We start from the raw sequence: 56,929 nt of genomic DNA, 5'->3' as shown, positions 1-56,929 counted from the left end.
ATGATCTGCTCGACGAAGCCGTCGGAGCGGGAGAGCTCGTAGGTGCCGGGCGTGGCGGACAGATAGACGGTCTGGCCGATCCGCTCCTGGAACTCCTCCCACTTCAGCGGGCGGTTGTCGAGCGCCGAGGGCAGCCGGAAGCCGTGGTCGACGAGCGTGCGCTTGCGGGAGGCGTCGCCCTCGTACATGGCACCGATCTGCGGGACGGTGACGTGCGACTCGTCGATGACGAGCAGGAAGTCCTCGGGGAAGTAGTCGAGGAGGGTGTTGGGCGGGGAGCCGGGCTGACGGCCGTCGAAGTGCATCGAGTAGTTCTCGATGCCGGAGCAGGAGCCGATCTGGCGCATCATCTCGATGTCGTAGGTGGTGCGCATGCGCAGCCGCTGGGCCTCCAGGAGCTTGCCCTGCTTCTCCAGCTCCTTCAGCCGCTGCTCCAGCTCGCGCTCGATGTCGTTGACCGCACGCTCCATGCGCTCGGGGCCCGCGACGTAGTGGCTGGCGGGGAACACGTACAGCTGCTGGTCGTCGCTGATGACCTCGCCGGTGAGCGGGTGGAGCGTGGACAGCGCCTCGATCTCGTCGCCGAACATCTCGATGCGGACGGCGAGCTCCTCGTAGACCGGGAAGATCTCGATGGTGTCGCCGCGGACCCGGAAGGTGCCGCGGGTGAACGCCAGGTCGTTGCGGGTGTACTGGATGTCGACGAAGCGGCGCAGCAGCTGGTCGCGGTCGATCTCGTCGCCGACCTTGAGGGAGACCATGCGGTCCACGTACTCCTGCGGGGTGCCGAGACCGTAGATGCAGGAGACGGAGGCGACCACGACGACGTCGCGGCGGGTCAGCAGCGAGTTGGTCGCGGAGTGGCGCAGCCGCTCGACCTCCTCGTTGATGGAGGAGTCCTTCTCGATGTAGGTGTCGGACTGCGGGACGTACGCCTCGGGCTGGTAGTAGTCGTAGTACGAGACGAAGTACTCGACCGCGTTGTTCGGCAGGAGCTCGCGGAACTCGTTCGCCAGCTGGGCGGCCAGCGTCTTGTTCGGCGCCATCACCAGCGTGGGGCGCTGGAGCTTCTCGATCATCCAGGCGGTGGTCGCCGACTTGCCGGTGCCGGTGGCGCCGAGCAGCACGACGTCCTTCTCGCCCGCGCCGATGCGCCGCTCGAGCTCGGCGATGGCCGCGGGCTGGTCGCCGCTGGGCTGGTAGGGGCTGACGACCTCGAAGGGCGCCACCGTACGTTCGATCTTGGAAACGGGCCGCATGCAACCACCGTACGACCCGGCACTGACAGCCGGGGTGCGATCGGCCCGGCGGCGGGCCGATCGGGGCCGCCGCCGGTCCGCCGCTACCAGTCCTGGGAGCGGTACGTGCCGCGCTGCACGCCCCGGCGGCCGGAGCGTTCGGCGGGGCGCGCGGAGGACCAGTTCGCGGGCTCCCCGTAGGCGGGGGCGCGGCGCGGCGCGGGCACGCCGGGCGCGCCGTGGCGGTAGCCGCCGCGGGCGGTGGGCCGCTGCCAGTCCGGCTCGCCCATGACGAGCAGCGGGTCGAACATGACCACGACGGCGGCGAGCAGCAGGAAGACGGCGGGGCCGATCAGCATCGGCAGCAGCAGCGAGGTGGCGGTGTCCCCGGTGCCGGGCGCCGGGGTCCCGTGCAGGTTGACGTCGACGGCCGCCATGGCGGTGTAGTGCATGCCGCTGACGGCGAGCCCCATGACGAGGCTCGCGCCGAGGCTGGCCAGGAAGCCGTGGACGGAGACGGCGGCCCACAGGGAGGCTGTGGCGGCCACGACGGCGATGACCACGGACAGGGCGACGGTCAGGGTGTCGTAGGTGATCTGCCCGTGCAGCCGCATGCCGGCCATGCCCAGGTAGTGCATGGTGGCGACGCCGAGCCCGGTGATGGTGCCGCCGGTGACCAGGGTGAGGGTGGTCGCGCCGCGGTAGCCGACGATGAAGATGCCGATCCCCACCATGAGGATGGCGACGCCGAGGCTGGCGAAGGTGATGGGCCGGTCGTAGCTGATCGGGGCCTGCCGGACCGAGAAGCCCATCATGGCGATGAAGTGCATCGTCCAGATGCCGGTGCCTATTGAGGTGGCTCCCAGCGCGAGCCAGCCGGCCTTGAAGGTGTCGCGGTGCCGCAGCGATCTGGTGGTGCAGCGCAGACCCAGGGCGCCGCCGAGGCAGGCCATGAGGAAGGCCGCCACCGGCGTGACAAGTCCGTAGCTGAATCCGTCGACCGTGCCCTGCATGAGCGTCCGTCCTCCACCCGTGGTGCAACGTCGTCCGAAAACAGTCGGTACCGCTGAGTAGTGCTACCGGATTATGGCGTCCACCACGGCCCTCCGGCCACGGGGTCCGCGAATTGGGCGGACCGCTGTCGGTGCCGGGTCGTACGGTGGGCCGCATGGAACACGAGAAGGCGCGGACGGACCGCGTCACCGGGCGGGTGGAATGGGCCGTGCTGCCCAGTGCCATCGGTCCCCTGCTGCTCGCCGCGACCGACCGCGGGTTGGTGAACGTGACGTTCCACGCCGACGGGCGGGTCCGCGAGCGGGCCCTGGAGCGGCTGGCCGGAGTGCTCCGCGCGGAGCTCGTGGCGGACGGATCCGGTCGGCTCGCCGAGCCGATACGGCAGCTCGCGGCCTACTTCGACGGGGAGCTGCGGAGCTTCGACGTCAAGCTGGACTGGTCGCTGGTGACCGGATTCAACCGTCAGGTGCTGCGGGAGCTCGCGGACTCCGTCCCGTACGGGACGGTGGTGGGGTACGGCGAGCTGGCCCGCCGGGTGGGCCAGCCGACGGCCGCGCAGGCCGTCGGGTCGGCGATGGGCGCCAATCCGCTGCCGCTGGTGGTGCCGTGCCACCGGGTGGTGGAGAGCGACGGCGGGATCGGCGGCTTCGGCGGCAGCGTGGAGACCAAGCGCCGGCTGCTGGCCCTGGAGGGCGTGCTGCCGGAGCCGCTGTTCTGAGCGACGGCTGTGCACGGGGGGCGGGCTCGTGGCCGGTGACGCCCGGCTGTCGGCCGTCGGCTGAGCTGGTGGCGGCGCGCGGTGGCCGGCCGAGCCGGTTGCGGCGGCCGGTCCCGGTGGCCGGCCCGGTGGCGGGCGGGGGGCGGTCGCGCTGGTTGCGGTGGTCGGGGAGGGCTGCGGTGGTCTGGGCGTTCCCCCTGCGTGGGACGGCTGGCACTATGCGTAAGTGACCAACAGCCCGGACGCTCCTGACGCAGTGCGCTCACCCGCCCCAACGGCCACCTCTGCGGCCTCCCCCGCGATATCCGCAGTCTCCGTGACCTCCGGGACCTCCGCGACCCCCGCCCCGATATCCCCTGCCCGGCTCCCCGCCGTCCGGCGCCGGATACGGGCGGTGCTGATCGCCACCCAGATCCTCGGCGGGCTCGGCATCGCCATCGGCGTCGCGCTCGCCGCCGTGCTCGCCAAGGACGTCAGCGGTACGGAGGCACTGTCGGGCCTCGCGTCGACCGCCACGGTCTCGGGGCCCGCGCTGCTCGCGATGCCGCTCGCCTCACTGATGGCCCGCCGCGGGCGGCGCGCCGGGCTGGTCCTGGCGTACCTGGTGGGGGCGCTCGGCGCGGGAGTCGTGGTGCTCGGCGCCGTCGTCGGCAGCTTCCCGCTGCTCCTGGCGGGGCTCGTGGGCTTCGGGGCGGGCTCCTCGGCCAACCTGGCCGCACGGTTCGCCGCGGCGGACCTCGCCGAGCCCGACCGGAGGGCCCGGGCCATCTCGACCGTGGTGTGGGCCACCACCATCGGCGCCGTCCTCGGTCCCAACGTCGCCGCTCCGGCCGGCCGGAGCGTGTCCGGCCTCGGCATCCCCGCCGCGGCCGGGCCCTTCGTGTGGGCGGCCGGCGTCTTCGTCGTCGCCGCCGTCATGGTGGCGCTGCTGCTGCGCCCCGACCCGCTGCTGACCGCACGGGCGCTCGCGGGCCCCGAGGAGGCCGAGGGCGCCGACGGCCGCTCCCTGAAGGCCGGGCTGCGCGCCGTACGGGCGTCCTCACGGGCCCGGCTCGCCCTGGTCACCGTGGCCGGCTCGCACACCGCGATGGTGTCGATCATGTCGATGACGCCGGTCGCGCTCAGCCATCACGGCGCCGACATCCGGCTGATCGGCCTGGTGATCAGTGGTCACATCGCCGGCATGTACGCCTTCTCGCCCGCGATGGGCTGGCTGTCCGACCGGATCGGGCGGCTCTCCGTGATCGGCCTGGCGGTCGCGCTGATCACCACGGCGGCGCTGCTCGCGGGCACGGCCGGGGCCGGTCACGGACAGGTGGCGCTCGGACTGTTCGTGCTCGGGCTCGGCTGGTCGGCCGGCCTGGTCTCGGGCTCGGCGCTGCTGACCGACTCCGTCCCGCAGGCGGCCAGGGCCGCCGTCCAGGGGCTCTCCGACTTCATCATGAACACCTCGGCCGGTCTCGGCGGTCTCGCCGCCGGTCTGATCGTCTCCCAGGCGGGATACGGCTGGCTGAACGCGGTCGGCGCCTGCCTGCTGCTGCCGATGACGCTGCTGGTGCTGCGCAGCGCGTTCCGGCGCGCCTGAGCCGTCGGACCGGCCTGACGGGCCTGACGGGCTCGACCGGCACCCGACCGGTCTTACGGGTCCGAGCCGTCCGGCCGGCCTTCATCGCGGCACGACCGGGGACGTCGCCCCTGCCGCCACCCGGCGTGGCGAGCCCGTGCCGTCGGCGGGCACGCTCCACACCGCGCCCTCGTGGGCGTACGCGATGGTGCCCGGGCCGGTCCAGGACGCCTGGTCGTCGACGGAGCGCCGCTCAGCCGACGGGTGCTCGCGGAGCGTGGCCAGATCGAGGACGAACAGCCGCCATGGTGCGCGCGGATCGCCGGAGACCTTCTTCTTGTAGGCGATGCGGGTGCCGTCCGGGGACAGTGAGGGGCACTCGACGTTCTCCTTCAGCGCCCGCGCCGACCAGTTGCCCAGGTCGCCCTCGACGAGGTACGTGCGTCCGCCGGTGGCGACGGTGGCGTAGAAGCGGTTGTCGTCTCGGGCGAAGGTGACGCCCCAGTAGTTGACGTCGGGCGCGTGGTGGCGGCGCCCGTCGAGGGTGAGCGGGATCTGCTCGATGTTCTTGATCAGGTAGCCGGTGCGCAGGTCGAGGATCGAGGTGCGGGTAGAGAAGGCGGAGGTGGCGTAGGAGTCGCCGGTCGCGAAGGTGGTCCAGGCGAGCACCCGGCCGGAGGCGGACACCCGGGCACGGTTGGGGATGCCGGGGAGGCTGATGCGCCGCTGCTCGCGCAGCCGCCGGTCGAGCACGAGGACGTACGAGCGGGCCGGCACCCCGGGGCGCAGCTGGAGGCAGAGCGCGGTGTCCCCGGCGGCGTGGAAGCGGTCGCAGCGTGGCCCGAGCGCCACCCGGCCCCCGGGCGCGGTGGCGTCCAGGCGGGCGACGCGCCCGCTCGCGGTGTCGCGGAACCAGAGCGCGCCCGGGGAGCCGTCGTCGAGGGTGAACCCCGCGTCGGCCCCCGCCTCGGCGGCACTCGCGTGACGGCCGGCGGCGGCGTGCCAGGTGTACGCGCCGGCCGCGCCGGCGAGGAGCAGGAAGCCGAGAACGAGCGTCCACAGACGGCGGTGCCGGGTCATGACGTCTCCTTCCGATCGGGCGGGCGGGACGGCGACGGCTGGTGGCGCGCCTGCGGCTCATGGCGCGCTTGCGGCTCATGGCGCTCAAGCGACTCGTGGCACGCTTGCGGCTCCGGCCGGCGGTCCGGCTCCGGCCGGCGGTCCGACTGCGACCTGCGGTCCGGTCCCTCCAGCCGCTCGGGCGGCAGCAGCCGCGCCGCGCAGCACAGGGCGAGCGCGAGGCCGCCGAGTGCCAGGACGAGGGCGGTGCGCGGCCCCCACAGCGTCCAGGCGGCCCCGAAGCCCGCCGCCGCGGCCACCTTGGCGAGGGCCTGGGCGGTCTGGACGAGGGCCAGTCCGCTCGCCCGGCGCGCGGCCGGCAGCAGCGGTCCGGTGAGCGCCATCAGAACGCCGTCGGTGGCGGCGTAGAACACGCCGAGCAGCAGCGGGACACCCACCAGCAGCAGCGGGCCGGGCAGCGGGGCCAGGAGCAGGCCGAGGGCGAGGAGCAGGGCCCCGTGCCCGTACAGGAAGGGGCGTCGGCGGCCGCCCCGGTCGGCGAGCCGCCCGGCCGGTACCGCGAGCAGCAGATAGGCGGCCGAGGCGCCGAGCGGCAGCAACGGGAACCAGGTGGCCCCGAGTTCGGTCCGCCGCTGGAGCAGCAGGTAGAGGAACCCGTCGCCGACGGTGGCCGCGCCGAGCAGCGCGGCGGCGAGCACGACCCGGCGCACCGCGGGCAGCCGGAGCGGGGCGCGGGCCGCGAGGTCGCGGACGCCGTGGGACGCGCCCACGGCGGTCCGACGCGGTCCGCCGGGGACGAGCACGACGAGCAGCAGCACGCCGAGCAGCCCGGTGCAGAAGCTGACGACGAACACGGCGTCGTACGCGTCGGCGGTGGCCCACAGGATCGCGAAGGCGGCGAGCGGGCCGAGCAGGGCGCCGGTGGTGTCCATGGCGCGGTGCACGCCGAAGGCGCGGCCGAGGCCGTCGGGCGGGCTGTCGAGCGTGATGAGGGCGTCGCGCGGCGCGGTGCGGATGCCCTTGCCCAGCCGGTCGGCGGCGAGCGCGGCGGCGATCGGGCCGGTCGCGCCGCCCGCGAGCAGCAGGCCGAGCCGGGAGCAGGCGGAGAGGGCGTAGCCGACGCCGGCGACGCGCTTGTGCCGGCCGCTCCGGTCGGCGGCGTGCCCGCCGACGAGCCGTACGAGGGCGGTGGCGCCGGTGAAGAGCCCGTCGAGGAAGCCGAACTGGAGCGGGGTGAGGCCGAGGCCGAGGACCAGGTAGAGCGGCAGGACGGCGGTCACCATCTCGGAGGAGACGTCGGTGACGAGGCTGACCGTGCCGAGGGCGAGGACGGTGGCGGAGACGCGCCGCCGCGCCCCGGTGGGGGCGGGCGGCACGTCCCGGCGACCGGTGGTCGCGAGGTACATCAGTGGCAGCTGTAGGTCGGGCCGGTGTCCTTGACCTGGCCGTCGGTGCCGACGTACTGCCAGGTGTAGGTGGTGTCGGTGAAGTCCAGCTTCAGCACGCCGTACGGACCGCTGATCCGCTTCTGGCTGTTGGGCTGGACCGTCTCGATCGGGTACGGCTCGGCGCCTCCCATGCCTCCGACGATCTCGACGATGCCGTCGGGGGTGGCCCGGCCGTCGGGGTCCTGGGGGGCGAAGCGCTCGTAGTGGTGGTCGTGTCCGTTGAGGACGAGGTCGGCCTTGGCGGCGTAGAGGATCCGCCAGACGGGCTCGGAGACGGGGTCGTTGCCGTGGCCGCCGGAGGAGTACAGCGGGTGGTGGAAGTAGGCGGCGACGCAGCCCTTGGTGGTGCGGGCGAGGTCGTCCTTGAGCCACTGGATCTGGGCGGGGTCGTCGAAGGAGTTGGAGTCGAGGGCGACGAAGTGCCAGTTGCCGTGGTCGTAGCTGTAGTAGGGCTTGCCCTGGGGGTAGGCGATCGCGCCGAAGTACGACTTGTATCCGGCGAGCGGGCCCGCCGGGTCGTAGGTCTCGTGGTTGCCGGGCACGGGGCGCGTCTTCGCCTTGAAGGCGCCCCAGGTCTTGTCGTAGTAGTTGCGGTAGTCGGACAGCCGGGCGTCGTCGTACTGGTTGTCACCCATCGTCAGGTAGAACGCCGGGTTGATCCGCTGGGCCTGGGCGGCGGTCCTGGGGTGGGCGCAGGAGCTGCTGGAGGCGGTGCACTGCGCGGCGATGTCGCCCGCCGCGACCACCGTGAAGGCGCCGGTGGTGGGCGGGGTCGTGGGCGGCGGGGTGGTGCCGTCGGGCGTTCCGTAGACCTCCACTTCGTAGAGGGAGTAGCCGTACGGGGTGCCGCGGGCGGTGCCGTAGACGCGGACGTGGCGTCCCTTGCCGCTGAGTCCGGTCCAGTCGTCGGTGCCGCCGTTGCCCGCCGTCTCGGTGGCGAGAATGGTCCAGTTGGTGCCGTCGGCGGAGATCTCGACGCGGTAGGCCTTGGCGTAGGCCACCTCCCAGTTGAGGCGGACGCGTGAGACGGAGGCCGTGGTGCCGAGGTCGACGCGGAGCCACTGGGGATCGGAGCCCTCGGCGCTGGCCCAGCGGGTGGCCGGGTCGCCGTCGAAGGCCCTGGCGGGCTCGAAGCCGGTGTCCTCGACGGAGGACGAGGTGGCGGGCCTGCCACGGGAGAGCAGCGGGTCGGCGGCGGCCGCCCGGTCGGGCGCGAGGACCAGCAGGCCGCCGACGAGGAGCAGTACGGCGGCGAGCGTGGCGACGAGGAGGGACGGGGTGGTGCGGCGAGGTGGGGCGGAGGCGTTCAGGCGCATACCTGGGACTCCCTGGCCTGGGGACGGCGAGAGCTGGACACCGGTGCGGACATCGCGGCCCGGCCCGCGTGGCGGGGGGCGCCACGGGGCGTGCGGCGGTGCACGGCGGCCGGGTCAGAGCTCTCGCTGAGCGCGTCACGCCCGCACCCGGGACAACCGGGCGGTCGCCGCGCCAAGCCGCCGCGGCGAGAGTATCGGATAGGAAGGTTTCCTACCAGACCTGGGAACGGGGCGGGAACGGGGAGGGAACAGGGAGGGATGGGGGCGGAGTTGGGGCGCGGCTGGGGGCGCATGGCGTAGGCGGCGGGGCCCACGCGCGTGGGCGTCAGAGGCTGATGTGGTACGCCTTGCGCAGGGTCTCGTGCACGGTCCAGACGGTGCGGTCGCCCTCGCGGAGCACACACGCGTCCCCCGGGCCGATCTCCAGGGTCTCGCCGCCCTCGACCTGCACCGTGGCGCGGCCGCTCACGACGACGAACAGCTCGTTCGCCTCGGTGTCGGTGACCACGCCCGGCGTGATCTGCCAGATGCCGCGGATCTGCTTGCCGTCGGCCGACTCCCACAGGACCTTGCCGGTCACCTCTGGCGTGCCGGAGAGGATCTGGCCCGGGTCGAGCGGCTCGGGCTCGAGCTCCGCGTCGGGAATGTGAACGGCGAAGGAAGGCTGCGCGTGAGTCGTCATGGGCGGTGACTGTAGCGGGGCCCGAGGACCCCCTCTGGAACCGGTACCCGCTGGAGGATTCTCCTCCGTTGACCGCTCCGACCAGCAACTTCACCGCCACGGAATCCGCAGGCGCGGTGTCACGGAATCCGCAGGAGGCGCATCCGGCCGGAGCACGGCGCCATCGGCGCGCCGCCGGCGCGGGCACGTCCGCCGGAGCACCGATTCCGTAGCGCCCGGACCGTGAAAACCGCCCCTCGAACGACTGCCGGCCACCACCGTCACCGCTGGTCGGAGCAAGCGTCTTTGGTGGGCCCAATGTTGGTCCCGGAGATTGCGCCGCGCCCCCTGACAGCCGGGCCACGACGGCGCCACACTCCCCCCGGGCCCGTGCACCGGGCCCGCCCCCGAACCCGTCTCTCCCCCTCCCCGAACAGGAGAGTGCGATGCCCCCCACCCACGTTCGCGCCGCCGTCCTCGGCGCCGCGGCCCTGCTGACCGCCGCCATGACCGCCCCGACCGCCTCCGCGACCTCCGCCGCCTCCGCCACCCCCGGATACCTCGGGGCCTCCGCCGCGCCGACCGCGGAGCCCGCGCCCGGCGCCTCGTACAAGGCCGCGCACGACACCCTCGGCCCGCAGCGCCTGACGCCCGCGCAGCGGGCGCTCGCCGCCGCCAAGCAGGCCGAGGCGGAGAGATCGTACGAGCGGGCCCGTACCGTCGGCACGACGGGCGTCCTCGCCGGATACAAGCTCTCCGGCGGCATCCACCAGTCCCAGCAGACGTCCTACTGGTGCGGCCCCGCCACCCTGGTGATCACCCAGTCCGCCCACGACGAGGTCGGCGGGCGCTCGCAGCAGGACGCGGCGACCCTTCTCAAGACCAATACGAGCGGCACCGCCTGGTACGGCGTCAACATCAACGTGTCGAACCCCACCGGCTATCCGATGGCGGACGCCCTCAACTACCGCCTTCCCGGCGCCGGTTACGTCCCGAAGGCACTGCCCTACACCCCGACCGCCACCGACAAGGCGAACTTCAGGCAGCACATCACCCACAACACCGACAACGACTACGCCATCGCAGGCAACGCCTGGGAGGTGCCCGGCGGTCCGCACCTCGTGGGTCACCCCAACATCGAGATCTTCCACTGGGTCTCGATCGACGGCTACAACACGGACACGGCCGCCGGCCAGGTCAACTACCTCGACCCGGTAGGCGGCGTGAGCACCAGCGTCATCTCCTGGGCCGGTCCCGTACCCAAGTCCGCGCACATCTCGTCCGACACCATCACCACCATCATGGGCGGCCGTGGCTACGTCTGGTAAGCAGCCGCTTCCGGTGTCCGTCCAGGCGGACGCACCGGCACGTGACGTGACGGGCGCCTTGGTGCGCATCTCGGCGCGCGGCCTGACAGGTGCCTTGGCGCGCGTCTCGGCCGGTGCCTTGGCGCGCGGCCTGGTCGGCGTCGCCCTGACGGTGGCCCTGCTCCCGGGGTGCTCTTCAGGAGGGACCGGGTCCGGGTACGACCGGTCGGCCGCGCGGCCCACCACCCCACCGCCGACTGCGCCCGCCCCCCGCGCGCCCGCCTGCGAGGTGCCGCTGCCGGCGGCCTGGGGCACGGCGTTCGCCGCGGGCGAGTACAGGCCGCCGGGCGGGGAGCGCGCGGCCCTCGCGGACACCGGTCCCGGCTGGACCGCGCTCCAGCTCACCGGCGGCGACGGGCGGCGAGCCGTCCTCGTACGCGCGGGGGAACCGTCTCCTCGGACGCTGCTGCGGTTCGCCGACCCGGTCGGACACCAGTTGCTCGCGGCCGACTTCGACGGGCGCCGGTGGGCCGCGTTCGCCGTTCTCGAAGGCCGGACCCTGGACAGCCCGTGGAGCCTGTACGTGTGGGACGCGGCCACCGGTACGACCCGGCGCCTCGCCCGTGCCGACCGACCGGGCCCGCTCCCCCGCCCGGTCGTCCACGACGGCACCGTGGTGTGGACCCAGGGCACCGGCGCCGGGAAGGCCACGGTCTTCGCCGCCCCGGCGGGCGGTGGGCACGCGCGCGCGTGGCACACGGGAGTCCTGGACACCCCGTTCACCGCGGGCGGGCTGCTGGTGTGGCGGCAGGCCGAGGGCGGCCACACCCGGCCGGCGGCCCTCTCTCTGCGCGACGGGCGCCCGGCCGCGCTGCCCGCGCCGGTGGCCGCGCTGCGCGACATCCGCTCGCTCGTCTCCGACGGCCGCACCTGGGCATGGGTCGAGGGCGAGACCGAGCCACGGCTGATGGTGTGGCGCACGGGCGAGGCCCGGCCGCCCTGGCCGGCCGTGACCACCTCGCCCGCGGCGGACGGCATGGACCAGCTGCGGATCGCCGGCCGGCTCGTCACCTGGCGCACGCCGGAGACCTCGTACGCCCTGGACCCCGTCCCCGGCGCGTACACGCGGATCACGCCCCCGTACGGTTACGCGGCGGCCGACGGGAACGCCCTGGTCCTCGCGTACAGCGTCGGCAACGCCAAGACCGCGGGCGCGCGAGCGGTGATCCAGCTCGTGGACCCGACCCGGCTGCCCGCGCTGCCGCGCTGCGGCTGACGACCGCGGACGCGACGGCGGGCGCGGGTGCGACTGCGGGCGCGGGTGCGGGCGCGGCTGATGTACGCCGCCGAGGTTTGCGAGACCTGCGGGTGCGCCAGAGATCCAGCATGTCCACACAGGTGTCCGAAGAGGTACGGGAGGCGCTCCACGAGGGGCGCCCCGTCGTCGCGCTGGAGTCGACGATCATCGCCCACGGCCTGCCGCGCCCGCGCAACCTGGCCGTGGCGAGAGAGCTGGAGGCCCTGGTCCGGGACGGCGGGGCGGTGCCCGCGACGATCGCGGTGCTCGACGGCGTCGCCCGGATCGGCCTGGACGAGGCCGCTCTCACCCGAATCGCCGAGGACCCCTCGGTCCGCAAGCTCGGCCACCGCGACCTGGCCCCGGCGCTCGCCGTCGGGGCGTCGGGCGCGACGACCGTCTCGGCGACGGCCTGGCTCGCCGACTCCGCCGGCATACGGGTCTTCGCGACCGGCGGTCTCGGCGGGGTCCACCGGGAGTGGGCCGAGACCCAGGACGAGTCGGCGGACCTGCGACTGCTCGCGGAGGTCGGCATCACCGTCGTCTGCGCGGGAGTGAAGTCGATCCTCGACGTGCCGGCGACCCTCCAGCGCCTCGAGACCCTCGGGGTGACCGTCGTCGGCTACGGCACGGAGACCTTCCCCGGCTTCTACCTCTCGTCCTCCGGCGAACGCGTCGACTGGACCGTGCGGACACCGCAGGGCGTGGCGCGGGTGATGCGGGCCAGGGACGAGCTGGGCGGGCCGTGTTCGGCGCTGGTCGTCGGCAATCCCGTACCGCCCGAGCAGCAGCTCGATCCGGCCCTGCACGACCGGGTCCTCGCGGCCGGCCTCGCGGCGGTGCGGGAGAAGGGGATCACGGGGCAGGCGGTGACGCCGTTCCTGCTGGAGTACCTGACGGTGCACACGGAAGGAGCCTCCCTGGAGGCCAACCTGGCGGCGGTACGGGGCAATGTGTGGCTCGCGGCCCGGATCGCCGCCGCCTATGACAGACAGCGGGAGGAACTCCGCGACGAGCGCGGAACCAGGCAGCCGTGACCGGTCCTCGGCAAGGGCCCGGCCCCGGCCCCGGTGCGCTGCTGGTCGTCGGTGACGTCGTCACCGACGTGGTCGCCCGGCACCGTACGCCGCTCGCGCCCGCGACCGACACGGCGGCCGAGATCCGCACCCTGCCCGGCGGCGCCGGGGCGAACGTGGCCTGCTGGGCGGTCCGTTCGGGCTGCCCGGAGGCACGGCTCCTCGCCCGGGTCGGCACCGACTCCGCCGTCTGGCACGACCTCGAGCTGCGCCGCGCGGGCGTACGGCCGCTGCTCGTCCCGGACCAGGAGGCGCCGACCGCGACCGTGATCGCCCTGGTCGGCGCGGACGCGGAGCGTACGTTCCTGACGGACAGCGGCGCTGCGCTGCGGCTCTCGCCCGGCGACTGGTCGCCGTCCCTGCTCGACGGGGTCGCTCGGGTCCATCTCTCCGGCTACCTCTTCTTCGCCGAACGGAGCCGCGAGACGGCCCGACGGGTGCTGCGGGACGCGGGCGCGGCGGGTGTGCCGGTGAGCGTCGACCCGGCCTCTGCGGGCTTCCTCGCCGAGCTCGGCGCCGAGGCGTTCCTCACCGCGGCGGCCGGTGCCGAGTGCCTGCTGCCCAACGCGGACGAGGCCCGTCTCCTGACCGGTGACCGGGACCCGGCCGCGGCCGCGGCGGCGCTGAGCCGGCGCTTCCCGCTGGTCGCGGTGACCCTGGGCGCCGGAGGCGCCGTACTCGCCGCCGACGGCACGGTGACCGCGCGGGTCCCCGCCCCGGCCGCCGACCCGGTCGACACCACCGGCGCGGGCGACGCCTTCACCGGCGCCTTCCTGGCGGCCCGGCTCACCGGCGCGGCCCCCGACCACGCGGCGGAGGCGGGCTGCAGCGCGGGGGCGCTGGCGGTGACGTCGGTGGGCGGACGGCCCTGACTCCGCCCGCCGTTCCCTGTCGCTCCGCCAGTCGCTGCCAGTCGCTGCCAGTCGACGATCGCCGTCCGCCGGAACCCCCGTGCGTCAGTCCGCGAAACCGGTCCAGGCCGGGCGCCGCGGGTCGTCGACGCGGACGACGGCGTCGGCGGCACCGACGGGCCCGACCTCCTCCTCGTACCGGGCGAACGCGGGCAGCGTCCACGACTCCTCGGTGCGGCGGGCCAGCGCACCCGGCGAGAGCCGCAGGTGCAGCTTGACGTCGAAGGGGAACCAGTGACCGAGCAGGAACGGGCCGTGAACCACGAGGACTCCGCCCGGCGGTAGCGGTACGGCGGGGCTGCGGGTGGCCCGGTCGGTCACGGGGTTCCACAGGTCGGGCAGCACCCGCCCGCTGCCGCCCGGCTCCAGCGGGCCGAACACCTCCCGCCACAGCGCGCCGGTGTCGTACCAGTCGCTGTAGTACGCGTCGGGGTCCTGCCTGCCGTGCTCGAAGCGCAGTGACGCGGGGCGCAGAAAGCCGCCGGTCGCGACGACGAGCACGGACCTGCCGCGCAGCCGCAGCACCTCGGCGACGCGCTCGGCGAACTCTCCGCCAGGCGCGGCAGGGGCGCCGTCGACACCCACTTTGAGCCAGTCGCTGCCGTCACCGGGTTCGGTCCGGTCGACGCGGTCGGCCACGGTGTCGGCCAGCCGCTCCCAGCTGATCGCTTCGAATCGCATCCGCCCCATCCTGCCGTACGGGCCCGATCCCACGCTTGGTGGCGGGACCGGCTTGACCTTGCCGCTGGCGGCAGGGTTCGACGATCACCTCATGAACGTCGAGACACAGATACAGGCACAGGTACAGGCACAGACGCAGACCGAGGCGCAGGAGGAGCAGGCACAGACGCACCGCACCTCCCGAGTCGTCGTCGTCACCGGCGCGGGCACCGGGATCGGCCGGGCCACGGCCCGGGCCTTCGCCCGGCAGGGCGCGACGGTCGTGGCGGTGGGTCGCAGGCCGGGGCCGCTCGACGAGACGGCGGAGGGCTTCCCGGGGATCCGGCCGCTGGTCGCCGACATCACGGCGCAGGGCGCGCCGGAGGACGTCGTCCGCGCCGCCGTCGATACGTACGGTCGGCTCGACGTCCTCGTGAACAACGCCGGGGTCGCCGGCGGCGGTCCGCTCGGGACCCTGGACCGTGGGGTGATCGGCCCGCTCGTGGAGACCAACCTCGTCGCGCCGGTGCTGCTCACGCAGGCCGCCGTGCCGGCGCTCGAGGCGTCCCGTGGCGTCGTGGTCAACGTGACCACGACGGTCGGACAGCGGGGCTGGCCCGACAACTCCGTCTATCCGGCGACGAAGAGCGCCCTGGAGACGCTGACCCGCTGCTGGGCAGTGGAGCTCGCGCCGCGCGGGATCCGGGTCGTGGCGGTCGCGCCCGGTGCGATCGAGACGCCGATCGCCGACCACATGGGACTCTCCGAAGAGCAGCGCGCGGCGGTCCGGAAGTGGCAGCTGGCGCACGTCCCGCTGGGCCGGATCGGCCGGCCCGAGGAGGTGGCCTGGGCGATCACCGCGCTGGCGGCGCGGGACGCCGCGTATCTGACGGGCACGGTGCTGCCCGTGGACGGCGGGGCGCTGGTGTCGTGATACGACTGCGCGGGGAGGTGGGGTCCTTGCGCATCGGTGAACTGGCCCGGAGGACGGGGACGACGGCACGCGCGCTGCGCCACTACGAGCAGGCGGGACTGATCTCCTCGGTACGCGCGGCCAACGGGTACCGCGTGTACGAGGCGGACGCCGTCGTCCGCGTGGTCAACATCCGGTACCTGCTGGGAGCGGGCCTCACGCTGGACGACGTGTCCGCGTTCGCGAGCTGTCTCGACGGGGACATGCCCGCGACGCGGCCCTCCGCCGGCGGAGTGCGGATCGCCCGCGAGCGCCTCGCGGTGCTGGACGCGCGGATCGCCGCGCAGACGGAGGCCAGGGACCGGCTGGCGGCGGCCCTGGCCCGCTACCCGGAGCCCTCCACGCCGGACGCCCCGGGCCCTCGGCATCCGGCCACACGCCGCTGACGCACCACCGGAGGCGGAGCGGCCAGGAGACGTGCGCCTCGCGCCGACGGAGCTGAGACCGTCAGGAAGCATGCACTTCGCGCCGATGGAGGGGCGGGCCCTTCAGGAGGCATGCACTTCGCGCCGATGGAGGGGCGGGCCCTTCAGGAAGCATGCGCCTCGCACCGATGGAGGGGCGGGCCCGTCAGGAAGCATGCACCTCGCACCGATGGAGGGGGCCCCTCAGGAGGCGGCCTGCGCCTCGTCCCTGAGTTCGGCGCGCCCCGCCTCGACCGCCTCGGCGAGGGTCAGTTCGCCGTCCGCGAGGGCCCGGCAGGTGGCCGCGTCCGTGCGCAGCCGCACCTCGGCGTCGGGCGCCGGCCCTTCCCCGTACGAGAGCTGCCCGCCGGCCTCGGCGCGTACGTGGAACTCGCCCTCGTCCAGCGTCACCTGGACGACCTTCGCGCCGAGCCCGGTTAGGGCGTCGAGGAGCGGGATCGCGAACCAGTGGGCGCGGACGGCGTCGGTCGGCCGGGGTTCGCCGAGGGCGGGCGCGCCCCACGCGGCGAGGGCGCGCAGGACCGGCAGCAGCTCGCGGCCGCGTTCGGTGAGCTCGTACACGTACGCGGAGACGGGCGGCGGCAGCCTGCGCCGGGTGACGACTTCCGCGCCCTCCATGTCCTTGAGCCGGCCCGCGAGCATGTCGGTGCTGACGCCCGGGAGATCGGCGTGCAGATCTGTGTAGCGCCGTGGCCCCGCGAGGAGTTCACGGACGATCAGCAGGGTCCACCGGTCGCCTACGGCGTCGAGGGCGCGGGCTGCGGCGCAGTACTGGTCGTAGCTCCGGCGGCGTGGCTGGCGCGACGGTCGCGACTGAGGTGACTGAGGTGGCATGCGACGCAGTCTAGACAGGTTGTTGGACTTTCCAAGCTCGAACTTGGTAAAACCAAGCATCAACACTTCTGGGGAGGTCGGCGCATGGAGTTCCGGCAGTCGAGCAAGCTGAGCGAGGTCTGCTACGAGATCCGCGGCCCGGTCATCGAGCAGGCCAACGCCCTGGAGGAGGCGGGCCACAGCGTCCTGCGCCTCAACACCGGAAACCCGGCGCTCTTCGGCTTCGAGGCGCCCGAGGAGATCGTCCAGGACATGATCCGGATGCTCCCCAAGGCGCACGGCTACACCGACTCGCGCGGCATCCTCTCCGCCCGCCGCGCCGTCGCCCAGCGCTACCAGTCGATGGGCCTGACGGACGTGGACGTCGACGACGTCTACCTCGGCAACGGCGTCTCCGAGCTCATCTCCATGGCCACGCAGGCCCTCCTGGAGGACGGCGACGAGGTCCTCATCCCGGCGCCCGACTACCCGCTGTGGACGGCGGTCACGACCCTCGCGGGCGGCAGGCCCGTGCACTACCTGTGCGACGAGTCCGCCGACTGGTACCCGGACCTCGACGACATGGCCTCGAAGATCACCGACCGGACCCGGGCCGTCGTCATCATCAACCCGAACAACCCGACCGGCGCGGTGTACCCGAAGGAGATCCTGGAGGGCATCCTCGACCTCGCCCGCCGCCACGGCCTGATGGTCCTCGCCGACGAGATCTACGACCAGATCGTCTACGACGAGGCCGTCCACCACCCCGTCGCCACCCTCGCCCCCGACCTGGTCGTCCTCACCTTCGGCGGCCTGTCCAAGACCTACCGGGTGGCCGGCTTCCGCTCCGGCTGGCTGGTCGTCAGCGGTCCCAAGGAGCACGCCAGGAGCTATCTGGAGGGCCTGACCATGCTGGCCTCCATGCGGCTCTGCCCCAACGCGCCCGCCCAGTACGCCATCCAGGCCGCTCTCGGCGGCCGGCAGTCCATCCACGAGCTCACCGCCCCCGGCGGCCGGCTGCGCGAGCAGCGCGACCGGGCCTGGGAGAAGCTCAACGAGATCCCCGGCGTCACCTGCGTCAAGCCGAAGGGCGCGCTCTACGCCTTCCCGCGCCTCGACCCGGCCGTGCACCGGATCCACGACGACGAGAAGTTCGTGCTCGACCTGCTGCTGCGGGAGAAGATCCAGGTGGTGCAGGGCACCGGCTTCAACTGGCCGCGTCCCGACCACTTCCGCATCCTCACGCTGCCGTACGCCGACGACCTGGACGCCGCGATCAGCCGCATCGGGCGCTTCCTCGGCGGCTACCGGCAGTAGCGTTCCGCGTCGCCGCAATTCCGTCTCTCCTGCGATGATCTGACGGACCATCGCAGGAGAGACAGGAGAAAGGGGCCGATCCGCCATGGACTCCGCGCTGATAGCCGTCGCCGGAACCCTGCTGGGCGTGGTGGCCACCCACTGGTTCCAGGGCCGCGCCGCGCAACGCACGGCCTCGCTCGCCAGGACCGAACAGCTGCGGCAGGAACGGATCGCGACCTACAGCGCGTTCGCGGGAGCGGTCGTCGACTACCGGCAGAGCCAGAACGACCGCTGGTTCCGGGCCCATCTCGAACCCGGCACGGAGGAGGCCGAGCAGTCCCGCTACGCCTCGTACCGGCAACGCAGCGCCGCCCGGCAGGCCCTCTTCCGGGTCCAGCTGATCTGCGACGACGCGGAGACCCGGCGGCTCGCCCAGGACGCCTTCGAGAAGACCCACTGCATGCACGAGGCGACGGACGACGAGGACCGCGTGCGGCGTTCGTACGAGGCGAGGGACGCCCTCGCGCTCTTCATCGAGGCGGCCGCGCCGAGCCTGCGCTGAGCGGGTGCGGGCGCGCGAGGAGAGCGCTGCGGGTGCGTGACGGGCGCACTGCGAGTGCGCGACAGGCGCACTGCGAGTGCGCGACAGGCGCACTGCGAGTGCGCGACGGGTCGCGAGGTGCGCGCGGGAAGTCTGCGGGTACGGACCCGCGGGTAGGACACCCGTGTGGATCTCGTCGCTCCCGTCGTGGTCGAACCGCTCAGGCGACGCCGCTGCTCGGAATGCCACCAGGGCCCGCTGGAGCGGATGATCGTCGAGTTCAACGCGCCCGTCTGCCTGGACTGCGCCGATCTCGGACACCTCGTCTTCCTGCGGCGCGGGGACACCGCCCTCACCCGCCGGGCCCGTGAGGGCAGTTCGCTGTGGGCGGTGGTGGTACGGCACAACCGGCGCCGTACCCGCTACGAGCGCCAGGGCCTGCTGGTCGAGGAGGCGGCGCTCGCCCGGGCGGAGGCCGCCTGCCTCGCGGACGCCGAGGCCCGGGCGCGCCGCCGGGCCAGGGACGCGGTGCGCCGCGCCGGGCGGGACGCGGAGATCACGGCCGCCCTGGAGGCGGAGATCCTGCGGCTGTTCCCGGGCTGCCCGGCCGAGCGGGCGGAGCGGATCGCCGCGCACGCCTCGGCCAAGGGCAGCGGACGGGTGGGGCGTACGGCGGCCGGCCGGGCCCTCGACCCGGGCGCGGTCACGGCCGCGGTTCGGGCCGCCGTACGCCACGTCGACACCGACTACGACGCGCTGCTGATGGCCGGGGTGCCCCGGCACCAGGCCCGGGCCCGGATCGCGCCCACCGTCGAGACGGTGCTCCGGTCCTGGCGGCTGGACGAGGGACGGGCGGGGCGGGCGGGCTGAGGGGCGCGGCGACGCGGCGCCCTGAACTCGGCCCCGGCCCGCCCTCGGCGGGCGGCGGTCCGGTTGCGCACGGCCCGGTGCGAGCACCGGCGCGTATCGGTACGGGGGGCGCCGGTGCGGGTGCTGGGCGGGTGTCGGTGCGGGCCCGGCGCGGGCCGGTGCGTCAGGCCTGGTCGGCCGTCAGGCCTGGTCGGCCGCCGCGCGGCGGGCGCGGCGGTACAGGAGCGCTCCGCCGAGGAGCAGGGCGGCGCTCGCCGGGGCCGCGTAGCCCAGGGAGTCGGCGCCGGTGCTGGCGAGCTGGACGGAGTGGGACTGCGGCGCGGGGCCGGGGAGCTGCTCGGTGCTCGGGGCGGGCGGCAGGTTGCGCACCGGGGTCTGCGGGCGCGGGGTCGGGGTCTCGGGGTGCTCGCACTCCTCCTCGGGTCCCGACTCGTTCACCGAGGTGTTGCCGAAGGCGGGGTTGCCGATGCCGACCACGTTGACCGAGTTGCCGCTGACGTTGACCGGGAGGTCGACGGGCAGCTGGATGCCGTTGCCGGAGAGGACGCCCGGGGAGCCCTCGGCGTGGCTCCCGGCGCTCGCGCCGCCGCCGCTGTGGGCGCCGCCGTTGTGGGCGCCGCCGTGCCCGGAACCGCCGCCCCCGCGGCTGCCGCTGTCGGACGAGCCGGCTCGCGGGGTGCCGGGCAGGTCCTTGTGGGCCCGGCCGCCGGCGCGGTCCTCGGAGCCGTGATCCGAGGATCCGGAGCGGTTGGCACAGCTGTTGCCCGCCGCGGGGTTGAGCAGACCGACGACGTTGACGGTGTTCCCGCAGACGTTCACGGGCACGTGCACCGGCAGCTGAACCGCGTTGCCGGAGCCGACCCCCGGCGAACCGGCGGCGGCGCCCTGCGCCGCGGAGTCCGCGTGGGCGGCGCCCGCCGACAGCGCGAGCGCGCCGCCGGTGACCAACAGTGTGGCCAGACCACTTCGGCCAATCTGCCTCATGGTTTCCTGCCTTCCGGATGTCTTCACGGGCCCTCGCCCGTACCCGAAATAACGCCGTCCGCGAGGTGGCCGGATCCGACCGTCCGCGTGTTTCACTCCTTCGAGGGAGCGTGCGGCGGCCGATCATGGCCCGACGTCGGGCGTTCTCGGTGCGTTACGGTGACGCGGAAGGGGAGCGAGGTGACCGTGAGGCAGGAGCGACTGCGGGTGCCGGTGGGGCAGGACGCGCCGCGCTGGCGGACGCTCGGGGCCACGCGCACGGTGCTGTTCGTCGTCCACAACGTCACCTCGGCGACCCGGCTGCTCGACGTGCAACCCCTCTTCGACGACGCCCTGAACGTGCAGACTCTCGCCACCTGCACCGGCTCGTCCCCCTTCCTGGCGGGCGTCGACGAACTGCTCCGCGCGGCCGGGCTGCCGGTGGTTCCCTGGGAGCAGGCGAAGGAACTGGCCGCGGACGGCGGCGTGGACCTCGCGATCAGCGCGAGCTACGGAGGCGAACTCCATGCCTTCCAGGGGAAGTTGACCATCCTCTCACACGGTGCCGGATACAATAAGAGGCTGGCGACACCGGACACCGGACACCGGACACCGGACACCGGACACCGGACTCGGGGCGCGGGAGCCGGGCGCCCGGAACGCCGGGCACACCGCCGCTCCCGCCGCGGGATCCGGGCAGGCACCCGTGTTCGGCATCGATCCGGAGTGGCTGCTGCACCAGGGCAAGCCGCTCGCGACCGCGACCGTACTCTCCCATCCCGAGCAGCTCGACCGGCTGCGCCGCGCCTGCCCCGAGGCCGCCGCGACCGCCGTCCTCGCCGGTGATCCCTGCTTCGACCGGATGCTCGCCGCGCGCCGCCGGCGGCCGGCGCTGCGGCGCGCGCTCGGGGCGGGCGACGGCCGCCGGCTCGTCGTCCTGAACTCCACCTGGGGCCGCTCCTCCCTCCTCGGCTCGGACGAATTCCCTGCTCTTCTGCGCGAGTTGACCGAGACGCTGCCGGTCGACGAGTACCGGCTGTGCGCGGTGCTCCACCCCAACATCTGGTACGGCCACGGCCCCGGCCAGGTCCGCGCGTGGCTGCGCCGGGCCGCCGAGTCCGGCCTCACCCTGATCGACCCGCTCGGGCCCTGGCGGCAGACCGTCGCGGCGGCCGACTGCGTCATCGGCGACCACGGCTCGGTCACCTACTACGCCGCCGCACTCGGCCTGCCCGTCCTGCTCGGCGCGTTCGCCCAGCAGGACCTCGACCCCGCCTCGCCCGTCGCCGCACTCGGCCGGAGCGCGCCCCGGCTGCGGCCGGGAACCCCGCTGCGGACACAGCTCGACGCGGTGATCGACGGCCATGTGCCGGGGCGGTACGACGGGTTCGCGGCGCTCGCCAGCTCGGACCCCGGCGCGTCGGCGGGACTGCTGCGGACGCTGTTCCACGGCATGCTCGGGCTCCCCGAACCCGTCCGCCCGGCCCGGCTGCGGCCCCTGCACCCGGAGGAGACCGGGCCGCCCGACCTCACCGTGCCCGTCCGGGTGCTCACCTCGATCGCGTACGACGGCCCCGGCGGCCCGCCCGAGGTCACCGTCACCCGGTACGCCGACCCGGCCGCCGAGCCGGACGGCCCCGAGGCGGAGGACGCGCACACGGCGGTGGACGTGCGGACCGCCGACGAGGGCCGGCTCTCCCTCGCGGATCTCGTCGTGGACACGAACGGCGGCGGCACCCCGGCGGGCCCGCGCGCGGCGGAGCTGCTCGCCGAGCACCCGTACGCCGCCCTCGCCGCCGTGCGCACGGGCCCCGGACGCTGTCTGGTGCTCGACCGGGAGGGCACGGCCCTCGAACTGGCCGCCCTCCCCCGCCCCGACGGATTCGCCGACCCCTGCGACCCCTGCGCCCACGCCTCGGCCGCCTACGCCTGGCGGGCGAGCGGCCGACCGCTCGGCGCGCTCGCCACCGCGGGCGCCCTCGTCGTGACGACGGGCCCGATACGCCACCGCGTGACGGTCCACGAGGTGCCGTACGGGCTCTAGGAGCCCACGTACCTAGGAGCCGAGCGCGTCCCGTTCGGCGCGCAGGGCCGCCGCGCGGGGCGCGCCGAGGCGTTCGTAACGCTCGATCGCCTCGGTCAGGAAGCGCCGGCGTTCCTCCGGCGCGGCCGCGGCGCGGGCGCGCAGCTCCGCGATGTCCGCGTCCTGGACCGGGGCCTGTTCCCGGGCCATCCGCTCGGCGGCCTCCGCGAGGATCGCGGCGGCACGCCCGCGGTTCCCCGCGGCGAGCGCCGCCTGACCGAGGCTGGTCAGGACCCTGGCCTGGTTGTACGTGTCGGGGACGGGCAGCTCGGCGAGGAGCCGTGCGGCCCGCTCCAGGGTGGCGGCGGCCTCCTCGTGGCGGCCCTGGCCGGAGAGGGCACGGCCCAGGTGGTGTTCCAGGAGGGCGCGGGCGCGCGGGTCCTCGGTGAGTTCACGGGCGGCGCGGAAGCACTCGGCCGCCTCCTCGGGGCGGCCCTGGGCGAGCCGTACCAGACCCAGGGACTCGACCGCCGTGGCCTCGCCCCGGCGGTGTCCGCAGCGCCGGTCGGCCTCGGCCGCGGAGACGAAGGCCTCCTCGGCCTCGCCGTGGCGACCGAGGCCGAGCAGCGCGAAGCCCAGCTGGGCGTGCATCCGGCCCTCGGCCTCGGGGACGTCGGGGCAGCGGGCGGCGGCGCGGACGCCGAGCCGGTGGGTGGTGAGCCAGTCCTGGTGGAAGCCCTGCCGCAGGAAGAGGCTCCACAGCGCCTCGCACAACTGCCAGGTGAGGTCGTCGAGTCCGTACTCGTCGGCGGTCCGCACCGCCTCGACGAGGTTCTCGCGCTCGGCGAGCTGCCACGCCGCCGCGGCACGCCGCCGGTCCTCGTCGGAGCCGGTGGCGGTGTCGAATCCGGTGGCCTCGGCGGATCCTGTGGACTCGGCGGATCCGGTGGCGGGGGCGGGATCGGTGGCCCGGTCGCGGGCCGGCCGGACGTAGGCGGGGCCGAGGTGCCAGCGGCCCGGCATGACGGTCGCGTCCGCGGCGACCGCGGCGGCCAGGTGGTGGCGCAGCAGCCGTCCCACGGCGGCGGCCGAGCGGGCGTGGCCGTCGACGCGGAGGGCGCGGCGCTCGGCGTGGGCGCGCAGCAGGTCGTGCTGGCGATAGCGGCCGGGAGCGTACTCCTCGACGAGATGGATGGCGGCGAGTTCGTCGAGCAGGGCGGCGGCCTCCGGCTCGGACACCTGGACGAGCGCGGCGGCCGCCGGGGCGGTGAGACCGGGCCAGGGGCGCAGTCCGGCAAGCCGGTAGAGGCGGGCGGCGTCGGGGCCGAGGTCGTCGTAGGAGGTGTCGGCGGCCGCGGTGACGGGATCGTGCCCCGGGTCGCCGGACTCGCCCGGTCCGCCGAGGTCGTCAGGGCCGGGTGCCGCAGCCGATGCCATGTCGCGCTCCAACTGACGCCAGGTGAGATGGGTCCGGACGGCGAGGCGTTCGCCTGCCATGCAGAGGGCGAGCGGGAGGCCGCCGCAACGGCGGGCGACGGCCTCCGCGCCGTCGGCGGACCGCGGGTCGTCGCGGCCGGAGAGGCGGGTGAGGAGGAGGGCCGCGTCGGCGGGTCCGAGCGGCGGGAGCGCGATGCGGTGGGCGCCGACCTCGCGCGTCAGACCGTCGAGCCTGCGGCGGCTCGTGACCAGCGTGAGCGAGCCGGGCCCGGTCGGGAGCAGCGGGAGCACCTGGGCGGCGGAGTGGGCGTTGTCGAGGACGGTGAGCAGGCGGCGGTCGGCGGTGAGGGTGCGGAACCAGTCGGTCTGCTCCTGCTCGTCCGCCGGCAGGTACGGGGGCGCGACGCCGAGGGCCCGCAGGAAGCGGACGAGGACGGTGGAGGGGGTGACCGCCGTGGCGGTGGCGTCGCCGCGGAGGTCCGCGTGGAGCTGGCCGCCGTCGTAGCGGTCGCGGAGGCGGGCGGCGAAGTGCAGGGCGGTCGCGGACTTGCCGATGCCACCGGTTCCGGTGAGGACGACCACGCGGGGCGCCGGGTCGTCGTCGAGCAGGGCCAGCAGACGCTCGAGTTCGTCGTGCCGGTCGGTGAAGTGGCGGGCCGGGGCCGGGAGTAACCGGGGCGGCGGGCTGCCGGGGAGGATCGCCGGGACGACGGCCTGCTCGACGGTCAGGGCGCCGATGTGCTGGGCCTGGACGACGGTGCCGTGGACGGCGCCGGTGACCTCGTTGCGGACCGAGGGGTTCACGGGCGCGGTCCGCCGGGGCCGCCCTGGCCGTAGACGTCGCCGACGGTGCCGGCCTGCACGGAGATGCTGTTGAAGACCCCGCCGTTGATGGTGTTGTTGATCACCGTGGCGGGCTGTGTCACCGGGCCCAGCTCGTCGAGAACGGACCGGAGTTCGGCGGCCGACTCGGGGTCGGCGAGCAGGCTCCTGCGCATCCGGGCGCGCCACTCGGTGCGTGCCTCGGACCGGGCCTCCGCCGCCGTCTGCTCGTCACCGCTGCCCGTGGCGCGGAGCAGGTCTTCGCGGGCGGACTCCAGCTCGGCGGCGACCGCCTCCTCGTCGCCGCCCGAACGCGCGGCGAAGAACGCGGCGATCCTGGTGCGGGCTCGCTCCCAGCCGTCACCGACCATCTGCTGGACGAGGGCGGTCGCCCCCGCCGTCGCCAGTGCCACCAACTCGGCTTCCACGAGGCCCCCTTCGAAGCGTGTGCGTCGTCACCAGCCTATCGGTCACCTCCCGAGCAGGTCGGTGATCACGCCGACCGGGTCGGCGTCGGGGGTGCCGCGGGGCCACCAGTCCTCACGGTCGGCGTCCGACTCGTACCCGTACCAGAGTCCGTCGCGGCCGAAGCGGAGCTGCAGGGAGCGGGTGGACAGCCGGTTGCGCCAGGGGCGGAAGGCCGGCAGGTCGGCGGCGAGCAGGGCGGGTCTCGCCCGGTCGAAGGGCCCGGCGGGCGGGTCCCAGGCCTCCTCCAGGACGGCGAGTCCGGCGGGGCCGCCCTGCCGCCAGGCGGCGACGGCGCGGGACAGGTCCGTGGGCGTGCGGTCGAGGGCGTAGGCGAGGTCGCGGTAGAGGGCGCGGGTCGAGGCGGTGAGGCCGGAACCGGGGTGCGCGGCGGCCAGCCGTACCGCGTCCTGCCAGGGGGTGAGGGCGGCGACGGGGTCGTGTCCGGTGGTGAGGAAGGTGTGGGCGCGCGCGGCGGCCTCTCCGGCGAGCAGGTCGAGCGCGAGCGGGTCGGGGGCGTCGGGGTCGGCGGGGAACACGGCGGGCCGGCCGGGCCGGGCGGGCGCGGGCAGCGGCGGGGGCAGCGACGGCAGGGTGTGGCCGGTGGTGGGGGCGAGCACGGTGCGCGCCGGGACGGTGGGGAGGGCCGGGGCGGCCGCCGCGGCGAGGGCGCTCTCGGCGGCGGAGCGCGCCGCGTTGCGCCGGGTGAGCTCGGCGAGCAGCTCCTGCTCGCCCCGGCCGCGCATGAGGAAGAGGACGAAGGGATCCTCGTCGAGGAGGCGGGCGGACTGGTAGCAGAGGGCGGCGGCGTGCTTGCAGGGATAGCCGTCGTCGGGGCAGGTGCAGTCGGGGACGAGGTCTCCCGGGGCGGGCAGGAGTCCGGTGACGGCCTCCAGGGCGTGCGGGACGTCCTTGTCCAGGAGCGCGGCGATGTGCTCGGGGCGTGCGGTGGCCTCGTCGAGGAAGCGCTCCCAGTCCTCGTCGGCGAGCGTCCGCAGCCGGATCTCCGCGCGGTACGGCCTCGGCCGGCTGCCGTGCACGTAGGCGACGACGCGGCCGGGGGTGACGGTGATGGCGTCCACGTGGCCGCGCTGGGCGTAGGCCCTGCCCCGGGCGAGCCGGGCCGGGTCGAGAGCGGTGTCCTCCAGGGCGTCCACCCACGCGTTGCCCCACCAGCTGGCGGCGAACCGTCCGTCGGGGGCCTCGTGCGGGGCGAGCTGGGGGAAGCTCCTGCGCCGGTCGTCGTGGCGGGCCTGGGCGCCTCGGGCCCCGCCCGCGCGGAGGCGGGAGGGCCGGGGGCGACCGGGAAGGCGGGGACCGTCGGCGGGGCGGGAGGCGTCGGGGCTCATGCGGGCCTCCTCAGGGACACCAGATCGGCCAGCTCGCGGTCGGTGAGCTCGGTGAGGGCGGCCTCGCCGGTGCCGAGAACGGCGTCGGCGAGGGCCCGCTTGGCGCGCAGCATCTCGGCGATCCGGTCCTCGACGGTGCCCTCGGCGATGAGCCGGTGGACCTGGACCGGCTGGGTCTGGCCGATCCGGTAGGCGCGGTCGGTGGCCTGCTCCTCGACGGCGGGGTTCCACCAGCGGTCGTAGTGCACGACATGGCCGGCCCGCGTCAGGTTGAGGCCGGTGCCCGCGGCCTTCAGGGAGAGCAGGAAGACGGGGATCTCGCCGGCCTGGAAGCGGTCGACCATCCGCTCGCGTTCGGCGACGGGCGTGCCGCCGTGCAGGAGCTGGGTGGCGATGCCCCGGCCGGCCAGGTGGTCGGCGAGCAGCCGTGCCATCGACACGTACTGGGTGAAGACGAGGACGGAGCCGTCCTCGGAGAGGATCGTGTCGAGGAGCTCGTCGAGCAGGGCGAGCTTGCCCGAGCGGCCGGCCAGCCGCACGCCGCGGGCCGTGGCGCGTGCGGCGGAGCCCGGCGCGGGCCGCTCCTTGAGGAAGAGCGCGGGGTGGTCGCAGATCTGCTTGAGCGAGGTCAGCAGATTCATGACGAGACCGCGCCGGGCGATGCCTTCGGCGCCCTCGATGTGCGCCATCGTCTCGCGCGCCACCGCTTCGTAGAGCGAGGCCTGTTCGCGGGTGAGGGCCACGGGATGGTCGGACTCGGTCTTGGGCGGCAGCTCGGGGACGATGCCGGGGTCGGACTTGCGGCGGCGCAGCAGGAACGGCCGGACGAGCCGGGCCAGGCGCTCGACCGCCTCCTGGTTCTCGATCTCCTCGCCGTTCTCCACGGCGCGGGCGTGCCGCGAGCGGAAGGCCTTCAGCGGGCCGAGGAGACCGGGCGTGGTCCAGTCGAGGAGCGCCCACAGCTCGGAGAGGTTGTTCTCCACGGGCGTGCCGGTGAGGGCGACCCGGGCGGGGGCGGGCACGGTGCGCAGGGCCTTGGCGGTCGCCGAGAAGGGGTTCTTGACGTGCTGGGCCTCGTCGGCGACGACCATGCCCCATTCCTGCTCGGCGAGCCGGGGCGCGCTGGTGCGCAGAGTGCCGTAGGTGGTGAGGACGAATCCGCCGTCGAGTCCTTCGAGGGTGCGGTCGGCGCCGTGGAAGCGGCGGACGGGAACGCCGGGGGCGAAGCGCTCGATCTCGCGCTGCCAGTTGCCGAGGAGCGAGGCCGGGCAGACCACCAGGGTCGGCGCGGAGCGGGCGCGGCGCAGATGGAGGGCGATGAGGGTGACGGTCTTGCCGAGGCCCATGTCGTCGGCGAGGCAGCCGCCGAGGCCGAGGGAGGTCATGAGGTCGAGCCAGGCGAGCCCGCGCAGCTGGTAGTCGCGGAGGGTGGCGTCGAGGCCGGGCGGCTGGGGCACGTCCTCGGGGCCGGCGAGCAGCCGGTCCCGGAGGGCGGCCAGGGCGCCCACGGGGACGGCGGGAACGGTCTCGCCGTCGACGTCGGCGGTGCCGGTGAGGGCGACGGCGAGCGCGTCGACCGGTTCGAGCAGCCCGAGCTCGCGCTTGCGGGCCTTGCGGACGAGATCGGGGTCGACGACGACCCACTGGTCGCGCAGCCGGACCACGGGCCGGTGGGCCTCGGCGAGGGCGTCCATCTCGCGGGCGGTGAGCGGGTCGCCGTCGAGGGCGAGCTGCCAGTTGAACCGCAGCAGCTCCGTGCTGTCGAAGAAGGCGGTGCCGTCGGTGGCCGAGCCGGGCGCGGCACGGTCGGACCGGACGACGGCGGACGCGGTGAGGGAACGCGCGAGGTCGCGCGGCCAGTGGACGGCGACGCCGGCGTCGGAGAGCCGGGCGGCGGCGGGGCCGAGCAGCTCGTACAGCTCGTCCTCGGTCAGGGGCAGGACGTCGGGCACTCCCCGCTCGAGCAGGCGGGCGAGGGGCGGCCAGACGCGTGCGGCCCGGCGCAGGGCGAGAACGGCGTCGATCCGGGCGCGCGGGCCGAAGTGCTCGTCGCCGTCGCCGGCCCAGAGGGCGGCGGCGTCGATGACGAGGGTGGGGTCGGCGAGGCTGTGGACCTGGAGGAGGGCCGCCGCGGCCTGCCGCGCCTCGCTCCTCCCGGCGGCGTCCGCTTCCGCGGACGCGTCGCTGGTGGACACGTCTTCCGTGGAATCGGATTCCGTGGAATCGGATTCTGTGGACACGTCTTCCGCGGACACGTCGAAGAGCTCGAACGGGGACAGGTCGAGCCGGAGCGAGATCCGGACGCCGGCGTCCATGCCGGCGGCTGCCTCCGCGGCCCAGGCACGCGCGCGTGGCAGCCGGCTGGCCTCGCGCGCGGCGAACGGCGCTCCGGCCGCGTGGGGCGCGGCCGGGGTGCGGGGCAGGACGTCGGCGACGGCGTCGAGGAAGGCGCGGACCAGCGCCTCGGGCTCGGGCAGCCGGAGCGGTCCGGGCCCGGGCACGGGCGTGGCGTGGGCCTCGTAGGGCATGGCGGCGGCGACGGCCCGCAGATGGGCGATGTCGTCGGCGTCGAGCGGCCCGGCGCGCCAGGCGTCGTGGTCGTCGGCGGTGAGGCCGGGCAGCAGCCGGCCGCGGGCGACCAGGTGCAGGGCGTGGAGGGCGGCGGCGCCCCAGCAGGCGGTCGCGGGGTGCGCTTGGGGATGGTGGCGGGCGGCGACGAGGTGGGGCAGGGCGTCGGCGACGGGCAGCAGCACGGCGGGTACGGTCCGGGCGCGTGCCCCGGCGCCGTGTCGCCGCACCACGGTGAGCTCGCCGCGCTCGGCGGTGGCGGGCAGCTCCGTCCCGCCGTCCGCACCGGGACGGGCGGCGGGCAGGACGCCGCCGTCGGGCGCCCAGAAGGCGACGCGGCCGTCCCTGGGCAGGGCCGCGGGGAGGAAGACGGCGGCGGCGCCGGGGAAGACGCGGGTCGCCACGGCGGGGGTCGCTGCCGGTGCCACCGCACGGCTCACCGCTGGGGTCACCGCACGGCTCACCGCTGGGGTCGTTGCACGGCTCACCGCACGGCTCATCGCTGGGGTCACGGCGCTGCTCACCTCCCGGTCCGCGACGGATTCCGACTGGACTTCCGACCTTACGGGTGAGGTCTGACAACGGCCTCACCCGGCGCTTCCCCCGGGCGGCCCAACAGAACATGACACCCGGTGCGGGGGGCGGCAGGGTGGCGGGGAACAGGCTTCGGCCGTCTCCCGACAGACGAGGATCCCGCCATGTCCCTTCACCGGCGTCTCACCATCGCCACCGGGGCCGCCCTGCTCTCGCTCGCGGTCGCGGGCTGCTCGGGCCTCGGCCGCAGCGCGGTGGGCACGATCTCGTACGAGACCGGGCACGAGGTCGGTGTGATGGTGACCAGCCCCTCCGTGAAGGGCTGCCACCGACTGGCGCCGGCGGGCGCGACGAAGGTCGAGAACTCGACGCTGGTCGACATCGTGCTCTACCGGACGCGGGACTGCCGCGGCAAGGAGCCCGTCTACCTGCCGAGCAACAGCGGGAACGAGATCACGCCGGGCACCCTGCCCTGGCGCAGCTACACCGTCGTCCACTGAGCCCGGCGGGCGTCAGGTGCCGTCCCCGGCGGGCGTCAGGCGCCGTTCCCGGCGGGCCGGGCCAGGACCCAGGTGCCGTCGTCGGTGAGGTAACGGTCGACGACGAGTCCGGCCTGCCCGAGGTGGCCTTCGAAGGCCTCGGGCGAGAGCTTCCGGGACAGGAAGGTCTGGGTCCAGCGCGCGTCCGGGAAGACGTACTCGCACAGCACCCGGTCGACGCCGTCTCCTACCGGCTCCGACGACACGATCCGCACCGTGTAGCCGGCCGGATCGCGCCTCTCCCGCGGCACGTCGTCGTGGTAGTCCGCGCCCTCGCGCTGGATGAGGACGCGGCCGTCGTCCTTCACATGGCGGCGGCAGGTCTCCAGGAGGCCCTGCCGGGTGCGGTGGTCGGCGGTGTGGACGAGGAACGAGCCGAGCACGACCGCGTCGAAGCGGCGGGGCAGCCGCAGGTCCTCGATGGGGCTGAGCACGGTCTCGACGCCCGGGGCGCGCTCGCGGACGACGTCCAGCATCTCCGCGGACTCGTCGACGGCCGTCACCGCGAAGCCGCGCTCGGCGAGCGGTGCGGTGACCCGGCCCGCGCCGCTGCCGAGTTCGAGGAGCGAGGCGCCGGCCGGAAGCGCCGCCTCGATGACCTCGGGTTCGGTGCCGACCGACAGCCGCCGGTAGAGATCGACGGCGCAGCCGTCCGGGGTGATCGGCCCGGGGCCGGTCCCTCCGTGTCCGTCGCGCTTCCGGTGGGAGTTCCGCGGTTCGCTCATGCCCTCTCACGTCCTCTCGGCTCGGTGGTCGGCGTGCTTTCGTATCGCGCTCGACGGGTGGATGCTGGAAGTGCCCGAGGGGACACCTCACCCGGGAGATGCGACGTCATGCGTACGGGGAGTGAACCGGTGACCGCGCGCAGTGCGCTGCGGCTGCGGTTCTGGCTGAGTCTGTGGGGCGTGCTGTGGGCGGCCTTCGGAACGGTGATGTTCTCGCTGGTCGAGCGGCCCGGCTGGGCGGCCGCGTGCGCGGTGCTCTTCGTGGTGGCGGCCGTCGACCTGACGCTGGTCACGCGCCACATCCGGCAGGGCCCGCACTGGCAGCCGGGGCGGGACATCCCGCCGTACGAGCCCGATCACGGCGGCCGGGGACGCTGGGGCCGCACGGGCCAGGCCGACCACGAACCGCCGAAGAGACCCTAGGGACGGTCTCGTCGATCAGGCCGCATGATCGCCGAGACGCCCTTCAAGGGCGGTCAGGGTGAGTCCGCCGCGGCCCCGCCGGAGGGGCCACGGTCGTCCGCGGGGGCGAACCGGGCCGCTTCCAGGTACTCCGGCTTGGGGTCCAGGGCGGCGGCGAGGCGGAAGTGGCGCACCGCCTGGTCGGGGCGGCCGGAGCGCTCGAAGGTGCGGGCGAGCGCGAAGTGCGCGAACGCGTTGTCCGGCTCTCTCTCCAGGACCAGGCCGAATTCGAGTTCGGCCGAGCGCAGTTGGGCGGCGGCGAAGAAGGCGCGGGCACGCAGCAGCCGCGCGGCGGTGTTCTCGGGGTGGGCGGCGATCACCGAGTCCAGGAGCTTGACGGCGCCTCTCGGGTCCCGCGCGGCCAGCAGCTGCTCGGCGGCACGGAAATCGATGACATGGGTGTCCGGGTTGCTCTCGGCCACGGTGGATTCCTTCCCCTCGCTCCGGCGGTTCAACAGCGGGCACGGTGGCCGTATTCCGTCGGGGCCCGTGGTGGCGGGCCCTCGCGAGGGTCATCTCTACCCCGTCCGGCGGGGCATGTGCCCCGAAACTCAGGAGGCGTCCGCGGCGCGCTGCCGGAGCTCCTCCCAGACCTTGCGGACCTGCGGCTCCAGTGCCTCCAGAGGGCCGTCGTTGTCGATGACCAGGTCGGCGACGGCCCGCCGCTGGGCGCGGGTGGCCTGGGCGGACATGCGGGCGCGGGCCTCGGGCTCGGTCATGCCGCGGAGCCGTACGAGCCGGTCGAGCTGGGTCTCGGGCGAGGCGTCCACGACGACGACCAGGTCGTACAGGGGGGCGAGGCCGTTCTCGGTGAGCAGGGGCACGTCGTGGACGACGACGTCGCCGGGGCCCGCGAGGCCCTCGAGCTCGGCGGATCGGGCGCCGACGAGCGGGTGGACGATCGCGTTGAGGGCGGCGAGCCGCTCGGGGTCGTTGAAGACGATCGCACCGAGCGCGGGCCGGTCGAGGGTGCCCTCGGGCGTCAGGATGCCCTCCCCGAACTCCGCGACGACGGCCGCGAGCCCGGGGGTGCCGGGCTCCACGACCTCGCGGGCGATCCGGTCGGCGTCGATCAGGACGGCCCCGTACGACACCAACAGCCGGGACACTTCGCTCTTGCCGGCGCCGATACCGCCGGTCAGACCCACCTTCAGCATGAGCGGCAGCTTAGATCCCGCCGGGCGGCGGCTAGGCGTCGCCCTCCCGTTCGGCGAGGAAGCGCTCGAACTCCCGGCCCAGCTCGTCCGCGGAAGGCAGGTCGACCGGCTCGGCGACCAGACTGCCCCGGGTCTCGGCGCCCGCCATCGCGTCGTACTGGTGCTCAAGGCCCTGGACGAGCGCGATCAGCTCCTCGTCGCCCTCGCCGATCTGGCGGTCGATCTCGGTCTGGGTCCGCCGGGCCTCGGTGCGCAGGGCGTGGGCGACGCCGGGCAGGACCAGGCCGGTGGCGGCGGTGACCGCCTCGAGGGCGGTGAGTGCGGCGTCCGGGTACGGGGAGCGGGCCACGTAGTGCGGGACGTGGGCGGCGACGCCGAGGGTGTCGTGTCCGGCCTCGGTGAGGCGGAACTCGATGAGGGACTCGGCGCTGCCGGGCACCTGGGCCTCGTCGAAGGGGCTGCGGTGGCCGGGCATGAGGTCCGTGCGGTTCCCGTGCGGGGTGAGGCCGACGGGTCGGGTGTGCGGGACGCCCATGGGGATGCCGTGGAAGTTGACCGCGAGCCGGACGCCCAGGCGCTCGACGATCTGGCGCACGGCGGCGGCGAAGCGCTCCCACTCGACGTCCGGCTCGGGTCCGGTCAGCACCAGGAAGGGGGCTCCGGTGGCGTCCTGGACGATGCGCACCTCGATCGCCGGCGTCTCGTACGCGGTCCAGCGGTCGCGGCGGAAGGTCAGGAGGGGGCGGCGGGCGCGGTAGTCCACCAGCCGGTCGTGGTCGAAGCGGGCCACCACCTGGTGGGGCAGGGTGTCGAGCAGGCGGGTGATGATCTGCTCGCCGGTCTCACCGGCGTCGATGTAGCCGTCGAAGTGGTAGAGCATGACCAGTCCGGCCGACTCCTGCGCCAGGGCCATGTCGACCACGGCCAGACCCTTCTGGTCCCATTCGTACAAATCCTGGGGATCAAGCACGATTTCCGCTCCTCCTCGCGTTCTCCCTGGACAACACCGGCCGGTGCACGGCCATTCCCGGGTCGGCGGCGAATGGCGGCGAACGGCCGAAGCGTGGAAGGAGGGGGCGGAAAACGAACCGAGGCCCGCCTCCCCGAAGGGAGACGGGCCTCGACGCTAGCTACTGGAGCTCAGCGGAGAGCCGGATTCAGCTCTGGCCGCCGGCCAGCTTCTCGCGCAGGGCGGCGAGGGCCTCGTCCGACGCCAGGGCGCCGGAGTTGTCGTCCGACTCCGAGGAGTAGGAGCCACCGGTCGGCGCGGCGGCCGGAGCGGCGGCGCCACCCTCGGCAGCGGCGGCCTCGTCGGCCTCGCGGGACTTGATGACCTGGGCCTGGTGCTGCTCGAAGCGCTGCTGCGCCTCGGCGTACTGGGTCTCCCACGCCTCGCGCTGGGCCTCGTAGCCCGGCAGCCAGTCGTTGGTCTCCGGGTCGAAGCCCTCGGGGTAGATGTAGTTGCCCTGGTCGTCGTAGGACGCGGCCATGCCGTACAGGGTCGGGTCGAACTCGACCGAGGCCGGGTCGGCACCGAAGGACTCGTTGGCCTGCTTCAGCGAGAGGCTGATGCGACGGCGCTCGAGGTCGATGTCGATGACCTTGACGAAGATCTCGTCGTTGACCTGGACGACCTGCTCCGGGATCTCCACGTGGCGCTCGGCCAGCTCGGAGATGTGGACCAGACCCTCGATGCCCTCGTCCACGCGGACGAACGCACCGAACGGAACCAGCTTGGTGACCTTACCCGGGACGACCTGGCCGATCTGGTGGGTACGGGCGAACTGCTGCCACGGGTCCTCCTGGGTCGCCTTCAGCGACAGGGAGACGCGCTCGCGGTCCATGTCCACGTCGAGAACCTCGACGGTGACCTCCTGGCCGACCTCGACGACCTCGGACGGGTGGTCGATGTGCTTCCAGGACAGCTCGGAGACGTGCACGAGACCGTCGACGCCACCCAGGTCCACGAAGGCACCGAAGTTGACGATCGAGGACACGACGCCGGAGCGGACCTGACCCTTCTGGAGGGTCGTGAGGAAGGTCTGGCGGACCTCGGACTGGGTCTGCTCGAGCCAGGCGCGGCGGGACAGGACCACGTTGTTGCGGTTCTTGTCCAGCTCGATGATCTTCGCCTCGAGCTCCTTGCCCACGTAGGGCTGGAGGTCGCGGACACGACGCATCTCGACCAGGGAGGCCGGGAGGAAGCCGCGGAGGCCGATGTCGAGGATGAGACCACCCTTGACGACCTCGATGACGGTACCGGTGACGATGCCGTCCTCTTCCTTGATCTTCTCGATGGTGCCCCAGGCACGCTCGTACTGGGCGCGCTTCTTCGAGAGGATCAGGCGGCCTTCCTTGTCCTCCTTCTGGAGAACCAGGGCCTCGATCTCGTCGCCGACCTTGACGACCTCGTTCGGGTCGACGTCGTGCTTGATCGAGAGCTCGCGGCTCGGGATGACACCTTCGGTCTTGTAACCGATGTCGAGCAGGACCTCGTCCCGGTCGACCTTCACGATGACGCCGTCGACGATGTCGCCGTCGTTGAAGTACTTGATCGTCTCGTCGATCGCGGCGAGGAAGGCTTCCTCGTTACCGATGTCGTTGACCGCAACCTGCGGGGTGGTGGCGGTGGTCTCGGTGCTGCTCGTCATGTGGGAAAGGGCTCCGGTACGGACATGAAGTCGTAGGTACTGCTACGCCGAGAGCCCGTATCGCAGCTGAAGAAGCCGGACAGCAAAGGAAGCACCTGGCCCGGTGAAGGGCGGCGCCTCGAGAACCGAGGGGACATACAACAGATGCGAGCGCGGCCTGCTCCGTCTGAGGCGCGCAGGCCCGCAGCGCAACCTTTAGCATACGGGGGCGGCCGGACAGGGTCAATGCGCGAAGCGCACACCCGGGGCGGATCGCCGCATACCCGGCACAACTCATGTCGGCCCAGGCCATCCTGGCCACGGGCGAGCCTCGACGCGCACCCGCTCGCGGCTCTGAGCGCAAACTACATCGACGGGCGAGATGAACCAAGAGTACGGACAGGAAGACGGTCCCGGCGGGCTCGAGGACGAGGCGGAGGCGACCCGCCGTGACGCCGGGGACGCGGAGAGCAGCCGGGCGAGCCGGAGCTGGTGGGACCGCAACGCCGACGAGTACCAGAGCGAGCACGGCGCGTTCCTCGGGGACGACCGGTTCGTGTGGGGCCCGGAGGGTCTGGACGAGGCGGAGGCGGGGCTGCTCGGCCCGGCCGGCTCGCTGAAGGGCCTCGCCGTGCTGGAGATCGGCGCGGGCGCGGCGCAGTGCTCGCGCTGGCTGGCCGCCCAGGGCGCCCGGCCGGTGGCGCTTGACCTCTCGCACCGCCAGTTGCAGCACGCGCTGCGGATCGGCGGCGAGGTGCCGCTGGTGGAGGCGGACGCGGGGGCGCTGCCGTTCCGCGACGGCAGCTTCGACCTGGCCTGCTCGGCGTACGGCGCGGTGCCGTTCGTGGCGGATCCGGTACGGGTCTTCCGCGAGGTCCGCCGGGTGCTGCGGCCGGGCGGGCGGTGGGTCTTCTCGGTGACCCACCCGATCCGCTGGGCCTTCCCGGACGAGCCGGGGCCGGAGGGGCTGTCGGTCGCCGCCTCCTACTTCGACCGGACGCCGTACGTGGAGCAGGACGAGCGAGGACGCGCGGTCTACGTCGAGCACCACCGGACGATCGGGGACCGGGTGCGGGACGTGGTGGCCGGCGGTTTCCGGCTGCTGGACCTGGTGGAGCCCGAGTGGCCGGCCTGGAACAGCCAGGAATGGGGCGGCTGGTCCCCGCTGCGCGGCAACCTGATCCCGGGTACGGCGATCTTCGTGTGCGAGCGCGCGGACGACTGAGTCCGGCGAGGGGCCGGGGGCGCGACCGGCCGCCGCACCACCATTAGTCATACGAATCGGTGGTGCCTGTGGACAACCGGACGCAGCCGGTCGGCCCGGCGTACGAGACTTGCCACGTGATCCGAAACGACGCACTCGACCTGCTTCCCGTCCGCCATGCCGTCCCCGAGCTGCTGAGCGCGCTCGAGGAGCGCGGCACGGCCGTGCTGCACTCCCCGCCCGGGACCGGCAAGACCACGCTGGTCCCGCTGGCGCTCGCGGGACTCATAGGGGACGGGCCGGAGCGACGGGTGCTGGTGGCCGAGCCGCGCCGGATGGCGGTGCGGGCGGCGGCACGGCGGATGGCCTGGCTGCTGGGCGAGGACGTCGGCGGGGCCGTCGGATTCTCCGTGCGCGGAGAGCGGCGGGCCGGGCCGGCGACCCGGGTCGAGGTGGTGACCACGGGAGTGCTGCTCCAGCGGCTCCAGCGCGACCCGGAGCTGTCCGGCGTGGACGTGGTGCTGCTCGACGAGTGCCACGAGCGGCATCTGGACGCGGACACGGCGCTGGCGTTCCTGGTGGACGTGCGGGCGGCGCTGCGGCCGGAGCTGAAGCTGATCGCGGCGTCGGCGACGAGCGACGCGGAGGCGTGGGCGAATCTGCTGACGGTCCTGGACGGCAGCGGCGGCCCGGCGCCGGTCGTGCGGGCCGAGGGCAGGATCCACGGCTCCGCGATCCACTTCGCGCCGCCGCCGTCCGGTGTGCGGCCGGCGCACGGCACCTGGGTGGACCCCGCGCTGCTGCGCCACGTCGCGGCCACCGTCCGGGAGGCCCTGGAGCGGCACGAGGGCGATCTGCTCTGCTTCCTGCCGGGCACCGGGGAGATCGCCAGGACCGCGGGGCTGCTCGCGGACCTGGACGCCGAGGTGCTGCAGCTGCACGGGCGGGCTCCGGCGGCGGTGCAGGACGCGGTGCTGCGGGGAGCCGGGCCGGGCGGGCGGCGCCGGGTGGTGCTGGCGACCTCGGTGGCGGAGTCGAGCCTGACGGTGCCCGGAGTGCGGATCGTGGTGGACTCCGGGCTTTCCCGGGAGCCGCGCATGGACCACGCGCGGGGCCTCGGCTCGCTGGCGACGGTGCCGGTGTCGGTCGCGGTCGCGACCCAGCGCACGGGCCGGGCCGGGCGCGAGGGCTTCGGGACGGTGTACCGCTGCTGGTCCCCGGCGGAGGACGCACGGCTCGCGCGTTTCCCCGCACCCGAGATCAAGGTCGCCGACCTGGCCGACTTCGCCCTGCGGGCCGCGTGCTGGGGCGATCCGTCGGCTGCCGGGCTCGCACTGCTCGACGCGCCGCCGGCCGGGGCGATGGCGGCGGCCCGGCAGGTCCTCACGGCGATCGGGGCCGTGGACGAGGAAGGCCGGGCCACGGACCGCGGCGTGCGGATGTCCCGGCTCGGACTGCATCCGCGGCTCGGCAGGGCTCTTCTCGACGGGGCGCCCGAGGTCGGGGCGCGGCGGGCGGCGGAGGTGGTGGCGCTGCTCAGCGAGGAACCGCCCCGGGAGTACGGGGACGATCTGGCGGCGGCCTGGCGCGAGGCGCGCCGGGGCGGCGACGGGTACGCGGCGCGCTGGAAGGCGGAGGTCCGGCGGCTCGAGCGCTCGGCCGGCGAGGAGGCCGGCGGCGCGGGCGGCGGGCGGACCGGGTCTTCCGCGGCGGGCGGCGCGGAGGACGCGGCGGCGGGTCTGGTGACGGCCCTGGCGTTCCCGGAGCGGGTGGCGCGGGCGCGCGAGCAGGGCGGCCTGCTGATGGTGTCGGGCACGGGGGCGCGGCTGGCCGAGGGCTCGGGGCTGCGGTCGAGTCCGTGGCTGGCCGTCGCGGTGGCGGACCGTACAGCGCAGAGCGCCACGGCGCGGGTGCGACTGGCCGCCGTGGTGGACGAGGAGGTGGCGCGGCGCGCTGCGGGGCATCTGCTGAGCGCGGGCGAGGAGGTCCGCTGGGAGGACGGCGACGTGGTGGCCCGGTCGGTGGAGCGGCTCGGGGCGGTGGAGCTGACGGTCCGGCCGCTGCGGGAGGACGCGGATCCGGCGCTGGTGCGGGAGGCGCTGCTCGACGGGCTGCGCCGCGAGGGCACCGGGCTGCTGCGCTGGGGTCGGGACGCGGAGGAGCTGCGCGACCGGCTGGCCTTCCTCCACCGGGAGTTGGGCGAGCCGTGGCCGGACGTGTCGGAGGAGGCGCTGCTGGGCCGGGTGGCCGACTGGCTGGAGCCGGAGCTGTCGCGGGCGCGCCGGCGGGCCGATCTGGGGCGGATCGACGCCGGTGAGGGGTTGCGGCGGCTGTTGCCGTGGGCGACCGGTGAGGCGCTGCGCCTTGACGAGCTGGCGCCGGAGCGGATCGAGGTGCCGAGCGGTTCGCGGATACGGGTGGAGTACGGCGGGGAGCGGCCGGTGCTGGCGGTGAAGCTCCAGGAGATGTTCGGGCTCGCGGAGACGCCGCGGGTGGCCGGGGTCCCGGTCCTGGTGCATCTGCTCTCCCCCGCCGGGCGGCCGGCGGCCGTGACGTCCGATCTGGCCTCGTTCTGGCGGGACGGCTACCGGGCGGTGCGGGCGGAGCTGCGGGGCCGTTATCCGAAGCATCCGTGGCCGGAGGACCCTTCGTCGGCGGAGCCGACCCGCCACACCAGCGCCCGGCTCAGGCGGGAGCGGTGACGGGCGCCGGGCGGCGGGAGCGGGCTTCGAGCCAGAAGGAGAGGGCGAGCAGGAGGAGGGCGAGGACGGTGAAGGTCCACGGGAGATAGGAGACGAGCATCAGGACCATCAGCCGGTTGCCTTCGACCAGGTCGACGACGTAGGCGATGTAGTCCTCGCGCATCTTCACGTGGCCCTCGAAGACGGTGACGGTGTCCTGGCCCATCAGGGCGCGGGCGTTGCGGAGCTCCTCCTTGTGGATCTCCTCGCCGTTGACGGGAGCGCCGGTGACCGGGTCGATCCAGAACATGCGCTTGGTGGTGTACCAGCGGGTGAGGCCGGTCCTGGCGAGGACGTCGGGGGCGATGTCGATAGGCATCGTCTTGGGCATGGGGACCTTGGTCCAGGGGACGGTCTGCTCGAAGTAGTAGACCTCCAGGCCGCGGAAGGTGCGGGTGCCCTTGTAGTGGATCGGGGCGGAGGTGCGGGTCTGGGCGTCGAAGTACTGGTAGTCCCGCTTCTCGGTGAGGAAGGGCCACTTGAACTCGATGCCCTCGCGGCGGACCGGGTCGCCGTCGACCGTCTCGCCGGTGGCGTGGACCGGGTCCTGGGTGTGGGCGTCGAAGATGTAGCGCTCGGGGATCTTGGAGACCATCTTGCCGTCGGGGCCGAGGACGTAGGAGAGCGAGTCCCAGACGACGACGTCGCGGCCGGCGTCGCGTTCGATCTTCTTCGACTCCTCCACGTTGCCCTTGAGGGTCTGGACGATGGTGATCTTGTCGACCTTCTCGGCCTTGAGGGTGGAGTAGTCGAGCAGGGTCGCGGGCTTCGCCTCCAGGACCGTCTCCTGGTACTGGTTCGGCGGGATCTTGGCCAGGCGGGGGAAGGCGTACCAGCGCATCGTGGGGGCCATGGCGGCGAAGAAGACAGCGAAGGAGAGCAGGACGAGGCTGGCGCGGCGGCGCATCGGACGGCCCCTCACTTCTTGGGGCCGGGATCGGCGGTGAGCAGGGGCTGCGGCGAGGTGGGCCCGTCCGGCGGCAGATCGACGAAGGAGACGAGGAGGATGAACAGGAGGACGGGAACGAGTCCGATGGCGGCGGCGGCAAGAGCGCGCAAGGTCGGCCTCCCGGTGCTCGATCTGATACGGCGTCAGGGCGGGGGCACCGTAGCAACGTCGCCGCGAGATGAGAACACGTTGCACCCGGAACACGGGCGCCGCCCTCGCGTCCGGCGGGGACACGAGGGCGGCGGGCGGTGACGAGCGGAGACCTCGGGAGGTCAGGAGGTCGGCGTGGGCTCCGGAGTGCCGCCGGTCGACGAGGAGGGCGACGGCGTCGGGGTCGGCGTCGGCTCGGGCGCCGGGGCGGTGACCTTGATCGTGATCGTCGCCGTGCCGCCGCCCGGCGCGGTCAGCCGCAGCAGGAAGGTGCCGGCCTTGTCGCCCGCGTAGATCTCCGGCAGCTCGTACGTGCCGTCGGCGCGGGTCGTCAGACCGGTCAGGGTGCGCACGGCGGTGCCGTCGGCGGCCTTGAAGTAGGGGCCGTCGGTGGCGGGCTGCGGGTCGGTCGCCGACGTGACGAACGTGGCGGTGAGGGCGACACCGGCCGCGGCGGCCCCGCCGTCGGTGGCCTTGACCGTCACCGGGCCGGTGACGGTGGCGCCGGTGGTGGCGGCGAGCTCCTTGGCGTCGACGTGGGTGAGGGTGTCGGCGGAGCGCTCGGTGACGGTGGCGGTGAACTCGACCGCGTTCAGGGCGCGGCCCACGACGGTGGCGCTGACCGCGAAGCCGCCGGTCAGTTCGCCGGCCTTCAGTGACGGCGCGACGGCCTTGCCGCTCGACCCGGTGACGGCGGTGACCTCGCGCGCACCGACGGCGAAGCGGGCGTCCGTCTCGCCGGTGATCCGGAAGCGCACCTGGACACCGGCGACCGGCCTGCCGGCCAGGTCGACGGCGAGCACCGTCGGCCTCGTGACGAAGGTGCCGCCGGCGGTGGCCCTGAGGCTGGTGGCGCCGTCCCTGGTCAGGCGCACCACCTTGGCCGCCGGGTCGGTGGTGGGCGGCGTGGTCGGCTTGGTGGGCGTCGGCTCGGCCGGCTTGGACGGGGTCGGCTTCGGCGCGGTCGGCTTCGGCGACGCGGGGGCCGTCGGCGTCGGACGGGCGCCGGGCCTGGTGCCCGGGTTGTCGCTGCGGTTGCCCGGGAGCACACCGGTGCCGTCGGGCACCTGGTGGGTGCCGCGCTTGTAGTACTCGAACCAGGACAGGACGGTGTTCAGGTACTCCCGCGAGCGGTTGTAGCTGAGGACCGCCTGGTCCAGGTCGGCCTTGACGGCGAGGTTGCGGCCGTTGGCGCAGAGGTAGAGACCGGCGGCCTGGGCCGCGTCGTAGATGTTGTTCGGGTCCTTCTTCCCGTCGCCGTTGGCGTCCTGGCCCCAGGTGGCCCAGGTGGACGGGATGAACTGCATCGGGCCGACCGCCCGGTCGTGCGTGCTGTCGCCGTCGTAGGCGCCGTTGTCGGTGTCGGAGATGTTGGCGAACCCGACGCCGTTGAGGACCGGGCCGAGGATCGGCGAGTTCGTGGTGCCGTTGGCGTCGACGGCTCCGCCGCGCGCCTGACCGGACTCGACCTTGCCGATGCCGGCGAGCAGCTGCCAGGGCAGGTTGCAGTCGGGGTCGGTGGAGCGTATCGACTGCTCGGCGCGCTGGTAGGCGGCGAGGACGGACGCGGGTATGCCGGCCTCCGCGGGGCCGGTGATGATCGGCAGCGTGCTGCTGGGAGCGCCCGGCTTGTTGGGCGTGTTCAGCGGAGGGAGCTCGGTGTAGTACGGCGAGTCGCCGGAGGCCGAGCCGTCCGGCGGCGCGGTGCTGTCGCCGGCCCCGATCGGCAGGTCACCGCTCGCGCCGTCGGCGGGCGGCTGAGTCGTGCCCGGCCCCTGCGAGGCGGCGAGCGCCGCGACCGCCGCGGCCACCACCGCACCGCTGGTGGCTCCCCTGCGCAGCCGGCGGCCCAAGTGCGCTGCCATACGTGTGGTCCCTCCCCGAGTCCCTCGTCCGCGCTCCCCGCGCGAGTCCGACCCGCCGACCCTATGCCAACTCCGACGCCCGGCACACCGGGCCCTGACCGTGTTTCACGGTTTCGTCACCACTTGGCCGTCCGGGCTTTCTGCTCGGGACGGTCAGGAATACTTGGCTGGCACATCGGACGAGGGGGAGCTCGGTGCCTTTCACGCTCAGTCATGCCGCAGCGGTGCTGCCGGCACTCCGGCGGGACGCCACGGCCCGGGGCCCGTTGGTGGCGTCGGCCCTGGTGGCGGGCTCGTTCTCACCCGACATGACCTACTTCGCCGCTTCTGTCGTGCCCGGCGCGATGCAGTTCGGGAACGTGACGCACTCCTTTCTCGGAGTCGTCACGGTGGACGTGCTCATCACCGCCGTGGTGGTGGCGCTGTGGCTGATGGTGCGTGAGCCGCTGGTGGCGCTGCTTCCGGGGCGGTGGCAGGGGCGGGTGTACGGCTTCGTGCGCGGCCGGTCGTGGCGGGAGCGCCGCCGGGTGGCGCTCGCGGGCTGGTTCGCCGTGTCGGCGGCTGTCGGCGCGACCACGCACGTCGTGTGGGACGCCTTCACCCATCTCGACCGCTGGGGCACCCGGCTGATCCCGGTACTCGGCGAGGTGGTGGGCGGATTCCCCGTCTATCTGTACGCGCAGTACGGCGGTTCGGCGCTGGCGCTGGTCCTGCTGGGCTGGTTCACCCTGCGGGCGCTGCGCGCGGTGCCCGCCGGCGGGCACCGGCCCGCGCGGGTGCCGGTCCTCGGCCGGCGCGGGCTGCTGCTCGCGGTGGGCGTCATCGGGGCGTGCGTGCTGGCCGGGGTGATCCACCGGGTGCAGCGCTTCTACGCGTACTGGGGCGGCATCGGCACGCCCGTGGACATCATCCCGACGATCTGCTTCGGGGCCGGTTCGGGGCTGCTTCTCGGCGTGCTGTTGTACGGGGCGGGGGTGCGGGTGTGGGCCGCGTCACGGCCGGAGGCGCGGTCGGCGTCACGGCCGGCTCCTCGTGCGGAGGGTCTCCGTCTCCGTACGGACGATCCGGCGTCGGGGCGGCGGCCGGAGCACTCCCGTCCGGGACCGCGCTGACGCCTCCGGCGGGGTGAAGCCGCGAGCCGCCGCGCCTCCGGGGCGCCGCTTGCCGGGCCTGGGCTTCCACGCCTGAACGGCTAGCCACACGGAGGGCGCGGCGCTCTGGCGGTGCGGGCAGGAACAGGGGGCGGAGGCGCCCGCCGAGGGCGCCGTCCCGTGTGCCCACCCGTCCCGCCCCAGCGGGACGAATGCCCACACGGAGGTGCGCCGGGCCGAGGCCAGGCATATGGGCACCGCCCCGCAGGACGGGACGAGGCCCCCAGGACTAGGCGAGCCCCACAGGCGGGCGCGGTCCCCGCCGCGTCGAGCGGGGGCCGACGGCGCGTCCGGAGAGGGTTGGCGGGGTTGGCACTGCGACCGGCAGGGGCCCGCGCCGCATGAGGCGCGGGCCCCCGTGGGGCTTGGGTCCTGTAGGGCGGGGCCCCGTGACGCGCGGGCCCTATAAGGTCCGGGGCCGCGGGACCCGGGCCCCGTTGGGCGCGGGTCCCGTAGGGCCCGGATCCCGCAGGGCCCGGATCCCGCAGGGCCCGGATCCCGCAGGGCCCGGGTCCCGCAGGGCGCGGGGCTTCTCGGGTGCGGGCGGTTTCCTGCCGTCTTGTCAGTGGGCTGCTGAGTCCCAGTCGGTGCCTACGCCTACCGAGACGTCCAGGGGGGCGCGGAGGTCCACTGCCGTGGACATCTGGGCGCGGACGAGGGATTCGACCTCGGCGCGTTCGCCCGGGGCGAGTTCCAGGACGATTTCGTCGTGGACCTGGAGGAGCATGCGGGACGCGAGGCCCGCCTCCCGGAGTGCGCGGTCCACGTTCAGCATCGCGACCTTGACGATGTCCGCGGCGGTGCCCTGGATCGGGGCGTTGAGCGCCATGCGCTCGGCGGCCTCGCGGCGCTGGCGGTTGTCGCTGTTGAGGTCCGGAAGGTAGCGGCGGCGGCCGAGCATCGTCTCGGTGTAGCCGGTGGCCCGGGCCTCGTCGACGACCCGGCGGAGATAGTCGCGCACACCGCCGAAGCGCTCGAAGTACGTGTCCATCAGACCGCGGGCCTCGGCCGGTTCGATGCCCAGCTGCTGGGAGAGGCCGAAGGCCGACAGGCCGTACGCCAGGCCGTACGACATGGCCTTGATCTTGCGGCGCATCTCGGCGTCGACGGCGGACCGCTCGACGCCGAAGACCTGCGAGGCGACCGTGGTGTGCAGGTCCTCGCCCGAGGTGAAGGCCTCGATCAGGCCCTCGTCCTCGGAGAGGTGGGCCATGACGCGCAGCTCGATCTGGCTGTAGTCGGCGGTCATCAGGGCCTCGAAGCCCTCGCCGACCACGAAGCCGTGCCGGATGGCGCGGCCCTCGTCCGTCCGCACCGGCACGTTCTGCAGGTTGGGGTCGGTGGAGGAGAGGCGGCCCGTGGCGGCGACGGTCTGGCTGAAGGTGGTGTGGATGCGGCCGTCCGCCGCGACGGTCTTGATCAGGCCCTCGACCGTGGACCGCAGGCGGGCCTGCTCGCGGTGGCGGAGCATGATCACCGGGAGCTCGTGCTCGGTCTGGCCGGCCAGCCAGGCCAGCGCGTCGGCGTCCGTCGTGTAGCCGGTCTTGGTCTTCTTGGTCTTCGGCAGGTTGAGCTCGCCGAAGAAGACCTCCTGGAGCTGCTTGGGCGAGCCGAGGTTGAACTCGTGGCCGACGGAGGCGTGGGCCTCCTTGACCGCCTGCTGCACCGCGCCCGCGAACTGCTGCTCCAGGGCCTCCAGGTGGTCCCGGTCGGCGGCGATGCCGTGCCGCTCCAGGCGGGCGAGGAGGATCGAGGTGGGCAGTTCGACCTCGTGGAGGAGGTCCTTGGCGCCCACCTCGACGAGCTTCTCCTCGAAGGCCGCGCCGAGATCCAGCACCGCCCGGGCCTGGCTCATCAGGGCCTCGGCCTCGGCGGTGTCGTCGGCGCCGAACGCGAGCTGGCCGTCGGCGGCCGCGGCGGGCGCGAGCTCGCGTCCCAGGTACTCGACGGACAGCGCGTCCAGGGCGAAGGAGCGGCGGCCGGGCTTCACCAGGTACGCGGCGAGCGCGGTGTCCATGGTGACGCCGGCGACGCTCCAGCCGTGCTCGGGGAAGACCCGCATGGCGCCCTTGGCGTTGTGCATCACCTTGGGCCGGGCCGGGTCGGCGATCCACGCCGACCAGGCCTGCTCGTCCGCCTCGTCCAGCTCGCTCGGGTCGAACCAGGCCGCGGCGCCGTCGCCGGCGGCGAGGGCGATCTCCGAGACGTTCCCGGTGCCGAGGGCCCAGCTGTCGACGGTGGCGATGCCGAGGGGCTGGTCGCCGTGCTCGGCGAGCCAGCCGGCGAGCTCGCCGGTGCCGAGGACGGTGAAGTCGAGCGCGACACCGGGCGCGGGGGCCGGGGCGGCCTCCTCGGCGGCGCCGGGGTCGACGGCGAGGAGCCGCTCGCGCAGCGAGGGGTTGCGGATCTCCAGGGTGTCGAGGACGAGCGCGACGGCCGTGCGGTCGTACGGCGCGCGGGCCAGGTCCGCCACGGTCTTCGACAGCTCGACGTCGCGGACCATCTCGGTGAGGCGGCGGTTGAGCTTCACCGACTCCAGATGGTCACGGAGGTTCTGGCCTGCCTTGCCCTTGACCTCCTCGGCGCGCTCCACCAGCTCGGCGAAGGACCCGAACTGGTTGATCCACTTCGCGGCGGTCTTCTCACCGACGCCGGGGATGCCGGGCAGGTTGTCCGACGGGTCGCCGCGCAGGGCAGCGAAGTCCGGGTACTGCGAGGGCGAGAGCCCGTACTTCTCCTGGACCTTCTCCGGGGTGAAGCGGGTCAGCTCGGAGACGCCCTTGGTGGGGTAGAGGACCGTGGTGTGCTCGCTGACCAGCTGGAAGGAGTCCCGGTCGCCGGTGACGATCAGGACCTCGAAGCCCTCGGCCTCCGCCTGGGTGGCGAGGGTGGCGATGACGTCGTCCGCCTCGAAGCCGTCGACCGCGAAGCGCGGGGCGTGCATCGCGTCGAGCAGCTCGCCGATCAGCTCGACCTGGCCCTTGAACTCGTCGGGCGTCTTGGAGCGGTTCGCCTTGTACTCGGGGAACTCGTCGGAGCGCCAGGTCTTGCGGGACACGTCGAACGCGACGGCGAAGTGCGTGGGCGCCTCGTCGCGGAGAGTGTTCGCCAGCATCGACGCGAATCCGTAGATCGCGTTCGTCGGCTGCCCGGTCGCGGTGGTGAAGTTCTCCGCGGGCAGCGCGAAGAACGCCCGGTACGCCAGCGAATGCCCGTCCATGAGCATGAGCCGGGGGCGCTTCTCGTCGGTCTTCTCGGTCTTCTTCGATGCTGTCTCAGCCACGGGACGATCCTCCCACGGCCCACTGACATTCCCCGCCGCGCAGGACGACCGCGCCGGGGCGGGGGCCCCGGCTGTCGGTGGTCCGTGACAGGATCGGAGACGTACGACACTCGTCACCGCTCAAGGGAGAGCGCGATGGTCAGCAAGCCGCCCGTCGGCGACCCGGTCCAGGACGCGCCGCAGGTCGCGGCGCCGCAGCACGCCGCGGCCGGGCTGCCCGCCGTCGCGCACACCCTGCGGATCGCGCAGGCGCAGATGGGCGTGCGGCGCACCGCGCGGACGCTGCTCAAGGTCAACCAGAAGGACGGCTTCGACTGTCCCGGCTGCGCCTGGCCCGAGGCCGACAAGCGGCACGTGGCGGAGTTCTGCGAGAACGGGGCGAAGGCGGTCGCCGAGGAGGCGACGCTGCGCCGGGTGACGCCGGAGTTCTTCGCCGCGCACCCGGTGGCGGACCTGGCGACGCGCAGTGGCTACTGGCTGGGCCAGCAGGGCCGGATCACGCAGCCGATGTATCTGCCGGAGGGCGGCGACCGGTACGAGCCGGTGAGCTGGGAACGGGCCTTCTCGATCATCGCGGAGGAGCTGACGGCGCTCTCCTCCCCCGACGAGGCCCTGTTCTACACCTCGGGCCGGACCAGCAACGAGGCCGCGTTCCTGCTCCAGCTGTTCGCCCGCGAGTTCGGCACCAACAACCTGCCGGACTGCTCGAACATGTGCCACGAGTCCTCGGGCTCGGCACTGACCGAGACGATCGGCGTCGGCAAGGGCAGCGTGTCCCTGGAGGACCTGCACCGGGCCGACCTGATCGTCGTGGCCGGGCAGAACCCCGGGACGAACCATCCGCGGATGCTCTCGGCCCTGGAAAAGGCGAAGGCGGCCGGCGCGCGGATCATCTCGGTGAACCCGCTGCCCGAGGCCGGTCTGGAGCGGTTCAAGAACCCGCAGACGGCGCAGGGCATGATCAGGGGCGCCGCGCTCACCGACCTCTTCCTGCAGATCCGCATCGGCGGCGACCAGGCCCTCTTCCGCCTGCTCAACAAGCTGGTGCTGGAGACGGAGGGGGCGGTCGACGAGGCCTTCGTACGGGAGCACACCCACGGGTACGAGGAGTTCGCCGCGGCCGCGAAGGCGGCCGACTGGGACGAGACGCTGGCGGCGACCGGTCTGTCCCGGGCCGAGATCGAGCGGGCCCTGGAGATGGTGCTCGCCTCGGAGCGGACCATCGTCTGCTGGGCGATGGGGCTCACCCAGCACAAGCACTCCGTGCCGACCATCCGCGAAGTGGTCAACTTCCTGCTGCTGCGCGGCAACATCGGGCGGCCGGGTGCCGGCGTGTGCCCGGTGCGGGGTCATTCGAACGTGCAGGGCGACCGCACCATGGGCATCTTCGAGCGGCCGGCACCGGCCTTCCTCGACGCCCTGGACAAGGAGTTCGGGATCGTCTCGCCGCGCCACCACGGCTTCGACGTGGTGCGTTCCATCCAGGCGCTGCGCGACGGCGAGGCGAAGGTCTTCTTCGCCATGGGCGGGAACTTCGTCGGGGCGACGCCGGACACGGACGTCACCGAGGCGGCGATGCGGAACGCCCGCCTGACGGTGCACGTGTCGACGAAGCTGAACCGCTCACACGCGGTCACCGGCACGCGCGCGCTGATCCTGCCGACGCTCGGCCGCACGGACAAGGACGTGCGGAAGAGCACTCTCGGTGGAAAAGGCACTGCGCAGTTCGTGACGGTCGAGGACTCGATGGGGCTGGTGCACGCCTCGCGCGGCAATCTGCCGCCGGCGAGCCCGCACCTCCTGTCCGAGCCGGCGATCGTGGCGCGGATGGCGCGGGCGGTCCTGGGCGAGGGTTCGGCGACGCCGTGGGAGGAGTTCGAGGCGGACTACGCGCGGATCCGCGACCGCATCGCGCGCGTGGTGCCCGGTTTCGAGGACTTCAACGCACGGCTGGCCGCCGACCCGGGCGGCTTCGCGCTGCCGCACGCGCCGCGCGACGAGCGCCGCTTCCCGACCAGGACCGGCAAGGCGAACTTCACGGCGGCGCCCGTGGAGTACCCGAGGGTGCCGGAGGGCCGGCTGCTGCTGCAGACGCTGCGCTCGCACGACCAGTACAACACCACCATCTACGGTCTGGACGACCGTTACCGGGGCATCACGGGCGGCCGCCGGGTGGTTCTGGTCCACCCAGAGGACGCGGCGGCGCTCGGCTTCGCGGACGGGGCGTACGCGGATCTGGTGAGCGAGTGGACCGACGGCAGCGAGCGGCGGGCGCCCGGTTTCCGGGTGGTGCACTATCCGACGGCCCGGGGCTGCGCGGCGGCCTACTACCCGGAGACGAACGTGCTCGTGCCGCTGGAGTCGACGGCCGACGTCAGCAACACCCCCGCCAGCAAGTCCGTGATCGTGCGTCTGGAACAATCCGAGTCCGCCTAAGCGTTTGCTCAGGCGGCTCGGAGTGATCGAGCCTCGGGGGATCGAGCCTTGAGGGATCGAGCCTTGAGGGATCGAGCCTTGATCGAGCATCGAGTCAGCGAGAGACCAGCCGTACGACGACGAACGGAGCCCGGCGATGGGTGAGCAGCAGCATGTGAAGTTCCCGCAGGAGGTCATCGACGAGTACGCCTCGCTCGGCGTGGACCTGCCGGCGCTCTTCTCGGCCGGGCACCTGGGCAACCGGATGGGCGTGCAGATCGTCGAGGCCTCGGCGGAGCGGGTGGTCGGCACCATGCCGGTGGAGGGCAACACCCAGCCGTACGGTCTGCTGCACGGCGGCGCCTCTGCGGTGCTCGCCGAGACCCTGGGCTCGATCGGTTCGATGCTGCATGGTGGGGTGTCCCGGATCGCCGTGGGCGTGGATCTGAACTGCACGCACCACCGTGGGGTGCGCAGCGGTCTGGTGACGGGTGTCGCGACGCCGGTGCACCGGGGGCGGTCGACCGCCACGTACGAGATCGTGATCACTGACGAGCAGGACAAGAGGGTCTGCTCGGCACGGCTTACCTGCATGCTGCGGGAGATCGGCGAGAAGGACGCGGGCAACGTGCCGGCGGCGGGGCGGCTCGACGGCGCTGGCACCGACGCCGACGCCTAGACCGTTCCGGCGCCCCCTGGCGACGGCGCCGCGCCCTCAGACCCGTGGGCCTGCGGGGTCCGGGGCCTCCGCGGGGGCGGGGGTGTCCGGACTGCCACCTCCACTTCGCTTCGCTCGTGGAGGAGGCCAAAACGTCCGGACACCCCCACCCCCGCTCCGACCCCGAACCCCTCCCCGCCGTCGTCGGACTCGGCTTCTCTTCGGCCTCGCCCCCGTCCCGCCGTCGTCGTGCGCGGGTCCGCTCCGGTCCCGGACCCCTCCCCGCCGTCATCGTGTGCCGGTCCGTTCCGACCCCGAACCCCTTCCCGCCGTCGTCGGCCTCGGCCCTTCTCCGGTCCCGGATCCCATCCCGCCGTCGTCGGCCTCGGCCCCCTCCGGTCCCGGGCACGTCGGCCGTCGGCTTCTTCCTGCCGGAGGCGGCCTCGTCGTCGGTCTTCTCAACTCCCGTTTCTTCAGAGGCTCTTGTCTCCTCCGGTGACAGCCGCTTCACTGGCGGTCCACTCACACACCGAGGGGCTTCCTTGACCGCGATTCGCACCACGACCGTGGCGACCGCCGTGACCGCCGCGGCCTGCGCTGCCGTTCTCGCCACCGCGATCCCGTCCGCAGCGATCAACTCGTACAACGCGACACCCGCGCCCGAGCGCACCGAGGTCGGTGCGCTGGTCGCCACCTGGGACAACGACGGCGATCCGAGCACGCCCGACCGGGTCGACTGGGTCTGTTCCGGGACGATGATCGACGCCGACACCTTCCTGACCGCGGCGCACTGCACGACCGACTGGCCGGAGAACGTGCGTTTCTACGTCTCCCTCGACCAGGACGTGCAGGCCGGTCTCGACCGGGCCGGCGCCGAGCACCCGGGTGACCCGGCGGCCGTGGCGCGTGCCGTGGCCGTGGAGGGCGTCGCACACAGTCACCCCACCTACCCGGGACCGGCCTCCGACACCCATGACATCTCCGTGATCGAGCTGCCTTCGGCCAAGATCAAGGAGCGCTGGAGCTTCACTCCGGCCACCCTGCCGACGGCCGGCCGGCTGGACGCGCTCGGTCCTCGGGGACTGAACGACACGGACTTCGTCGTCGCCGGTTACGGCACCGAGGAGTCGCAGCGCGGGCCGGGCGGTCACACCCACCCGGGCGGCGGGGTCCGCATGAAAGCGCCGGTGACCTTCGAGGCCCTGAACAACGCGTGGATCCGGCTCGGCATGACCGCGCCGCAGGGCAACGGCGGTGCCTGCTACGGCGATTCGGGCGGCCCGAACTTCGCCACGGTCGACGGGAGGCGGACGCTGGTGGCGACCACCATCACGGGTGACATGCCCTGCTACGCCACCAATGTCGTGTACCGGCTCGACACCCCCGGCGCCCGTGAATTCCTGAGGCCGTACGTCCAACTGCCGTGACCTCCAAGCCGTCAGCCCCGGTCAGGGCCGCGCTCGCCGCGGCCCTGACCGGCTGCGCACTGGCCCTGTCGGCCGGCTGCGAGGCGCCCCGCGAGCCGGCCGCGGCGCCGTCCCCCCGTACCAGTTCGCCCGCGGACGTCTGCACAAGTCTCGTGTCCTACTGGGTGAAAGAGGCCCTGAAGGGCAGCAAGTGGGCGGGGCTCGACTGGGAGCAGAAGGGGATGTCGAACGAGCAGTACGGGATCCACGACGAGGTGCTCGTCGCGGCCAGGGCGGAGGAGCGCCGCGCGGGCCGCGAGGCGGCCTTCGCGCTGACCGACCGTGAGACCCGGCGGCGCTGCGAGGCGACGAAGGGCGCGACGGGGAGTTCGGAGAACTGGCGACCGCCCAGCGAACAGCGCGTACCTACCAGCGGTTCTCGGCCATCACCTTCGTGACTCTGCGTGACGTTCCCACGAAGTGGCACCGCGGGCGGAACGGAGCGTTCCGGTCAGTCGCGCCGTTCGCTGAGATCAGGAGGGGTGTCCGCTATCCGGACAGCCGCTCAACTGCACCGTAAGCACCAAGATCTCCCCAAGCCCCTTAGCGGAACTGGGCGTTCTCAGCATGTGAACACCGGGCTACTGACCCATATGTCCCGGTTTGCCCATGGCCTGCACACCGGTTCCCCCTGTCGGCATAACAAGACAGTCACATCATGACCTCGGCGCTCCCGGTCCCTGTACGGCTGCGCTTAGAGTCACGGCCAGTCACCGCGCCGCCGGGCGCTTCCTCTGCACGGCCCTGCTCCACCAGTACGGCCCGGCATCGAAAACGGCACCTCTAGCTACACAGCTTCACGGCACCGCCTCAGCTCGAGGGGGCCGCGCCAGGGAAAGGAATCTTCGTGCGACACCGTTCTTTGCTCATCCTGACCAGCGTGCTCACCACGGGTGCGCTCACCCTCACCGCCTGTGGTTCGCGTGACGAGGGCAAGGGCGGCGGCGACAACGCCGGCGGCACCACCACCGTCGTCATCGGTGTGGACGCCCCGCTCACCGGTTCGCTTTCCGCCCTGGGCCAGGGCATCAAGAACTCCGTGGACCTGGCGGTCCAGACCGCCAACAAGAACAAGGAAGTCCCGGGCGTCACCTTCAAGATCGAGGCCCTCGACGACCAGGCGGTCCCGGCCTCCGGCCAGGCCAACGCCACCAAGCTCGTCGGCAACAAGGACGTCGTGGGCGTCGTCGGCCCGCTGAACTCCGGCGTCTCCCAGCAGATGCAGGGCGTCTTCGCCTCCGCCAACCTCGCGCAGGTCTCCCCGGCCAACACCAACCCGTCGCTCTCCCAGGGCGACAACTGGGGCAAGGGCGAGTTCAAGCGCCCCTTCAAGACCTACTTCCGCACCGCCGCCACCGACGTGGTCCAGGGCAAGTTCGCCGCCCAGTACCTCTTCAACGACGCGAAGAAGAAGAAGGTCTTCGTCGTCGACGACAAGCAGACCTACGGCGCCGGCCTCGCGGCCATCTTCAGCGACGAGTTCAAGCGCCTCGGCGGCCAGGTCGTCGGCACCGACCACGTCACCGTGAAGGAGACCGACTTCTCCTCCACCGCCGACAAGGTCAAGTCCCTCGGCGCCGACTCGGTCTACTTCGGCGGCCAGTACCCCGAGGGCGGCCTGCTCTCCGACCAGATCAAGAAGACCGGCGCCAAGGTCCCGGTCATGGGCGGCGACGGCATCTACGACCCGGCCTTCATCAGCGCCTCCGGCGAGGCCAACGAGGGCGACCTGGCCACCTCGATCGGCTACCCCGTCGAGAAGCTCCCGACCGCCAAGAAGTTCATCGAGGACTACAAGGCGGCCGGCTACAAGGACCCGTACGCGGCCTACGGCGGCTACTCCTACGACGCCGGCTGGGCGATCATCCAGGCCGTCAAGGCCGTCGTCCAGGCCAACAACGGCAAGCTGCCCTCCGACGCCCGCGCCAAGGTCACCGAGGCCCTGGGCAAGGTCTCCTTCGACGGCGTGACCGGCAAGGTCTCCTTCGACGAGTACGGCGACACCACCAACAAGCAGCTCACGGTCTACAAGGTCGAGGGCGGCAAGTGGATCGACGTCAAGAGCGACACCTTCAACCAGTAAGCATCACCGCCCCGGCGCCGCGCCCCATGGTCAGGCGCCGGGAGACCCGCACGAACTGAAGCAAGCCGCGCGAGGGCGCAAACAGCGCCCTCGCGCGGAGTCTTATCCGACAAGCTCATCGGAGGCCTGCGGTGCACGAACTGCCGCAACAGCTGGCCAACGGTCTGGCCCTCGGTGCCCTCTACGGCCTCATCGCCATCGGGTACACCATGGTCTACGGCATCGTCCAGCTCATCAACTTCGCCCACGGCGAGATCTTCATGATCGGGGGCTTCGGCGCCCTCACCACCTACACCGCTCTGCCGAGCGGAACGTCCCTTCTGGTGGCGATCCCGCTCATGATCCTCGGTGGCGCGATCGCCTCCGTGGCCGTCGCCACCGCCGCCGAGCGGTTCGCCTACCGCCCGCTGCGCAACGCGCCGCGGCTCGCCCCGCTCATCACCGCGATCGGCCTCTCCATCGCGCTCCAGCAGCTGGTCTGGCAGTTCTACCCGGACGCCAAGAAGGCCGTCAGCTTCCCCGAGTTCAAGGGTGAGGCCTTCCAGATCACCGAAAGCCTCCAGATCCAGCGGGCCGACGCCTTCGTCCTCGTCCTCGCGCCGCTCTGCATGCTCGCCCTCGGCCTCTTCGTCTCGAAGAGCCGCAGCGGCCGCGCCATGCAGGCCACCGCACAGGACCCCGACACCGCGAAGCTGATGGGCATCAACACCGACCGCATCATCGTCATGGCCTTCGCCATCGGTGCCGCGTTCGCCGCCGTCGCCGCCGTCGCCTACGGCCTCGACAAGGGCCAGATCAACTTCGAGATGGGCTTCATCCTCGGCCTCAAGGCCTTCACCGCCGCCGTCCTCGGCGGCATCGGCAACATCTACGGCGCCATGGTCGGCGGCGTGGTCCTCGGCATCGCCGAATCCCTCTCGATCGCCTACATCGAGGACATCCCCGGCATGCAGCAGCTCGGCGGCGGTGCCTGGTCCAACGTGTGGGCCTTCGTCCTCCTCATCCTCGTGCTCCTGGTCCGGCCGCAGGGTCTGCTCGGCGAGCGCGTCGCGGACAGGGCGTGAGCACCATGAGCGAGAACACCATCACCACCGAGGCCACCACGACCGTGGCCAAGACGCCCGCCGCGCCCACCGGACTGCTGTGGACGATCGTCGCCGGCTCCGCCGCGGCCGTCGCCAGCACCTTCCTCGCCTGGACCTGGACCACCGCCTTCCCCGGCAACCTCACGGTCTACGGCTACCCCGCGCCCCTCCAGATGCTGACGCTCGTCGGAGCCGTGCTCACCGGCGCCCACGCGCTGGCCGCGCTCGGCGTCAAGGGCCTCGGCTGGCTGATCCCCACCGGCGCCCGCAAGGCGCTGTGGATCCTGGCCCTGGGCACCTTCGCCACCACCCTGTTCACCGCGATATCGATCATCGTGGAGCTGGGCGCCCTCGTGGACCTGGAGCCCGGTGCCGGCGTCGCCGTCGTCGCCGCCGCCGTCCCCGCGATCGCCGCGTACAAGCTGCCCGACGACACCCGCAAGGCCGCGCCCGCCAAGGCGCTCCCCTCGTGGGCCGAGATCCTGGTCATCGTCGCGGTCTTCGCCCTCGGCCTCTACGTCGTCACCTTCGGCATCGACACCGAGGACTCGGAGCCGCAGCTCTTCATCGCCTACCTGATCCTGGTCGGCTCCGCCGCCACGGCCCTGGTCAAGTCCGGTCTCACCCAGCGACTCGCGCAGATCACCGCGCGGAACCGCCAGGTGACGATCACCGCCAGCATCGTCATGGCGATCGCCTTCCCGTTCATCCAGCAGAGCGGCGACACCTACACGCTGATCGCGGTCAACATCCTGATCTTCGCGACCGTCGCCCTCGGCCTGAACATCGTGGTCGGCCTCGCAGGTCTGCTCGACCTCGGTTACGTCGCCTTCCTCGGTGTCGGCGCGTACACCGCGGCCCTGGTCTCCGGCGCCACCTCCTCCGCCTTCGGAGTCCAGTTCCCCTTCTGGGCCGCCGCCCTCACCGGCATGGCCGCCTCGCTCGTCTTCGGTGTCGTCATCGGCGCCCCGACCCTGCGACTGCGCGGCGACTACCTCGCCATCGTGACCCTCGGCTTCGGTGAGATCTTCCGCATCGCCATGGGCAACCTCGACGGCACCTCCGGCCCGCAGATCACCAACGGCCCGAACGGCATCCCGAACATCCCGCAGCTGGAGTTCTTCGGCTACAACTTCGGCGAGCCGCACACCGTCCTCGGCATCGAGCTCGGCGCGTACGCGAACTACTACCTGCTCATGATCCTGATCATGGCGCTGGTCGTGCTCGTCTTCTCCCGCGCCGGCAACAGCCGCATCGGCCGCGCCTGGGTGGCGATCCGCGAGGACGAGACCGCCGCGACCGCCATGGGCATCAACGGCTTCCGGGTGAAGCTCGTCGCCTTCGCCCTCGGCGCGGCCCTCGCCGGCCTCGCCGGCACCGTACAGGCGCACGTCAACACCACGGTGGTCCCCGAGAACTACGTGTTCGCCGGCCCCGTCCCGCCGAACTCCGCGTTCCTGCTCGCAGCCGTCATCCTCGGCGGCATGGGCACGATCACCGGCCCCATCGTCGGCTCCGCCCTGCTCTTCCTGATCCCGGCCAAGCTGCAGTTCCTCCAGGACTACCAGCTCCTCGGCTTCGGCATCGCCCTGATCCTGCTGATGCGCTTCCGCCCCGAAGGCCTCATCGCCAACAAGCGGGCGCAGCTGGAATTCCACGAGAACGACGACGACCAGCTCGCCGTACCGGAGCAGCGCCAGTCCGCCGACGCGGACACGCAGGCCGACGGCACGGCGAAGGCGGGGGCGTGAACGACATGACGACCACCACCGACACCGGCGCCGCGAAGACGGCGACGGCCGCGACCGTCCTCGACGCCAGCGGCGTGACGATGCGCTTCGGCGGCCTCACCGCCGTGCGCGACGTCGACCTGACCGTCCGCGAGGGCGAGATCGTCGGCCTGATCGGCCCCAACGGCGCCGGCAAGACCACCTTCTTCAACTGCCTGACCGGCCTGTACGTCCCCACGGAGGGCCAGGTCAGCTACAAGGGCACGGTCCTGCCGCCGAAGCCGCACCTGGTCACCCAGGCCGGCATCGCCCGTACCTTCCAGAACATCCGCCTCTTCTCCAACATGACGGTCCTGGAGAACGTCCTCGTCGGACGCCACACCCGGACCAAGGAGGGCCTGTGGTCCGCGCTGCTGCGCGGCCCCGGCTTCAAGAAGGCGGAAGCCGCCTCCCGCGAACGGGCCATGGAACTGCTGGAGTTCGTCGGCCTCGCGAACAAGGCCGAGCACCTGGCACGCAACCTGCCCTACGGCGAGCAGCGCAAGCTCGAGATCGCCCGTGCGCTGGCCAGCGACCCCGGCCTGCTGCTCCTCGACGAGCCGACGGCCGGCATGAACCAGAGCGAGACCCGCACCACCGAGGAGCTGGTCTTCGCCATCCGCGACCGCGGCATCGCGGTCCTGGTCATCGAGCACGACATGAAGTTCATCTTCAAGCTGTGCGACCGGGTGGCCGTCCTCGTCCAGGGCGAGAAGCTCGTCGAAGGCACCGCCGAGGTCGTTCAGGGCGACGAGCGCGTCGTCGCCGCCTACCTCGGTACGCCCTACGAGGGCGCGCCGGGCGCGGCGGAGGTCGCCGAGGTCGAGGCCGCGGAGGCCCACGCGGAGGCCGAGGCCGCCGCCGAAGCCGCTGGCGAGGCCGCCGCCGAGGCCACCGAGGCCACCGCCGAGGCGACCGCCGAGGAGTCGGCCGAGGCCTCTGCCGAGGAGACGGCGGAGTCGGACGAAGCTCCGGCCGAGGACGCTCCGGCGGACGCCGACGACGCCGAGCCCGCGGAAGCGGCTCCGGCGGACGCGGCCGACGAGCACAGCACCACCGAAGGAGACTCCAAGTGACCGCTCTTCTCGAGGTCGAGGACCTCAGGGTCGCCTACGGCAAGATCGAGGCCGTCAAGGGCATCTCCTTCTCCGTCGAGGCGGGCCAGGTCGTCGCCCTGATCGGCACCAACGGCGCCGGCAAGACCACGACCCTGCGGACCCTGTCC

At 73.3% G+C, this 56,929-nt stretch carries 48 protein-coding genes (2 of these 48 cut by a window edge); 26 read left to right on the top strand and 22 right to left on the bottom strand.

The genetic code is table 11. The features are described from left to right. Positions 1-1,259, bottom strand: the 5' portion of a protein-coding gene (gene uvrB / locus ACFWJO_RS18610) for an excinuclease ABC subunit UvrB (RefSeq protein ID WP_386866378.1). The gene continues 877 nt to the left of window position 1, outside the view; 1,259 of the gene's 2,136 nt are visible here — the first part of the coding sequence; the start codon lies at positions 1,257-1,259; its stop codon lies beyond the left edge, outside the window. A gap of 83 nt (positions 1,260-1,342) precedes the next feature. Further along, a complete protein-coding gene (locus tag ACFWJO_RS18605) occupies positions 1,343-2,251 on the bottom strand; it encodes an MHYT domain-containing protein (RefSeq protein WP_386866376.1) in 909 nt (302 codons plus the stop codon). Positions 2,252-2,406: 155 nt separating this feature from the next. Between ACFWJO_RS18605 and ACFWJO_RS18600 the strand changes: the two genes are divergently transcribed. Beyond that, positions 2,407-2,970, top strand: a complete 564-nt coding sequence (locus ACFWJO_RS18600; protein WP_384419898.1) for a methylated-DNA--[protein]-cysteine S-methyltransferase — start codon at positions 2,407-2,409, stop codon at positions 2,968-2,970. Between the two features lie 316 nt (positions 2,971-3,286). Continuing rightward, complete coding sequence (locus tag ACFWJO_RS18595; RefSeq protein ID WP_386866374.1) at positions 3,287-4,555, top strand: MFS transporter; 1,269 nt, start codon at positions 3,287-3,289, stop codon at positions 4,553-4,555. An 81-nt stretch (positions 4,556-4,636) separates the two neighbouring features. On the opposite strand, the gene ACFWJO_RS18590 is transcribed toward ACFWJO_RS18595, so the two are convergent. The 4 genes from ACFWJO_RS18590 to ACFWJO_RS18575 all read right to left on the bottom strand — a co-directional run bounded on the left by ACFWJO_RS18590 (position 4,637) and on the right by ACFWJO_RS18575 (position 9,060). Further along, positions 4,637-5,614 carry a hypothetical protein gene (locus tag ACFWJO_RS18590; RefSeq protein ID WP_386866372.1) on the bottom strand — a complete coding sequence of 326 codons (978 nt, stop codon included), beginning with the start codon at positions 5,612-5,614 and terminating at the stop codon, positions 4,637-4,639. Next, on the bottom strand, positions 5,611-7,020 hold the full coding sequence (locus tag ACFWJO_RS18585) for an MFS transporter (protein ID WP_386866370.1): 1,410 nt from the start codon (positions 7,018-7,020) through the stop codon (positions 5,611-5,613). The genes ACFWJO_RS18590 and ACFWJO_RS18585 overlap by 4 nt, the downstream gene beginning before the upstream one ends. Further along, positions 7,020-8,378 (bottom strand): discoidin domain-containing protein, encoded by a 1,359-nt coding sequence (locus ACFWJO_RS18580; RefSeq protein WP_386866368.1) that lies wholly within the window; start codon positions 8,376-8,378, stop codon positions 7,020-7,022. Before ACFWJO_RS18580 ends, ACFWJO_RS18585 begins: the two co-directional genes overlap by 1 nt. Before the next feature lie 325 nt (positions 8,379-8,703). After that, on the bottom strand, positions 8,704-9,060 hold the full coding sequence (locus ACFWJO_RS18575) for a cupin domain-containing protein (protein ID WP_386866366.1): 357 nt from the start codon (positions 9,058-9,060) through the stop codon (positions 8,704-8,706). 425 nt (positions 9,061-9,485) lie between these two features. On the opposite strand from ACFWJO_RS18575, the gene ACFWJO_RS18570 reads away from it, so the two are divergent. From ACFWJO_RS18570 to ACFWJO_RS18555, 4 genes are all read left to right on the top strand, one after another. Beyond that, positions 9,486-10,367, top strand: coding sequence for a hypothetical protein (locus ACFWJO_RS18570; protein WP_386866364.1), 882 nt, complete (start codon positions 9,486-9,488; stop codon positions 10,365-10,367). Continuing rightward, the gene (locus ACFWJO_RS18565; protein ID WP_386866362.1) at positions 10,351-11,622 is read left to right on the top strand and encodes a hypothetical protein; all 1,272 of its coding nucleotides are present in this window, start codon (positions 10,351-10,353) and stop codon (positions 11,620-11,622) included. Before ACFWJO_RS18570 ends, ACFWJO_RS18565 begins: the two co-directional genes overlap by 17 nt. A 110-nt stretch (positions 11,623-11,732) precedes the next feature. Then, entirely contained in the window at positions 11,733-12,680 is a 948-nt protein-coding gene (locus tag ACFWJO_RS18560; RefSeq protein WP_386866360.1) for a pseudouridine-5'-phosphate glycosidase, read from the top strand. Then, complete coding sequence (locus tag ACFWJO_RS18555) at positions 12,677-13,591, top strand: carbohydrate kinase family protein (protein WP_386866358.1); 915 nt, start codon at positions 12,677-12,679, stop codon at positions 13,589-13,591. Before ACFWJO_RS18560 ends, ACFWJO_RS18555 begins: the two co-directional genes overlap by 4 nt. Before the next feature lie 84 nt (positions 13,592-13,675). Here ACFWJO_RS18555 and ACFWJO_RS18550 read toward each other — a convergent pair whose 3' ends face one another. Continuing rightward, positions 13,676-14,311, bottom strand: coding sequence for a uridine kinase (locus ACFWJO_RS18550; RefSeq protein WP_386866356.1), 636 nt, complete (start codon positions 14,309-14,311; stop codon positions 13,676-13,678). A gap of 91 nt (positions 14,312-14,402) precedes the next feature. On the opposite strand from ACFWJO_RS18550, the gene ACFWJO_RS18545 reads away from it, so the two are divergent. Both ACFWJO_RS18545 and ACFWJO_RS18540 read left to right on the top strand, forming a co-directional pair. Next, positions 14,403-15,224, top strand: a complete 822-nt coding sequence (locus ACFWJO_RS18545; protein WP_386866354.1) for an SDR family NAD(P)-dependent oxidoreductase — start codon at positions 14,403-14,405, stop codon at positions 15,222-15,224. Positions 15,225-15,250: 26 nt separating this feature from the next. Further along, positions 15,251-15,649: a MerR family transcriptional regulator gene (locus ACFWJO_RS18540; protein WP_386866352.1), complete on the top strand. Its 399-nt coding sequence runs from the start codon at positions 15,251-15,253 to the stop codon at positions 15,647-15,649. Between the two features lie 222 nt (positions 15,650-15,871). Here ACFWJO_RS18540 and ACFWJO_RS18535 read toward each other — a convergent pair whose 3' ends face one another. Next, positions 15,872-16,522 carry a winged helix-turn-helix transcriptional regulator gene (locus ACFWJO_RS18535; protein ID WP_386866350.1) on the bottom strand — a complete coding sequence of 217 codons (651 nt, stop codon included), beginning with the start codon at positions 16,520-16,522 and terminating at the stop codon, positions 15,872-15,874. Between the two features lie 84 nt (positions 16,523-16,606). Here ACFWJO_RS18535 and ACFWJO_RS18530 point away from each other — a divergent pair, with 84 nt between their 5' ends. The 3 genes from ACFWJO_RS18530 to ACFWJO_RS18520 all read left to right on the top strand — a co-directional run bounded on the left by ACFWJO_RS18530 (position 16,607) and on the right by ACFWJO_RS18520 (position 19,211). Then, positions 16,607-17,818: a pyridoxal phosphate-dependent aminotransferase gene (locus tag ACFWJO_RS18530; protein ID WP_386866348.1), complete on the top strand. Its 1,212-nt coding sequence runs from the start codon at positions 16,607-16,609 to the stop codon at positions 17,816-17,818. Positions 17,819-17,903: 85 nt separating this feature from the next. Next, positions 17,904-18,362, top strand: a complete 459-nt coding sequence (locus tag ACFWJO_RS18525) for a hypothetical protein (protein ID WP_386866346.1) — start codon at positions 17,904-17,906, stop codon at positions 18,360-18,362. A 165-nt stretch (positions 18,363-18,527) separates the two neighbouring features. Continuing rightward, the gene (locus ACFWJO_RS18520) at positions 18,528-19,211 is read left to right on the top strand and encodes a DUF2293 domain-containing protein (protein ID WP_386866344.1); all 684 of its coding nucleotides are present in this window, start codon (positions 18,528-18,530) and stop codon (positions 19,209-19,211) included. 180 nt (positions 19,212-19,391) lie between these two features. On the opposite strand, the gene ACFWJO_RS18515 is transcribed toward ACFWJO_RS18520, so the two are convergent. Further along, entirely contained in the window at positions 19,392-20,195 is an 804-nt protein-coding gene (locus tag ACFWJO_RS18515; protein WP_386866342.1) for a chaplin, read from the bottom strand. 685 nt (positions 20,196-20,880) lie between these two features. Between ACFWJO_RS18515 and ACFWJO_RS18510 the strand changes: the two genes are divergently transcribed. Beyond that, entirely contained in the window at positions 20,881-22,218 is a 1,338-nt protein-coding gene (locus ACFWJO_RS18510) for a hypothetical protein (RefSeq protein ID WP_386866340.1), read from the top strand. Between the two features lie 12 nt (positions 22,219-22,230). On the opposite strand, the gene ACFWJO_RS18505 is transcribed toward ACFWJO_RS18510, so the two are convergent. The 4 genes from ACFWJO_RS18505 to ACFWJO_RS18490 are packed head-to-tail and all read right to left on the bottom strand — an operon-like array spanning position 22,231 to position 29,338. Next, on the bottom strand, positions 22,231-24,438 hold the full coding sequence (locus ACFWJO_RS18505) for a tetratricopeptide repeat protein (protein ID WP_386866338.1): 2,208 nt from the start codon (positions 24,436-24,438) through the stop codon (positions 22,231-22,233). After that, positions 24,435-24,884, bottom strand: a complete 450-nt coding sequence (locus ACFWJO_RS18500) for a hypothetical protein (protein ID WP_386866336.1) — start codon at positions 24,882-24,884, stop codon at positions 24,435-24,437. Before ACFWJO_RS18500 ends, ACFWJO_RS18505 begins: the two co-directional genes overlap by 4 nt. 42 nt (positions 24,885-24,926) lie before the next feature. Further along, positions 24,927-26,270, bottom strand: a complete 1,344-nt coding sequence (locus ACFWJO_RS18495; protein WP_386866334.1) for an SWIM zinc finger family protein — start codon at positions 26,268-26,270, stop codon at positions 24,927-24,929. Then, a complete protein-coding gene (locus ACFWJO_RS18490) occupies positions 26,267-29,338 on the bottom strand; it encodes a DEAD/DEAH box helicase (protein WP_386866423.1) in 3,072 nt (1,023 codons plus the stop codon). The genes ACFWJO_RS18495 and ACFWJO_RS18490 overlap by 4 nt, the downstream gene beginning before the upstream one ends. Positions 29,339-29,536: 198 nt before the next feature. Between ACFWJO_RS18490 and ACFWJO_RS18485 the strand changes: the two genes are divergently transcribed. Further along, positions 29,537-29,872: a hypothetical protein gene (locus tag ACFWJO_RS18485; protein WP_386866332.1), complete on the top strand. Its 336-nt coding sequence runs from the start codon at positions 29,537-29,539 to the stop codon at positions 29,870-29,872. A 35-nt stretch (positions 29,873-29,907) separates the two neighbouring features. Here the strand turns inward: ACFWJO_RS18485 and ACFWJO_RS18480 are convergent, their stop codons facing one another. Beyond that, complete coding sequence (locus tag ACFWJO_RS18480) at positions 29,908-30,636, bottom strand: class I SAM-dependent methyltransferase (RefSeq protein ID WP_386866330.1); 729 nt, start codon at positions 30,634-30,636, stop codon at positions 29,908-29,910. A 108-nt stretch (positions 30,637-30,744) separates the two neighbouring features. Between ACFWJO_RS18480 and ACFWJO_RS18475 the strand changes: the two genes are divergently transcribed. Next, entirely contained in the window at positions 30,745-31,059 is a 315-nt protein-coding gene (locus ACFWJO_RS18475) for a DUF6343 family protein (protein ID WP_384419961.1), read from the top strand. Between the two features lie 53 nt (positions 31,060-31,112). Here the strand turns inward: ACFWJO_RS18475 and ACFWJO_RS18470 are convergent, their stop codons facing one another. The 4 genes from ACFWJO_RS18470 to rpsA form a co-directional block, all read right to left on the bottom strand. Next, complete coding sequence (locus ACFWJO_RS18470; RefSeq protein ID WP_386866328.1) at positions 31,113-31,520, bottom strand: tetratricopeptide repeat protein; 408 nt, start codon at positions 31,518-31,520, stop codon at positions 31,113-31,115. 129 nt (positions 31,521-31,649) lie between these two features. Further along, a complete protein-coding gene (coaE, locus tag ACFWJO_RS18465; protein ID WP_386866326.1) occupies positions 31,650-32,255 on the bottom strand; it encodes a dephospho-CoA kinase in 606 nt (201 codons plus the stop codon). A gap of 31 nt (positions 32,256-32,286) precedes the next feature. After that, entirely contained in the window at positions 32,287-33,225 is a 939-nt protein-coding gene (locus ACFWJO_RS18460; protein WP_386866324.1) for a PAC2 family protein, read from the bottom strand. A 187-nt stretch (positions 33,226-33,412) separates the two neighbouring features. Next, the gene (gene rpsA / locus ACFWJO_RS18455) at positions 33,413-34,906 is read right to left on the bottom strand and encodes a 30S ribosomal protein S1 (protein WP_031072721.1); all 1,494 of its coding nucleotides are present in this window, start codon (positions 34,904-34,906) and stop codon (positions 33,413-33,415) included. Between the two features lie 361 nt (positions 34,907-35,267). Between rpsA and ACFWJO_RS18450 the strand changes: the two genes are divergently transcribed. Together ACFWJO_RS18450 and hrpB are read left to right on the top strand one after the other, a co-directional pair. After that, on the top strand, positions 35,268-36,110 hold the full coding sequence (locus tag ACFWJO_RS18450) for a class I SAM-dependent methyltransferase (RefSeq protein ID WP_386866321.1): 843 nt from the start codon (positions 35,268-35,270) through the stop codon (positions 36,108-36,110). A gap of 116 nt (positions 36,111-36,226) precedes the next feature. Continuing rightward, positions 36,227-38,791, top strand: coding sequence for an ATP-dependent helicase HrpB (gene hrpB / locus ACFWJO_RS18445; RefSeq protein WP_386866319.1), 2,565 nt, complete (start codon positions 36,227-36,229; stop codon positions 38,789-38,791). Here hrpB and ACFWJO_RS18440 read toward each other — a convergent pair. The 3 genes from ACFWJO_RS18440 to ACFWJO_RS18430 form a co-directional block, all read right to left on the bottom strand. Next, complete coding sequence (locus tag ACFWJO_RS18440; protein WP_386866317.1) at positions 38,775-39,737, bottom strand: DUF3068 domain-containing protein; 963 nt, start codon at positions 39,735-39,737, stop codon at positions 38,775-38,777. The genes hrpB and ACFWJO_RS18440 overlap by 17 nt on opposite strands. 11 nt (positions 39,738-39,748) lie before the next feature. Continuing rightward, positions 39,749-39,889: an SPW_0924 family protein gene (locus tag ACFWJO_RS18435; protein ID WP_384419978.1), complete on the bottom strand. Its 141-nt coding sequence runs from the start codon at positions 39,887-39,889 to the stop codon at positions 39,749-39,751. Positions 39,890-40,051: 162 nt separating this feature from the next. Then, positions 40,052-41,794, bottom strand: a complete 1,743-nt coding sequence (locus ACFWJO_RS18430) for a lytic transglycosylase domain-containing protein (protein WP_386866315.1) — start codon at positions 41,792-41,794, stop codon at positions 40,052-40,054. A gap of 194 nt (positions 41,795-41,988) precedes the next feature. On the opposite strand from ACFWJO_RS18430, the gene ACFWJO_RS18425 reads away from it, so the two are divergent. After that, entirely contained in the window at positions 41,989-42,906 is a 918-nt protein-coding gene (locus tag ACFWJO_RS18425) for a DUF4184 family protein (protein WP_386866313.1), read from the top strand. Between the two features lie 601 nt (positions 42,907-43,507). On the opposite strand, the gene polA is transcribed toward ACFWJO_RS18425, so the two are convergent. Beyond that, positions 43,508-46,228, bottom strand: a complete 2,721-nt coding sequence (gene polA, locus ACFWJO_RS18420; protein WP_386866311.1) for a DNA polymerase I — start codon at positions 46,226-46,228, stop codon at positions 43,508-43,510. A gap of 135 nt (positions 46,229-46,363) precedes the next feature. On the opposite strand from polA, the gene ACFWJO_RS18415 reads away from it, so the two are divergent. The 9 genes from ACFWJO_RS18415 to ACFWJO_RS18375 all read left to right on the top strand — a co-directional run. Then, positions 46,364-48,664 carry an FdhF/YdeP family oxidoreductase gene (locus ACFWJO_RS18415; protein ID WP_386866309.1) on the top strand — a complete coding sequence of 767 codons (2,301 nt, stop codon included), beginning with the start codon at positions 46,364-46,366 and terminating at the stop codon, positions 48,662-48,664. Positions 48,665-48,800: 136 nt separating this feature from the next. After that, positions 48,801-49,322, top strand: a complete 522-nt coding sequence (locus ACFWJO_RS18410; RefSeq protein ID WP_386866307.1) for a PaaI family thioesterase — start codon at positions 48,801-48,803, stop codon at positions 49,320-49,322. Positions 49,323-49,843: 521 nt separating this feature from the next. Further along, the gene (locus ACFWJO_RS18405) at positions 49,844-50,728 is read left to right on the top strand and encodes a trypsin-like serine protease (protein ID WP_386866305.1); all 885 of its coding nucleotides are present in this window, start codon (positions 49,844-49,846) and stop codon (positions 50,726-50,728) included. After that, on the top strand, positions 50,725-51,165 hold the full coding sequence (locus ACFWJO_RS18400) for a hypothetical protein (protein ID WP_386866303.1): 441 nt from the start codon (positions 50,725-50,727) through the stop codon (positions 51,163-51,165). Before ACFWJO_RS18405 ends, ACFWJO_RS18400 begins: the two co-directional genes overlap by 4 nt. Before the next feature lie 449 nt (positions 51,166-51,614). Beyond that, positions 51,615-52,850 (top strand): branched-chain amino acid ABC transporter substrate-binding protein, encoded by a 1,236-nt coding sequence (locus ACFWJO_RS18395; protein ID WP_386866301.1) that lies wholly within the window; start codon positions 51,615-51,617, stop codon positions 52,848-52,850. Between the two features lie 131 nt (positions 52,851-52,981). Further along, positions 52,982-53,914, top strand: a complete 933-nt coding sequence (locus ACFWJO_RS18390) for a branched-chain amino acid ABC transporter permease (protein ID WP_384418858.1) — start codon at positions 52,982-52,984, stop codon at positions 53,912-53,914. Between the two features lie 5 nt (positions 53,915-53,919). Continuing rightward, positions 53,920-55,686, top strand: a complete 1,767-nt coding sequence (locus ACFWJO_RS18385; RefSeq protein ID WP_386866298.1) for a branched-chain amino acid ABC transporter permease — start codon at positions 53,920-53,922, stop codon at positions 55,684-55,686. Between the two features lie 5 nt (positions 55,687-55,691). Beyond that, positions 55,692-56,780, top strand: a complete 1,089-nt coding sequence (locus ACFWJO_RS18380; protein ID WP_386866421.1) for an ABC transporter ATP-binding protein — start codon at positions 55,692-55,694, stop codon at positions 56,778-56,780. Next, a protein-coding gene (locus ACFWJO_RS18375) for an ABC transporter ATP-binding protein (protein ID WP_386866296.1) crosses the window boundary here: on the top strand, positions 56,777-56,929 show its 5' end (the start). Its footprint extends 564 nt past the window's final position; 153 of the gene's 717 nt are visible here — the first part of the coding sequence; it begins with the start codon at positions 56,777-56,779; the stop codon falls past the right edge of the window. The genes ACFWJO_RS18380 and ACFWJO_RS18375 overlap by 4 nt, the downstream gene beginning before the upstream one ends.

Source organism: Streptomyces sp. NPDC127092 (genome assembly GCF_042722475.1).
Taxonomy (GTDB): domain Bacteria; phylum Actinomycetota; class Actinomycetes; order Streptomycetales; family Streptomycetaceae; genus Streptomyces.
The sequence above is the reverse complement of the archived record's forward strand: the minus strand, read 5'-3'. Positions and strand labels throughout refer to the sequence as shown.

What these genes read in the sequence shown, in the direction of transcription:
- ACFWJO_RS18475 (WP_384419961.1), top strand. Translation starts at nt 30,745, where the DNA reads ATGCGTACGGGGAGTGAACCGGTGACCGCGCGCAGTGCGCTGCGGCTG.
- rpsA (WP_031072721.1), bottom strand. Translation starts at nt 34,906, where the DNA reads ATGACGAGCAGCACCGAGACCACCGCCACCACCCCGCAGGTTGCGGTC.
- ACFWJO_RS18415 (WP_386866309.1), top strand. Translation starts at nt 46,364, where the DNA reads ATGGTCAGCAAGCCGCCCGTCGGCGACCCGGTCCAGGACGCGCCGCAG.
- ACFWJO_RS18530 (WP_386866348.1), top strand. Translation starts at nt 16,607, where the DNA reads ATGGAGTTCCGGCAGTCGAGCAAGCTGAGCGAGGTCTGCTACGAGATC.
- ACFWJO_RS18560 (WP_386866360.1), top strand. Translation starts at nt 11,733, where the DNA reads ATGTCCACACAGGTGTCCGAAGAGGTACGGGAGGCGCTCCACGAGGGG.
- ACFWJO_RS18450 (WP_386866321.1), top strand. Translation starts at nt 35,268, where the DNA reads ATGAACCAAGAGTACGGACAGGAAGACGGTCCCGGCGGGCTCGAGGAC.
- ACFWJO_RS18605 (WP_386866376.1), bottom strand. Translation starts at nt 2,251, where the DNA reads ATGCAGGGCACGGTCGACGGATTCAGCTACGGACTTGTCACGCCGGTG.
- ACFWJO_RS18590 (WP_386866372.1), bottom strand. Translation starts at nt 5,614, where the DNA reads ATGACCCGGCACCGCCGTCTGTGGACGCTCGTTCTCGGCTTCCTGCTC.
- coaE (WP_386866326.1), bottom strand. Translation starts at nt 32,255, where the DNA reads ATGCTGAAGGTGGGTCTGACCGGCGGTATCGGCGCCGGCAAGAGCGAA.
- ACFWJO_RS18380 (WP_386866421.1), top strand. Translation starts at nt 55,692, where the DNA reads ATGACGACCACCACCGACACCGGCGCCGCGAAGACGGCGACGGCCGCG.
- ACFWJO_RS18600 (WP_384419898.1), top strand. Translation starts at nt 2,407, where the DNA reads ATGGAACACGAGAAGGCGCGGACGGACCGCGTCACCGGGCGGGTGGAA.
- ACFWJO_RS18570 (WP_386866364.1), top strand. Translation starts at nt 9,486, where the DNA reads ATGCCCCCCACCCACGTTCGCGCCGCCGTCCTCGGCGCCGCGGCCCTG.
- ACFWJO_RS18550 (WP_386866356.1), bottom strand. Translation starts at nt 14,311, where the DNA reads ATGCGATTCGAAGCGATCAGCTGGGAGCGGCTGGCCGACACCGTGGCC.
- ACFWJO_RS18485 (WP_386866332.1), top strand. Translation starts at nt 29,537, where the DNA reads ATGTCCCTTCACCGGCGTCTCACCATCGCCACCGGGGCCGCCCTGCTC.
- ACFWJO_RS18535 (WP_386866350.1), bottom strand. Translation starts at nt 16,522, where the DNA reads ATGCCACCTCAGTCACCTCAGTCGCGACCGTCGCGCCAGCCACGCCGC.
- ACFWJO_RS18410 (WP_386866307.1), top strand. Translation starts at nt 48,801, where the DNA reads ATGGGTGAGCAGCAGCATGTGAAGTTCCCGCAGGAGGTCATCGACGAG.
- ACFWJO_RS18525 (WP_386866346.1), top strand. Translation starts at nt 17,904, where the DNA reads ATGGACTCCGCGCTGATAGCCGTCGCCGGAACCCTGCTGGGCGTGGTG.
- ACFWJO_RS18580 (WP_386866368.1), bottom strand. Translation starts at nt 8,378, where the DNA reads ATGCGCCTGAACGCCTCCGCCCCACCTCGCCGCACCACCCCGTCCCTC.
- ACFWJO_RS18480 (WP_386866330.1), bottom strand. Translation starts at nt 30,636, where the DNA reads ATGAGCGAACCGCGGAACTCCCACCGGAAGCGCGACGGACACGGAGGG.
- ACFWJO_RS18575 (WP_386866366.1), bottom strand. Translation starts at nt 9,060, where the DNA reads ATGACGACTCACGCGCAGCCTTCCTTCGCCGTTCACATTCCCGACGCG.
- ACFWJO_RS18430 (WP_386866315.1), bottom strand. Translation starts at nt 41,794, where the DNA reads ATGGCAGCGCACTTGGGCCGCCGGCTGCGCAGGGGAGCCACCAGCGGT.
- ACFWJO_RS18495 (WP_386866334.1), bottom strand. Translation starts at nt 26,270, where the DNA reads ATGAGCCCCGACGCCTCCCGCCCCGCCGACGGTCCCCGCCTTCCCGGT.
- ACFWJO_RS18515 (WP_386866342.1), bottom strand. Translation starts at nt 20,195, where the DNA reads ATGAGGCAGATTGGCCGAAGTGGTCTGGCCACACTGTTGGTCACCGGC.
- ACFWJO_RS18545 (WP_386866354.1), top strand. Translation starts at nt 14,403, where the DNA reads ATGAACGTCGAGACACAGATACAGGCACAGGTACAGGCACAGACGCAG.
- ACFWJO_RS18585 (WP_386866370.1), bottom strand. Translation starts at nt 7,020, where the DNA reads ATGTACCTCGCGACCACCGGTCGCCGGGACGTGCCGCCCGCCCCCACC.
- ACFWJO_RS18385 (WP_386866298.1), top strand. Translation starts at nt 53,920, where the DNA reads ATGAGCGAGAACACCATCACCACCGAGGCCACCACGACCGTGGCCAAG.
- ACFWJO_RS18440 (WP_386866317.1), bottom strand. Translation starts at nt 39,737, where the DNA reads ATGCGCCGCCGCGCCAGCCTCGTCCTGCTCTCCTTCGCTGTCTTCTTC.
- ACFWJO_RS18490 (WP_386866423.1), bottom strand. Translation starts at nt 29,338, where the DNA reads ATGAGCCGTGCGGTGAGCCGTGCAACGACCCCAGCGGTGAGCCGTGCG.